Here is a 57,671-nt window from a genome sequence, read left to right as displayed (position 1 = left end):
TCCGACGGGTGCAGGATAAAATTGGCCAGACATTTTTAAACTATGAAGTGCACTGGCTTAAGGATCTGGATGCCTTCGATATTCACATTCAGGATGTGACAGAGCAGGAACTGGCCAAACAAAAGCTCGAATTTAAGGCCTACCACAGTGAGCTGTCCGGTCTTGGTAACAGGGCTTTGTTGGTCAATGATGCAGATGGCTGGATACAGGATAATGTTCCCTTTTCCCTGGTGTTGCTGGACCTGCCCCATCATAGTCAGGTGGTCGGTAATTATGGACTGAGCAGCGCCATGGATATTGTCGCAGCAGTAGCAGACTATCTGCATCAGCAGTTCAGACAGCTACAGCAAAGCCTGCACCTCAGATCGGGTACCCGGCTGTATCATATTGCCGATGCCAGTTTTGCTATTATCAGTCCGCATCTTAATGAAACGGATGCATTTAAGGCACTGTGTGAGCAGCTTGTGGCGTCTTTTTCTCAACCCCTACCCACTTCCCTTGGTAAGATGCTAATAGGCATCAGTCTGGGTGTAACAGAGTATCCACGCTTCAGCCGCGACCTTGAGGAAATGCTGCTGCACGCCAAGATTGCCACCGACAATGCCAGAAGCAAAGACTCAGGCCTGTATTATTTTGATTTGCAGGAAGGCGCGAAACACAGTCGCAGGCTTTCGGTTACCCACCGACTGGAACAGGCCATTGAGGCCGAAGAATTGTCACTTTTTTACCAGCCGAAGCTGAATCTGCTGGCAAACCATGCCACAGGTTGCGAATCTCTGGCCCGCTGGTTTAGTGATGACGAAGTAATATCTCCGGGAGAGTTTATTCCCTTGGCAGAGCAAAGTGGGCTGATTCTGCCGCTGGGTAGTTGGATTCTGCAAACTGCCTGCGCCCAGGCCCTGGCGTTTCAGCAACAGGGTATCAGCATGAAGATGGCGGTAAATATTTCTGCCCGTCAGTTTACCCAGCCGGGATTTTCACAGCAGGTGCAGGATGTGCTGGATGCCAAAGGTCTGGCCCCACAGAGCCTGGAGCTGGAGATCACCGAAAGTATGATCATGGAAAATGAAGCTTTTGGCATCAAGGTGTTGCATCAGTTAAAAGAGATAGGGGTGAGTCTGGCTATTGACGATTTTGGTACCGGGTATTCCTCACTGGCCTATCTTAAGCAGTTTCCGGTCAACAAGCTTAAGATTGATCAGTCCTTTGTCAGGCGGATGCACCAGGACAGCGTCGACCAGGCGATTGTTTTAAGCCTGTGCCAGTTGTCGCGCAATCTGCGGATGGAAGTGGTTGCCGAGGGGGTGGAGGAGCTTGAGCAACTGGATCTGCTGCGAACCTATCAATGCGATGAAATTCAGGGTTACTGGTACAGCAAGCCGCTGTCATCGGCAGATTTCAGTGACTTTATGTTGTCCAGACAGCAGGCTGTGAATTAACAGATAAGTTGAAGCACGATGAAATTACTTTCCAAAAAAAATGAAACTCATCTTAATCCGAGTCGAAGTAACGGTCCTGAAGCACCGCAGCCCGGCCCTGAACAGAAATTAAGCTGCCGTCAACTGATACCACCAGGGCATTGGTTAAGGCCTTTGAGTCCAATATTAGACAGGTGTCTGGGCATCAGCGCTATGCAGCGTATTTATCATCAGCAGGGGTTTTCCGGGCTGAACAGCCAGGCATTTTGCCAGAAGTATATTGATTACTTTCGGCTCAGTATCAGTGGTGCAAATGTCACAATGTATATACCTGTCAGCGGGCCGGTGCTGATTGTGGCCAATCACCCCCTGGGTGGCATGGAAGGGGTTGTATTACTCAATATGCTGCGTAAGGTCAGGCCGGATATTAAAATTCTGGCCAACCGGGCGCTGGGATTACTTGAACCCCTTGCCCCTCATTTTATTTATACCAATCCGTTGAAGACTAATGACAAGGGTAATCAGGCCTCAGTACGTGCCTGCCATACTCAGTTAGAAAATGGCGGTGCGCTGCTGATATTTCCGGCGGGCAGGGTGAGTTACTCTGTTAATGCCCGCAGTCCGGTTACGGATCATCCCTGGAATAAGCTTGTGGGCAGCCTGGGCAGCCGCTTTAACTGCCCGGTGGTGCCGGTGTATATCAGCGGTCAGAATCGCCGCTGGTTTTACCGTCTTGGTCATATCTGGAAGAGCATGCGCATGCTGATGCTGATAAGGGAAATGCTGGCAAGTAAAGACCGCCGTATTCATCTTGCTGTTGGCCAGCCAGTGAACAGGCAGGTGACCCGGGAGCCGGCCCATTTAACCCGTTTGTTTCGCCTGTTAACTTACCTTCAGAATCCTGGCTGTCAGACGAGATGGGGTGATAACAATGTGGTGCCGATGATGCCTCTGGCCAAGCCTGTTTCGGGCCGAATTCTGGCTGATGAGCTGATGGAGGTGCCGGGCAATCAGAAGCTGCTGAGTTATAAGAATCTTGCGGTGTATTACCTAAACTATGATCAGGCCCCTTTGATTGTTGAAGAGATCCGTCGTCTAAGAGAGCTGCAGTTCAGAGAGTACAAAGAGGGCAGCGGCAAAGACAAGGATGGCGATCAATTTGATCACAGCTATACCCATCTGGTGCTCTTTGATACCGATACCTTGGAAGTCGCTGGTGCGTATCGCATGGGGCGCACAGATCAGTTGCTTGAAGGTGGGGATATTACTCAGTTGTATTTGTCCAGGATGTTTGATTTCGGCCCGGGGTTTGTCAACCGGCATCAGCCTTGTCTGGAAATGGGCCGTTCTTTTCTTATAGGCAAACATCAGCGCAGCTTTCACGGCTTGTTGTTACTGTTTAAGGGCATTGGTGCCTTTTTGCAGCAATTTAAGCACTACCGGACCCTATACGGCACGGTTTCATTAAGTAAAATTTACACGCCGCTCAGTGTATACCTGATACAGCGCTTTGTGGTCTGTGAAAAGGATAATGTCAGGGCCTTAAAATCCTTTGATTACCCTGTTATACCGGAGCTTGAAGCCTACCTTAAGGATTATGCCAGAGATATCGATGTGCTTGACTGGCTGATAAAGCATATAGAACCGGATGGTAAAGGCTTGCCGGTACTGGTGCGTCAATATCACCAGCTCGGCGCCAGATTTCATGGCCTGGGGATGGATCCCAATTTCGCGGGCACACCGGGGCTGCTGCTCAGTGTCGATGTGGCAAAGGCGCCGGAAAAGTTACTCCGGCTCTATCTGGGGAATAGTTATCAGGCCTGGCTTAATTACTGATTTAGCCTACGTTCAAAGCTGGCGGTGGCCGGTGCCAGGCCGAAATCAGAAGGCTGGCTTTGGTTATCCGTGAGCTGTTTTATCAACGCATAGTGATGAATGGCATGACTACAGGCAAACATCAGCTCCCGGCCAACAGTGCTTTGCACAGATACCTGACAGCATTTACCAATACCGATATCTGACGTTACTATAACTGGCTGGTCTAAGATGGCGTCATCCAGTTCTGTCAGCCAGTGTTGCAGGCTCTGCAATTGCTGTATTGCCAGTGCTCTGTTTCTTTCTGTTTTACTGCCTCTGTGGCGCTGATCATAATTTACCACTTTGTTCGCCATGGCGGTTTTTATAGCCAGAAAATGATCAATGATATGCCGGAAATGCCTGCCCACAGGGCTCCATCCGGGAGTCTTAGGGGTTAGATACCCCTGGTCAGAAAGGGTGATGAGAAAGTCAATGCCCTGTTCCAGGGTCTTATTGTAGTGCTGCTTCACTGGCATATCCTGTATAAGGGCAAGGTGGATACTCATATCTGTTCCGGGTCTTAAGCGTGTTGGCTATAAGCCCGGATTATCTATATGGATTGATATTACTCAGGAAAATTTATCAAAGGCTTTATCCAATGGCGTTGCAGCAAGATGATTAATATAGTTGCTCAGGGTTTTCTGGCTGATACCCAATACTACTTCCATTAACTGTGCCTGATTAAATCCTGCGTCATAAAAAGCTATGGTCTGTTTCTCATTCAGCCTGCCACGCTCATTAAGTAATGCTTTCACTGTTGTGCGCAGTACTTCGAGTTTGTTGTTCTGTAGTTTAGTGTCATTTCTCAATGCATCAATAATATCCTGATCAATTTTCATTGAATGAGCGATAGCAGTATGGGCTGGTACGCAATAATGACAATCATTAGTGATATTAATGGTTTGCCAGACCACGGTCTGCTCTTCATCGCTGAGACCGGACTGAGTAAAGAGCTGATTGAGCGTCTGGTAAGCCTCAAGTACAGCCGGTGAGCCAGCCATCACGGCAAATAGGTTGGGCACCATGCCCATCGATTTTTCTGCGTCTTCAAGCATTTTTTTGCTATCTTCAGGGGCCGAATTTTTATCATAGAGGGGAAATTTGCTCATGGATTCTCCTTAGTTAAATTCTGAACAGATTGCTGAACCAGTTACCGGTATTTCTCTGCTTCGCTTTATTTTTATGTTTAGCCTGCCAGCGGGATTGTGTTTCCAGTCTCTGGCGCCGACGTTCGTCGGCCCGATTTGCAGTTTGTGCAAAGCGCTTTCTCTGCTCCGGGCTCATCTCCTCCAGTACTCCCCTGATAATTTGTTTAGGGGCTCTGGCTGTCATACTGCTTTTAGGTGAACTACACATATCGATTCCGGGTTTTGCTGATGATCAATTTTGCTATTAACCTAAACAGACCGTTTGTGACGGAAAAACTTTCAATATTTGTCTGTTGCCACTAAAGCATATAAGTCGTATCTATTTGCTGTTTAAAACATAAATATTCGTTTTCTATGAATAAAAAGTAATTTGTTATCCTTTTTTGGCAGCAGGCTTATATTGTTTTTTTCAGATCGCCATGTTACTTATCTGGTCTTTCATTCAATTGGGCGAGAGCAATGACACCAGAGTTAGTTTCACAATTGCAGGATGCCGGCTTGCTGCTTTTGGTTGGCATGGTCGTGGTTTTTATCTTCCTTGTCCTGTTGATCGGCGCTGTGCATCTGATCAGCCTTTTCTGCCGGAAATTCCCGGGAGCGGCGACTGCGGCTACCGAAGCGCGTTTTCCTGTCGCCCGCAAAGGGCCATCGCCGGCACTCGCAGCAGCCATTACCACTGCAGTTCATCAGTATCGTAAACAACCTTAACTCGGAGATCCCATGTCCAATCCACTAGCTATTACCGAACTTGTACTCAGGGACGGTCATCAGTCTCTGCTGGCCACACGTATGCGCCTCGACGATATGCTACCCATTGCAGAAAAGCTTGATGCCATTGGTTATTGGTCTCTGGAAACATGGGGCGGGGCAACATTCGATGCCTGTATCCGTTATCTTGGTGAAGACCCATGGGACAGAATTCGTGAGCTTAAAACAGCTATGCCTAATACCAAACAGCAGATGCTGTTACGGGGGCAGAACCTGTTGGGTTATCGTCACTATGCTGACGATGTAGTGCGCAAGTTTGTTGAGCGTGCTCACAGCAACGGTGTAGACGTGTTCCGCATTTTTGATGCGATGAACGATGTGCGCAATTTGCAAACTGCTATCAAGTCAGCCATTGAAGTGGGGGCCCATGCTCAGGGTACGATTTCCTATACGGTCAGCCCGGTACATTCACTGGATGTATGGATTAATATGGCCCGGCAGCTGGAGGATATGGGGGTTCACTCCATCTGTATCAAAGATATGGCGGGTCTGCTTAAGCCTTATGAGTGCGAGGCGTTAATTACTCAGCTCAAAGAGGCCGTGGCGGTGCCTATTGCCATGCAATGCCATGCTACTACCGGGTTAAGTACAGCCACCTATCAAAAAGCCATTGATGCCGGTATCGATATGCTGGATACCTCGATTTCTTCTATGAGTATGACTTACGGCCATTCGGCAACAGAAACCATCGTGTCTATGGTGGAGGGAACAGAAAGAGATACCGGGCTGGATCTGATCAAACTGGAAGAAATTGCAGCTTATTTTCGCGAAGTGCGGAAAAAATATGCCAAATTTGAAGGCAGCCTGAAAGGTGTTGATTCGCGCATTCTTATTGCTCAGGTGCCGGGTGGCATGCTGACCAATATGGAAAATCAGCTGCGTGAGCAGGGTGCCGAAGACAAAATGGATGAGGTACTGAAGGAAATCCCGTCAGTGCGCGAAGATCTCGGCTTTATTCCGCTGGTGACCCCTACTTCTCAGATTGTCGGCAGTCAGGCGGTTTTGAATGTACTGACCGGGGAGCGTTACAAGAGTATTACTAAAGAAACGGCGGCGGTACTCAAAGGCGAATATGGCGCCACCGCAGCTCCGGTGAATAAAGAACTGCAAAGCCGGGTACTCGAAGGTGGCGAGCCCATTACATGTCGTCCGGCAGATTTAATTGATGATGAAATGGACAAGCTCAGTAAAGAGCTTAAAGATATTTCAAAAGAAGAAAATATCAGGCTGGCCGATGAGGTAGTGGATGACGTTTTGACTTATGCACTGTTCCCGCAAATTGGCCTGAAGTTTTTACAAAACCGGGGTAACCCGGACGCCTTTGAACCGGCTCCTGGCGCACAGAGCCAGCCATCAGGTCAGTCCTCGGGCGGCACACCACAAAAAGGCCCTGCCACGTATTCAGTGCGCGTAGATGGCAAGGTGTTTAGCGTAGAAGTGGCTGAAAGTGGTGAACTGACCGATATTTCAGAGGCGCCACAGGCCGATAAACAACAACCACAAAAAACCAGCGTTGATGGTACAGAAACCCTTAATGCGCCGCTGGCAGGCAATATCTTTAAATTGCTGGCTAAGCCTGGTGAAGAGGTGAGCAAAGGCGATGTGGTGCTGATCATGGAAGCCATGAAAATGGAAACAGAAGTGCGTGCTGCTCACGATGGGGTCGTGGCAGAAGTTCTGGTCGGCGAAGGGGACGCGGTGCAATCCGGCCAGCCCCTGATGACGTTGGGGTAATTACAGTAATGGAGAAGTTGCAGATGCTCTGGCAGTCCACTTCACTGGCAAATTTTGAAGTGGGCCAATTGGTGATGATGGTGGTGGGAATGCTGTTGCTGTATCTGGCCATCGTCAGAAAATTCGAGCCTTTATTGTTGTTGCCTATAGGCTTCGGTGCGTTGCTGGCGAATATTCCTCTTGCGGGTTTTAACGAGCCCGGTGGCATGCTCTATTATATTTACGCCGTGGGGATCGATACGGGAGTCTTTCCTTTACTGATTTTTATGGGAGTGGGGGCAATGACAGACTTCGGCGCGTTGATTGCCAACCCCCGTATGCTGTTGCTCGGTGCCGCGGCGCAGTTTGGTATTTTTGCTACCTTGTTTGGTGCCATTTTACTCAACGCCATACCCGGGTTTGAGTTTACCCTCAAAGAGGCATCCGCCATTGCTATCATTGGGGGCGCCGACGGACCGACAGCTATTTTCCTGGCGTCTAAACTGGCGCCAGAATTATTAGGGGCCGTGGCGGTAGCAGCCTATTCCTACATGGCATTGGTACCGATTATTCAGCCACCGATTATGCGCGCGCTTACCACTCAGGCGGAAAGAGAAATTCGTATGGAGCAGCTGCGTACGGTGTCCAAAAAAGAGAAGGTCTTATTCCCGCTGGCAGTGTTATTGTTAACCATTATGGTTCTGCCTACGGCTACGCCGTTAGTGGGGATGTTTTGTCTGGGCAATCTGATGCGCGAATGCGGCGTGGTAGACAGGTTGAGTAAAACAGCACAAAACGAACTGATCAATATCGTGACGATCTTTCTGGGGCTGGCGGTGGGCTCCAAACTCTCTGCCGATAAATTTCTGAAGCTGGAAACTCTGGGGATCCTGCTGCTTGGTGCATTAGCGTTTGCAATTGGTACAGCAACCGGAGTGCTGATGGCCAAACTGATGAACCGTGTCAGTGGCGGCAAAGTGAACCCGCTGATTGGTGCGGCAGGCGTGTCGGCTGTGCCTATGGCGGCCCGTGTGGTGAATAAAGTGGGGCTTGATGCTAACCCCCATAACTTCCTGCTGATGCATGCTATGGGGCCTAACGTTGCCGGTGTGCTGGGCTCAGCGGTAGCCGCCGGTATTCTGTTAGCGCTGGTGGGATAACGAAGGGTACGACAAAAAGTCATCCAAACGATACCGACAATGCCAGCCCGCTTAGCGGGCTGGCTTTTTTTTTGGGCTGTTGTAACCAGACAAATAGCTGGCAGTGCGCCAATCTGATGTTTTAGGAGCTCAGACGTGTGCTGCTATCAGCTCATTATTGCAAGGTTTCTGCATGTTGAAGACCGACGCCTGTCTGGACAGGATTCGCCAGTCAGATTAAGGTAGCCATGACAGCAATGTCTGTCGGCAAACAGGAAAACATCATTACAACAAGGAATTACAATATGACCAATAAGTGGCTTTGGATAGCGCTACTCAGTCTCGGCCTGTCAGGCTGTCAGAATCCGCCATCGGACAGTTCGGCATCGGCAGTACAGCAACAGGAATCGTCCAGCCCCGACACCCTTTCACTCGATTATGAAAAATATCAGCTCGATAATGGCCTCACGGTGATACTGCATCAGGATAAGTCTGACCCTTTGGTAGCTGTATCGACGCTGGTGCATGTAGGTTCGAGTCGTGAAAAGCCCGGGCGCACCGGATTCGCTCATTTCTTTGAGCATATGGCCTTCAACGATTCAGAAAATGTACCACAGGGTGCGAATCGTAAGATGATTGAAGAGCTCGGCGGCTCCCGTAATGGCGGAACCTGGTCAGATGCGACCATCTATTACGAAGTAGTGCCTAAGGATGCCTTTGAGAAAGTCATGTGGATAGACTCAGACCGTCTTGGGTATATGATTAATACGGTGACCGAAGGTGCCCTTGAGCGCGAAAAACAGGTGGTTAAGAACGAAAAGCGGCAACGGGTTGATAACCGTCCCTATGGTCATACCGACCATGTTATCCGCAAAAACCTGTACCCAGAAGGTCATCCCTACAGCTGGACAGTGATCGGTGAACTGGATGATTTGCAGGCTGCCACGTTAAGCGATGTGAAGGAGTTCTACCAGCTTTTTTATGGTCCGGCTAACGCCACATTGGTGATTGCCGGAGATATTGATATCGAACAAACTAAAGCCATGGTTGAAACCTGGTTCGGTGAAATTAAAGCCTCTGAGCCGGTGCCTGATATGCAACCCATGCCAGTGCAACTTGACGGCACCAGGAGTCTGTATCATCTGGATAAGTTTGCCCGGGTGCCAGAGTTGCGTATGACCCTGCCCACGGTGGAAGATTACCACCCTGACAGCTACGCCTTAGCTATTCTTGGCGAGATATTGAGTCTTGGTAAGCGAGCCCCGTTATACAAGGCCATTGTGGAAGAGGGCAAACTCGCACCCGGTGTATCTTCTTCTCAGGACAGCAGTGAGCTGGCCGGCACCTTTACTATCCGCGTACGCGCCAATGCCGGTCAGGACCTGGATGCTGTTAAGCAAACAATCCATAAGGCCTTGCAACAGTTTGAGCAGCAAGGGTTCAGCGATAATGATCTGAAGCGCATTAAGGCGCGTCAGGAAACCAGCTTTTACCGCGGCATTGCCAGCAATCTGAACAAGGCGTTTCAGTTAGGCGTTTACGAAGAGTTTGCCGGTGATCCCGGCTTTGTGAGCGAAGATATTCGTCGTCTCAAGGCCGTCACCCGCGAAGATGTGATGCGGGTATACCAGCAGTATATTAAAGATAAGCCATATATTCTGACCAGTTTTGTACCACATAAGGAACCGGACTTAATCGTCGATGGTGCAATCGCTGCGCAGGTAAAAGAAGAGGCTATCGTTGAGGGCGCTGAGCAGGAATTTGACGCGGATAGTATTGCTGATTACAACAAGACACCGACCCTGCATGACCGTTCCGAGCCGCCTCTTGGTGAGCCGCCGGTGGTCACCATGCCCGAGATAAGCCGCGGTAAAATTGCTAACGGCATGACGCTCTACCATCTGCCCCACAATGAACTGCCAATTGTGGAGTTTATTCTGCGGATTGAAAGTGGTGCCATATTGGAGGCACAGGACAAACTGGGGCAAGTGAATTTGCTGGGCGAACTGATGAATGAGGGCACCGCGAACAGAACCCCCGAACAACTGGAAGATGCCATTGGCCTTCTGGGTGCCTCAATTTCCGTCAATGGCGGTTTTGAGTCGGTGATGATTACTGGCACGACTCTGGCGCGAAACTTTGAGTCCACGATGGATCTGGTCACCGAAATGCTGCTTGAGCCCCGTTTTGATGAAGCCGAATTTGAGCGACTCAAAGCCAGACGTGTTAATCTGATCCAGCAGAGCAAGGCTAATCCGTCCAGAGTGGCCAGCACTGCATTTTATCGACAGCTTTACGGCACCGAGCACCGTGTTGGCATGCCAACGGTCGGCACCATGGAAACCATTAGCGAGCTGACCCTGGAGGATATGAAAACGTTCTATCAGCAAAAGCTCAGCCCGCAGAATGCCTCTCTGCATGTGGTAGGTGATATCACAGAAGCACAAATTCGCCGTAGCATTAAACCATTGACACAGAGCTGGCAGGGTGAGCCAGTGGCAATCCCCGCTCTACCAGATGTGGAACCGATTGAGCAGGCTGAGGTGTTCTTTATTGATATCCCCGGGGCCAAGCAGTCTGTGATTATGGCGGGTAAACCCGCAATGAAAGGTCAGCACCCGGATTACTACCCCTTTTATGTTGCCCAGAACCGTCTGGGCGGAGGCTCAAGCGCGCGTTTATTTCAGACGCTGCGTATTGAAAAGGGCTATACCTATGGGGCTTACAGCGGTATATCCAGGCGAAATTATGTCGCTCCCTTTGTGGTGCAGTCTCAGGTGCGTGCTAACGTAACCCTGGAATCACTGCAGTTGTTTCGTGAGCTGATTGGTCAATACGATGAGACCTACACACAGGACGATTTGGATGACACCAGGAACCTGCTGTTAAAGGGTAATGCCTTACGTTTTGAAACCACCGGCGATTTGGTTCGGATGATGTTCGATATCGACCGACTGGATCTGCCACTGAATTTCCTGGAACAGGACCAGAAGGTGCTACAGGAAATGCCACTTGAACAGGTGCGAGCCACGTTTAAAAAGTACGGTGAAGAGCAGCAAATGCACTATATTGTGGTCGGCGACGCCGAAACTCAGTTGCCGAGAGTAAGAGAGTTCAGCAAACGTGAACCGATCTTGCTGGACCGTGATGGTAAGTTACTTTAGACACCGCGGAAAGATGGTCCAATCTGATGCCAGTCAGCCCAGCTGACTGGCATTTCTTTGCCATAAAGCTTGTAAAAGAGAGGGCGAATATCTGGCGGTCCTGCCTCTCCTGCCTCTCACATATCCGGGCTGGTCAGCTAAATACTACTGGCTGTGCTTCAGATTGTTATAGGTTTAAAGGTGAGTAAGCCATAGCATCAGGGCGTAAAAGGCGCCAATGACTGCCGAAAACAACAGGATATAGATAAAGCCCTGCTTGCCTTGCGCCAGGCTGTACCCCTGGTTACGCAGGTAGAGGTACCAGAGCAGGCAAAGTACAGCAGGAATTAGAAAAAGTAATCTTAGCAAAGCGATTCCTTTATTTTTAAAGCAATTACGTTAATGGAGAGTACTCCATTTAGTATAACCCTTTGATTCTATTTTATTCTTTAAGGTATTGCCATTGTCATCTATTTGTCTTGATTGTGCCATGTGCTTGTCACTTTGTGTTTATTAAATAGCAATACGGTCACATGCACGGTCAGTCAGCTATGGGTGCTCTCAACAATTCAGCTACAGCTCCATTTCTCTCTCTTGAATATAGTCAGAACCTGATGCGTCGCTGCTCAGTTACACCGGATGACATGGGATGTCAGCAGTGGCTGACTGAGAAGCTCAGTGCATTGGGTTTTTCATGCCGCTCAGTTCACCGTAACGGAGTCGATAATTTGATTGCCAGTTTTGGGCACGGTGATAAAACCCTGGCCTTTGCCGGGCATACCGATGTGGTACCGCCGGGTCCCCTGGAACAATGGCTTGAGGATCCATTTGCGGCCAATATCAGGGATGACAAGCTGATTGGACGCGGTGCTGCAGATATGAAAACCGGCATTGCGGCGATGCTTGCGGCAACGGAGCGATTTCTCGCCCGTGTCCCTGCTCCGTCATGTCGGTTAATGTGGATGATAACCAGCGACGAGGAGGGTGAAGCCGAATATGGTTCAAAGGTCATCAAAGCTGTGTTGGATGAACAGCAGGTGAAACTGGATTATTGTATTGTCGGCGAACCAACCGCCCGAATGTCTACGGGTGATACGATTAAAACAGGACGTCGCGGCGCGATTTCTGCCCGTCTCAGGGTATTTGGAAAACAGGGCCATGTGGCTTACCCTCAGTACGCGGATAATGCCATTCATAAAATGAACCGGGTTGTCAGTACACTTAACGCCCTGCAGTGGGATGAAGGAAGCGATGACTTTCCCGGAACAAGTCTACAGATAACACATATTAACTCAGGCGGTTTTACTGATAACATTGTACCTGCGCAGTGCGATATTTGCTTTAACCTCAGATACAGTCACCGATTTAATCAGACTGAACTGAAAACATTGATTGCCGATGCCGTTGCCACCCAAACTGATGACTTCGAGCTGGAGTGGGAGCGTCCGTGCGAGCCTTATTTTACTCATCCACAAAAAACAGACAGCCTGATTGGCCATGCTGAACAGGCTATCTATAAACATACCGGTGTTTTTCCGGTGCTTTCAACATCAGGTGGCACCTCAGATGGCCGTTTCTTTGCTGATGCCGATGCACAGGTTATTGAATTGGGAGTGCCTAATGCCAGTATTCATCAGGCCAACGAGTGGGTGCGACTCAAAGACCTGAGTTTACTGGAGAATATCTATACCAGCTTACTGGAGAATGTCGCAGGCTGAGTGCTGTGGCATATAGCGTTGGCGTTTTTTCTGTTTCAATCGTGTCAGATCTACCAGTACGAGACCATCGACACAGTCATTGAAATCAGGGTCAACACCGAAGCTGAGAAACTGCACGCCATCGGGCTCACAGATCTCTGTATATTGCTTGTACAGGGGCGGGACCGCTGCGCCCATATTGGCCAGCAGGTGTTTCAGTTTACTGAAGTCGCTTTTGTAATCATTACCAACAAACAGGTTCTGTAAATCTGCGGGCAGGGAGTAGGGACGGTTAGATACGGCAATGCCCTGTTCGCCGGCGAAGTAGAGTTGATAAAACTGCACCAGCAGATCTTTGGCAGGGCCCGGCAGGGCACCGCTGATACTGACTGAGCCAAACAGGTAGCGATAATGTGGGTGGCGGCTTAAAAAGGCACCGATGCCATACCACAGATAATCCAGGCTGCGCTTACCCCAGTACTTAGGCTGCACAAAACTGCGCCCCAGTTCCAGGCCCTGTTCAAAGTAGCGATCCATTTGCTTGTCATAGTCAAACAGACTGGCTGAGTAGAGCCCGGGACCCTCTTTGTCTGCCGAAAGTGCGCGGGCATCACCAAAACGATAGGCTCCAACGATTTCCAGATCTTCTTTATCCCACAATATCAGGTGATAGTAATAGCTGTCGTACTGGTCAATATCCCGGCGCTTATTGCTGCCTTCGCCAACCGCGCGGAACGCGACCTCGCGTAATCTGCCGATTTCCCGTAACACCGCTGAACTGCCCCGGTGCTGATACAAATAAATCTGTTTACCATCAGCAGTTTCACCCAACGACTCGCATTCCCTTTTTATGGCTTTGCTCAGTTCTCGTCGGTTTTCAGGCAAAGCAATCGCTTTTTGAGTAACAAATATGCCATCGCGGCCCTGACCTATTCGGTACAGGTGCTTTTTGAACAGCTTAACTTTCTGATTAGGTGCAATTTGCTGGCCCTGATACGCGTCAAAAGGAATCATTTCACCAATACGCATTGGCAGGTGCTTTTTGCGTTGTTTAAACATCTCAGCAACCAGAAACAGTGTCGCCATCGGCTTATACAACATTGAAATGCCATAAAATAAGGGAGAGTTTTTACCATCGATAAAGATTGGCAGAACCGGTGCTTTAGCCATTTTAGCGATGCGCAGAAAGCCGCGGTGCCAACGGGTGTCTCTGACACCTTGCGGGCGAAGCCGGGAAACTTCACCGGCCGGAAACATAATCAGCACGCCTTCCTCGGCCAGATGCTGCTGTATTTTCCCCAGATGCTCTCTTGGTGTTCCCCCGTGCATATTCTTGACCGGGATCAGCATATTGTGCAGGGGACCAACGGCCATCAGCATCTCGTTGGCAACAATTTTGACGTCACCGCGCACTTCACTGACCATTTTAATAAGAGCCAGCCCATCCAGAGTACCAATCGGATGGTTTGCTATTATCACCAGTTTGCCTTGTGTTGGGATGCGTTCTTTCTCACTGTCACGAACAGAGTAACTGAAATCAAAATATTCCAGCACCTGCTCGATAAATTCCAGCCCCTGCAGGTGAGGATAGTCGTGAGAAAAGTCCTGGAACTCCCTCTCGTGCAGCAGCCTGCGCAGCACGAAACGGGCAGAGCCAAAGAGCAGGGGGTTTTGAGTCAGTTTGGGGTAATGTTTTTGCAGAACGTCATCAACAGTAAACATGGCACTTCCGGACCTGCGGTATTTGTGCTCAGTGTAGAGCGCCAAAATGACGTTTTGATGAGGCTTTTATGGCGAAATTGTTGCAACAGGGCGCTGCTGCACCGTCATTTTAATCAGGCAGCCTTGTTACTTTTGGTCTGTTTATTAAGTTGATGTACCTTCCCCCGTTGCAAGGTCCAGTAAATTAATTGCAGATTACCCTGTTGATCTTCAGTCAGCGCCGAACAGTTTTCGATCCAATCGCCCGTGTTGCAATACAGTACGCTGTTCTGTTGGAGGATTTCAGGATGATGAATATGCCCGCAAACGATGCCGTCCATGCCCATATTGCCTGCTGCACGACAACCGATATCGCGGTACCGGGCAATGGCTTTGTTGGCGCCTTTGATACGGCTTTTAATATAGCCCGCCAGAGACCAGTATGGATAGCCCAGTGCGGTGCGTAATTTGTTATACCACCGATTCGTAAAGAGCAGTAAATCGTAGGCTTTATCGCCTATCCAGGCGTGCAGTGGACCGAAACACACCTCCTGGTCAAATTGATCGCCGTGCATCAGCAGCAACTTCCGTCCATCAGCTGTGGTGTGTACATATTGACGGTGTATTTCGATATCGCCGAACACCATGCCATCATACTTCTGAATCGGTTCATCATGATTGCCGGGCAGATAGATCACCTTTGTCCCCTCACGGGAGAGGCTTAGAAGACGATGAAACAGTTTATTATGAGCTTTGGGCCACAGAAACTGGCGGCTCATGGCCCACATATCTACAATATCGCCCACCAGGTACAGAGTGTCTACTGTGCAATGATTGAGAAAATCTAACAGGTATTCGGCTTTACAGTCTTTATAACCAAGATGAATATCTGACAGCCAAAGTGTACGGTAGTGCGCTATATGAGTCATGGGCTTTCCACCTGCGGACTTTAGCCCAACGTACGCAAACCCTCTTACATTTTAGTGACGCAAATTTGAAATTGTGATGACAGGGCAGACCTGCAGGTATGTATCAGAGGATGTGTGACAGAGCCGCAATTGGCCCCTGACGTTCAATAATACGATACTGCTGGCAGGCATTCACTGATGGCATATCATGGCAGACAAACAGGTAGCCGGTGTCTTCATCAACTTTGACAAAACTGGCCCGGGCATCGAGCAGTTGGCCCGATTCTCCAAATCCACGCCAGTAGACCCCTTTTGAAATAACATTGGCACGCTCATACGTTACCAGTTCCGGCATGGGTACAAACACAACACCAGCCAGTAACATCATCAGAAAGAGCAATAGCAGGACTTTGATAATCGGGGATTTCACGACAAACCTATGATATTAACCAGGCATATAAGACAGAGGATAGTAGCAAAGGCCACTGTTGGTTGTCGTGTCTGGGTCTGTGTAGAATTGTAAAAGAACGTGACATCGGAGAAAAACGTTCCGGATACTTTCGGTATAGTCTATCCCTGGACATCGTCGCTCCTGCGCATCCATGCGCTCACGATATACGACCGCCACGGAGGGCGGAAGTGCAGGTTATGCAGCAGCAATTACCTGTCCGTCCATCCCTGGACACTAAAATTCCGGGAGAATTTTAGGACAGCTTTAGCTGGCCCGCCAAGCGGGTGTGTATCAGGGATGATACGAGCATAAAAAAAGCGCCCTGAGGCGCTTTTTTTAAGAAACCCTGTAACTCAGGCTAAGGCTTTGATCTTAGCAGCAAGACGACTCTTGTGACGAGCAGCCTTGTTTTTGTGGATCAAGCCTTTGGTTGCCATACGGTCCAGAAGCGGCACAGCGGCACTATAAGCACTCTGAGCAGCAGTTTTATCGCCGGCAGCGATAGCAGCCAGTACTTTTTTCAAACTGCTGCGCGTCATTGAGCGACGGCTGGCATTGTGCTGGCGGCGTTTTTCGGCCTGGATGGCACGTTTCTTAGCAGACTTGATGTTAGCCAAGGTGAAACTCCCAAAAGAATTTAGTCGAAATTTAAGGGCCCGGATTATTCCTTTTATACAGGGGCTTGTCAAATGGTTTTGTTGGAATATTGCTCATGAATAGGGTTTCTAAAACCCGCACAGATAGCTCATAATACCTGCTGTTTTCGTGGTTGGGGCGTAATGTGTCACTTAAGTTGTTGAAATCAGGGATTATCGTCAGCAGCATGACCTTGTTGTCAAGGGTTCTCGGCCTGATCCGGGATATGGTGGTCGCCAATCTGATGGGCGCGGGCGCGGCGGCGGATGTGTTTTTCTTCGCCAATAAGATTCCTAACTTTTTGCGTCGTCTGTTTGCTGAAGGGGCTTTTGCTCAGGCTTTTGTGCCTGTGCTCAGTGAAGTGCAAAAGCAGGATGACGAACAACAACTTAAACTCTTTATCGCCAGAGTTGCAGGAACACTCGGTACGTTTGTGTTAATCGTAACGCTTTTCGGCGTCGTAGGCTCGCCGGTGTTAGCTGCATTGTTTGGTACCGGCTGGTTTCTGGCCTATGTAGCTGATGAACCAGCGGGAGCCAAGTTTGAGCTGGCCTCACTAATGCTGAAGATCACTTTTCCTTATCTTTTCTTTATCACCCTGACAGGATTGTCCGGTGCAATTCTTAATACCCTGAATCGATTCGCTGTGGCCGCCTTTACCCCGGTATTACTGAATGTCTGTATAATCAGTGCGGCGATCTGGCTCTCACCAGAGCTTGATGAGCCTGCCATTGGTCTGGCCTGGGGGGTGTTCTTCGGAGGGATTCTGCAGCTGTTATTCCAGTTGCCCTTTTTGCGCCGCACCGGACTGCTGGTGAAGCCCCAATGGGGGTGGCGCGATAAAAAAGTGAGTAAAGTCAGGCGTTTGATGATACCGGCACTGTTTGGGGTATCTGTCAGTCAGATCAATCTTTTACTGGATACCCTGATCGCCAGTTTTCTGGTCACCGGTTCGATCAGCTGGTTGTACTACTCGGATCGGTTGCTGGAGTTTCCGCTGGGACTATTTGGAATCGCCATCGCTACGGTGATTTTACCGACGCTGTCACGCAATCATGTCAGCGCGGACAGCAATCAGTTTCGTGCTAATATGGACTGGGCGCTGCGAATGGTATGTATTTTGGGGATACCAGCCTCAGCAGGATTGATCGTGCTGGCGGAGCCGCTGTTAACAGTGCTTTTTGTGCGCGGTGAATTCACCCCCGCTGATGCGCAAATGGCTTCATATAGCCTGATGGCTTACGGTGCAGGCCTGCTCAGCTTTATGCTGGTAAAGGTGTTTGCACCGGGTTTCTTCTCCCGTCAGGATACCAAAACACCTGTGCGTTACGGAATCTGGGCGATGGCCGCAAACATGCTGTTCAATATTATCCTCGCCATACCTTTTGGTTATGTTGGGCTGGCCGCAGCCACGGCGTTGTCAGCGACCCTGAATGCACTGCTGCTATATCAGAAGTTACACCGTCAGGGGGTATATCAGGTCGACGCGGATAGTCTGCGGTTTATTGGCAGGATTGTTGTCGCCACAACAGCAATGATCGGATCCCTGGTATATTTGATGCCGGAGCAGGGGATGTGGTCAGAATGGACGGTATCAGAAAAAGTTCTGCAGTTAAGTTTGCTGATTGGTGCCGCAGTGGTATGTCTGGTCGTTGCAGCTTTAATTTCAGGGCTCAGACCCAGAGATCTTAACCGGCAGCCATTTTCTGATTGATTTCGCCAGTTCAATGAAATGTGCAAAAGATAAAAATGGCCGGAGTTTACAGGGTTTAATTCGCTTCGCAGTCGGTTATAATCCCGTGTTTTTTGTTTAACGTGTTAGATCAACAGAGGGGCAGTGGGTGGAGCTGATTCGTGGGCTGTATAATATCCGCGACAGACACAAAGGTTGTGTTCTGACCATAGGTAAATTTGACGGTGTGCATCTGGGCCATCAGGCGGTGATCCGTAGTCTTATCGAAAAGGCCAGAAATATGGGGTTACCGGCTACCGTGATGGTGTTTGAACCGCAGCCGGAAGAATTATTTACACCTGACACTGCTCCGGCTCGTATCAGCAGGTTAAGAGACAAGTACACCCAGCTTAAGCGTCTTGGAGTCGACAGGTTACTGTGTATTCGGTTTGACCGACGTTTTTCGCAATATACCGCTGAGTTTTTTGTGCAGCAGTTATTGGTAAAAAAGCTGGGAGTGAAATTTTTGGTGGTGGGCGATGACTTTCGCTTTGGTAAGGGGCGCAGCGGTGACTTTGCGATGCTCGAGCGGGAAGGTAAACGCTGGGGATTTGATGTTGTCAGTACCCGTAGCTTTCGTTTGCAGAATTGCCGGATCAGCTCTACCGCCGTACGTGAAGCGCTTGCCGATGGTGACTTTAAACGGGCCAGAGCAATGTTAGGGCGGCCTTTCAGTCTGATGGGTAAAGTTGTGCACGGCGACAAGAACGGACGCACAATAGGTTTTCCTACAGCCAATGTTTTATTAAACCGCTGCCGCGCCCCGGTGGCGGGCGTCTTTGCCGTAAAAGTGTATATCCAGGGCGGTAAATTTGACGGCGTCTGTAATATTGGCACCAGACCTACGTTAAATGGTCAGCGCTCTCAACTGGAAGTGCACCTTTTTGACTTCAATGGCTCCTTATATGGGAAAAGCCTGGAAGTGGAATTGATGGCAAAGCTACGAGATGAAATAAAGTTCGCATCTCTGGATGAGTTAAAAAAGCAGATTAGCCGGGATGCAGAGCAAGCCAGGTTGTTACTTTCGGCACAATGACCAACGACGCAGTTCGTCAGTTTTAGGCGAATAGAATACTAATTGACAGACAGTGGAACAGAGGATCGATGAGCGATTACAAACATACATTGAATTTGCCGGAAACCGAATTTCCCATGCGTGGCAATCTTGCTCAGCGTGAGCCTCAGATGCTCAAAGCATGGACAGAAGATGGCCTGTACCACAAGATTCGTAGCATCAAAGCGGGTAAAACGCCCTTTGTGCTGCATGATGGCCCTCCCTATGCAAATGGCAATATTCATATTGGTCATGCCGTCAACAAGATCCTCAAAGATATTATTGTTAAATCCAAGACGCTGGCAGATTTCGACGCGCCTTATGTTCCGGGTTGGGATTGCCATGGTTTGCCGATTGAACTGCAGGTAGAGAAAAAAGTTGGTAAACCGGGTAAAAAAGTTACCGATGCTGAATTTCGTCAGCATTGTCGGGAATATGCTGAGAAGCAGATAGCCGGGCAGAAAACTGATTTCATCCGCCTTGGCGTACTTGGAGAGTGGGATAAACCCTATAAAACCATGGATTTTCAGTCTGAAGCAGACATTATCCGGGCGCTGGGTCAGATCATCGATGCAGGGCATCTGGAAAAAGGGTTTAAACCTGTTCATTGGTGTACTGATTGTGGTTCGGCACTGGCAGAAGCCGAGGTGGAGTACAAAGATAAGGTCTCACCTTCTATCGATGTGGGTTATCCCGCTGAAGATGAAGATGCACTGGTTGAAGCATTTAAACATCCGGAAAATCATGTGGGTGAAGGCCCGGTGTCAGTTGTTATGTGGACGACGACTCCCTGGACATTACCAGCCAGCCAGGCGATCTGTGTGCACCCTTCACTGGAATATTGCCTCGTTCAGGCCGATACCGATAAGGGTAAAAAGCGTCTAATTGTTGCTGCCGAGCTGGTGGAACAGTGCATGGACAGGTTTGGAATCAGCCGCTATCACGCTCTGGGCTATTGTAAGGGGATTGCACTGGAAAATCTGCGCATCAACCACCCCTTCTATGAATACAGCGTGCCGATTATCATGGGTGACCATGTTACCACCGAATCGGGCACCGGTTGTGTGCATACTGCCCCTGGTCACGGTGTCGATGACTTTATTGTGGGTAAAAAGTACGGCCTGGAAGTGGTCAATCCGGTGGGTGCCAATGGTGTTTATCTGGCTGATACACCGCTTTTTGCCGGTGAGCATGTGTTTAAAGCGAATGAGCATGTCGTTGAGGTGCTTAAAGAGCACGGCAACCTGTTGCATCATCATGCCTATGAGCACAGTTATCCACATTGTTGGCGGCACAAGACACCTATTATATTCCGCGCCACACCACAGTGGTTTATTGGCATGGATAAAAATGGTCTGCGCCGTGATTCACTAAAAGAAATAGCTAGGACACAGTGGATCCCCGATTGGGGTCAGAGCCGTATCGAAAGTATGGTAGAAGGGCGTCCGGACTGGTGTATCTCCCGTCAACGGACCTGGGGCACTCCCATCGCACTGTTTGTGCATAAAGACACAGGTGAACTGCATCCTGATAGTCGCGAACTGCTGGAAAAGGTTGCACTGGAAGTTGAAAAAAGTGGCATACAGGCATGGTGGGATCTGGATGCCAAAGATGTGCTAGGTGAAGATGCCAAAGATTACATCAAGGTTAAAGATACTCTGGATGTGTGGTTTGACTCCGGTGTGACGCATTATTTTGTGGTGGATCGTCGTGATGATGTCCCCGCGTCTGCGGATCTTTACCTGGAAGGGTCAGATCAGCATCGTGGCTGGTTTATGTCATCTCTGATGACCTCGGTGGCGGCTAAGGGGCATGCGCCCTACAAACAGGTACTGACCCATGGTTTTACCGTTGATGCCAAAGGCAAGAAAATGTCCAAATCGTTGGGTAATGTCGTTTCTCCCCAGGACGTAATGAACAAGTTGGGTGCAGACATTCTGCGTCTGTGGGTCGCATCCACCGATTATCGCGGTGAGATGACAGTGTCCGATGAGATTCTCAAACGGGCCGCCGATGCTTATCGTCGTATCCGCAATACCTGCCGTTTTCTGCTGTCAAACCTGAGTGGTTTTGACCCGGATAAAGATCAGGTTCCGGTTACCGACATGGTGGCGCTGGATCGCTGGATAATGGGGCGCGCAAAGTTGCTTCAGCAAGAGCTGACGGATGCTTATGATCAATATGATTTTCTGGTGGTGACGCAGAAGCTGATGAATTTCTGCTCCATTGAGCTCGGTAGCTTTTATCTGGATATTATTAAAGACAGACAATACACCGCTAAGGCCGACAGCGTTGCCCGTCGTTCCTGCCAGACAGCGTTGTACCACATTGCCGAAGTGTTGGTCAGACTGATGGCACCGATCACGAGTTTTACGGCTCAGGAAATCTGGCAGGCTATGCCAGGTAAGCGTCAGCAATATGTGTTTGCCGACACCTGGTATCATGGTCTTGATTCACTGTCGGTTGAAGACGAGCTGGGCAATGCATACTGGCAGCAACTGATAGAAGTTAAAGACGCCGTCAATAAGGCTCTCGAGCAGGCGCGACGTGACGGACTTATTGGTGGCTCTCTGGAAGCAGAGGTTACACTTTATGCCTCTGCGGAGTTGGCATCATCACTGGCAAAGCTTTCCGATGAACTTCGCTTTGTACTCATGACTTCATCGGCGCAGGTGGCAGACGAGAAGAATCGTCCTGAAAGCCTCGCTACATCAGAGGTTCAAGGCCTTTGGGTGAGTGTCGAAAAATCAGGCGGTAGTAAATGTGTTCGCTGCTGGCATCACCGAGAGGATGTAGGCAACCATCAACAACATCCACAGCTTTGTGGCCGCTGTATTGATAATGTCGAAGGTCAGGGCGAGCAGCGTCATTATGCTTAATCTGTTTAAAAATACCGGGCTACGTTGGTTGTGGATTAGTATGGCGGTGCTGGTTGTCGACCAATTGACAAAAGTGTGGGTACTAAGTGGTATGGAGTTATATCAGTCCATTGCTGTGATGCCCTTTTTTAATCTTACCTATGTTCACAATTACGGTGCTGCTTTTAGTTTCTTAAGTGATGCGGGCGGCTGGCAGCGCTGGTTCTTTACCGCTATTGCGCTGACGGTCAGCATACTGATTCTGGTATGGCTGAAACAAACTAAAAGGGAACAGGTGTTGTTGCCCTGTGCGTTCAGCTGCATTCTGGGTGGTGCGCTGGGAAACCTGTACGACCGACTGGTTTATGGCTACGTGGTGGATTTTCTGGATTTCTATGTCGGCAACTGGCACTGGCCTGCATTCAATATCGCCGACAGTGCTATTTTTATAGGTGCGGCACTGCTTATAATTGATGCCTTTCGTAATAATGGGGTAAAAGCCGATGGCTAAAGTAATCGGAGCTGACAGCGAAGTAATACTGCACTTTGATCTTAAACTGGAAGACGGTTCAGCTGCGGACAGCACCAGAGTCAATAACAAACCAGCGAAGCTGAAAATTGGTGATGGTAATCTGACCGATAATTTTGAAGCCTGCCTGTTAGGCATGGAAGAAGGCGAGAAGAAAGCCTTTACCCTGGCCCCCGAAGATGCTTTCGGCATGCCAAATCCGGACAATGTTCATCATATGGATCGTAGTCGATTCGCTGCTGATGCGCCGCCGAAGGAGGGCATGATCATTGCCTTTTCCCAGCCCGGTGGAGCGGAAATTCCAGGTATTGTTCGCGAGGTGGCAGGGGATTCTGTTACTGTGGATTTTAATCATCCTCTGGCTGGTCACAGGGTGATATTCGACGTTGAAATACTACAAATTAATTAAGCTGAGGCACTATGCAAATTCACCTGGCGAATCCCAGAGGGTTCTGTGCCGGCGTTGATCGCGCCATTACAATCGTAGAACGGGCATTAGAAATATTCTCACCACCCATATATGTGCGCCATGAAGTGGTTCACAACAAGTTTGTGGTGGACGGGCTGAAAGAGCGCGGAGCCTGTTTTGTGGATGAGTTGAGTGAAGTGCCGGATGGCAGCATAGTGATTTTCTCAGCTCATGGTGTGTCACAGGCGGTACGTGCAGAGGCAGAACAACGTGGGCTGAAAGTCTTTGATGCTACCTGTCCGCTGGTCACTAAAGTGCATATGGAAGTTACCCGGGCAAGCAAAAAAGGGGTGGAATGTATTCTGATTGGTCATCAGGGACACCCTGAAGTAGAAGGTACTATGGGCCAGTATGACAATTCCAACGGCGGTATCTATCTGGTCGAATCGGCAGCCGATGTTGAACTGTTGCAGGTTAAAAATCCTGAAGCACTGTATTACTGCAGTCAGACGACATTATCGGTGGATGATACGGCGGATGTAATCGATGCGTTGCGGGTTAAGTTTCCGGCCATTGAAGGCCCGCGAAAAGATGATATTTGTTATGCGACACAAAATCGTCAGGATGCTGTCCGGGACCTGGCAGGCCGTTGTAATGTGTTGCTGGTGGTGGGGGCTCAGAACAGTTCTAATTCCAACAGACTAAAAGAACTAGCAGAGAAAATTGGAGCCCGCGCCCACCTGATTGCCGGAGCGGATTGTATTCAGTCTCATTGGCTCAAAGACGCCGATCACATCGGTGTCACGGCCGGAGCTTCTGCGCCTGAAGTGCTGGTGCAGGGAGTTGTGGACAAGCTTAGATCCTGGGGGGCTACCGACGTAACCGAGACGACCGGCAGACAGGAGAATATTGAGTTTGCCGTACCTAAAGAGCTGCGCATCAGGCAGCTGTAACGTTTAATTGTTACCAGCAGCCTGCAGGGGCCTTGTTCATCGACTGATCCAGCGTTAACGGGCTGCAGAGCGCATCTGACATCTGACTGCCCTTGGCTGTTGCCTTAAGCGTGTAAGTGGTGACGCCATCGTCTTCCACCGTAAATGTATAATAGTCACTCGCTGGCATACCAAGGGTTGCCGTATTTGCATATTGATCATTTTCAAGCCGGTATGCTTCCTGCCGGAGTTGTAACAGCAACAAACTCTGCTTTGCATCATTGCGACGTGAGCCGCTGATCTGCTTCTGATACGAAGGAACAGCGATGACGGCGATGATGCCAACAATCGCCACTACGATCATTAACTCTATTAGTGTGAAACCCGCAGAAATTTTTACCTTCATGGTTATTCAATTTTCCGAATCTGAACTAAAATTATAGTCAATGTGCAAAATGGATGTATAGCTGCACTTTTACCAATTGGAATTGGCCAATCTGATTGGCACTAAGGACATACTACGGAGAGTATATGGTGATGGACAAACCCTCGTTCCCTTCCCGATACAGCCGAGTCAATCACACCATTGGTGTGTCTTTGATTGAGTTGCTGATAGCCGTCACGGTGATTAGTTTGACGATCTCCATAGGTGCGCCAGCGCTTATCGAGTCATTCAAATCACAACGTGTCAAAGGTGCTGCGCAAACCGGCTACTTTATGCTGCAATATGCACGCTCTGTAGCCATCAGCAGAGGCACTGATATCACCCTTGATTTCGTTTCCGGTAGCAACTGGTGTGTTGGTATCAGTGATTCAGGTCCCTGTGACTGCAGTACCGCTAACAGCTGTACTATCGATGAAATTGAGTTTCGTCTGAACGCCGCGCAGTATCGTAATGTGAAGATGAATAACGTCACTTTCAGTGCCGGAGCCACGGTTATTGATGGCAGACATGGTATGGCAACCGGGCATGCCGGTGCTCTTGAGCTGACCGATGGTGAAAATACCATGAAGTTGGTAATGAGTAATCTGGCCAGGGTGAGAATCTGCACTGAGACGGGAAATTCCGGAGGTTACCCTTCATGTTAGAGAAATGGCGTCAACGGGGTGGCAGCCTCGTTGAACTGATGATTTCCATGTTGCTGGGAATGGCCTCTCTGTCGATGCTCGCGTCAGTAACGGGTTATAGTGTTGGCACTAATGCCAAACTGATCGGTCAGGCGAGGCTGACTGAGGAAATGCGTGCCGCATTGTTTCTGATAAGTCGTGAAGTGCGCCGCGCCGGACTCAATGGTGATAGCGTTTCCCGTGTACAGGATCCGGCCAATAAACCGTCAGAGTTTGCCTCCAGTATTGTGGTTGGTTCCTATCCGGGAGAGATGTCCGATAGCTGTATTCTGTTCAGCTACGATATGAACTTAAATGGTCAGGTGGACAAAAAAAATCCTAATGAGCGTCTTGGCTTCAGGCTTAAGGATGGGGCGATTGAGGTACGTCAGGCCGGAGCTTCGTGTGATGAGCCAGGGTGGCAGGATCTGACCGATAGCCAAATGTTAGAGATTACATCTCTGTCTTTTTCAATGGTTATGACGACCAGCAATCAGGTTACCCGATATTATGTAGATATCGATCTGCTCGGTCAATTGTCATCCAGGCCAGAATTTAACCGGCGCTATCAACAGAGTGTGATGGTCAGGGCTTATGACTAACTTCAGACCAGCTCATCAGCAAAAAGGAGCGATAGTCCTTGTGTCAGTCGTATTGCTGCTGGTTATGGCTTTGATGGTTACCCTGTATACAGGCCGTGTTAAATCGCTGCAATATAAAACGCTGCTTAATGAACAAAATTATATTATGGCTTTCGCGGCTGCTGAAGCGGGATTAATGAAGGCGCTGGGAAGGCTGTCTGAGGATCCCGAATGGGACGCTAGCCAATTGAATGAAACGCTACCCGGTAATTTATCTTACTCAGTAACCGGCACCCGTTCTCAGATTGACAGACAATCTGCGACGTTCACAGTGGTTGACCTGGAATCATTGGGTACCTCAGCAGATGGTCTCGCGCAGGCAATAATAAGGGAATCAGCGTTACTCTATCTAATATTGGCCAATCAGCCGGACGCGCCGCTGATCGTTGCCGGCGGGTTAGCCGTCAGTGGCAACTTTGAAGTGGCGGCAAATGCCAACGGCGGCGGAACAGGTGTGCCGTTGTCGATTTGGACTGATCAGACTGTGGATATGAATGCTGGCAGTGGCACAACATGCGGACTACAGGAATTTTATGACGGTAACTGTAGCGCAAAGCCTTACTCAGAAAAGGGCGTTAAGAGTCCGGATATTCTGGATAATGATCCCGGATTGCCCAATGATCTGATGGAGTATCTGTTCAACGTGCCGCAGTCTGAATGGTCACATTTGAGAGCCGATGCAGATCAGCGCCTGGTTGATTGCAGCACACTCAGCGCCGGCTCTGTCGGGCTAATCTGGGTAGATGGTCAATGCACTCTGAACGCCGGCAATGTTGTCGGTAGTGCTGACGCGCCAGTAATACTTATCGTCAGTGATGGTGATATCAGTATGAAGGGTGGCGCCCGGGTGTTTGGAATACTCTTTTCCTTCAGAAAGTCAGAGACTCTGGCGGATTTTGAAATAGATATGACCGGTAATGCGGTAGTTGTCGGAGCCGTGGTATCTAACCATCCGGTGGGACATGCCAACGGGAGCTACAAAGCGGTTTATGGTGCGGATGTGCTGCAGTCTATCGAACAACACCAGGCATTCAAGCGAATCGGGCGAATTCCCGGAAGTTGGCGGGACTATTAGTATGTTTTCAGCCAAAGGCTTTACGTTAGTTGAAGTACTCATCGCTGCATTGATCATTATGATCGGTGTGGCCGGTTATGTGCGTTTGCAAAGCTACTATATCCGCAGTGATGCCCAAACTAATCAGCGTTCTGTTGCCATGCAGCTTGCACAGGATAAGTTGAGTGATCTTCGCGGCTTTACCTCGCTGCGCCCAGTACCCGGAGAATTTTCTTTTTCGGATATTACCGATGATGTGGGCGGGCAGTTAGAGGCTGGCGAGGTGGAAGTAACGCTGACCAAGGATGAGCAAAAACTGTATACCTTTAATCGAAACTGGGAAGTGACGCATCAATATTTTGTAGATACCAATGCCGATGGAATTGCAGATAGCTGGCTTAATAATGGTGATCCTGCTTTGCCTGCTGTCTTGCCGCTTTGGCCGGCTCAGAAGCAGGTCACTGTTACAGTAAGCTGGGCCGATCCGCAGGGTGAACAGCAATCATTGTCGTTGCAGGCCAGCATTGCCCCCGTGACTCAGGCTTCAAGTTATCAGGCTGTCAGCGAATCTGATAATGCCAGGGCGACCCCCGTGGTGAGTCATACAGCCGGCCTGGCCCCTGATGTTGTTGCCTACGAGCTGGGCAACAATAACAAAGTTGAAACCAGTAAACCTGTGCCTCAGACCAGTGCACAGGAAGGAAATAACCAGGTTAGTTTTGAGACAGTGCAATATACTGACTCGCCCGGGGATGAGACGAAACTGAAGCGGGAAGAGTTCGTTACTGTGGGTTGTCTTTGTCAGTTGGCCGGAACCGGAAGCGGAAAAACACCGCACATAACAGTGCTCGCTGATAAAGCGCTAGGGATTAAGCCGGGTAAGGAAGTTATTAAAACAATTGGCGAACCAGCGCCGGGCAATCAGCCCTCTCTTTGTGGGCAGTGTTGTCGGGATCATCATGATACTGCAGACATGGTCGTAAACGAACAGCATTATCGTGCCGAGGAGGGAACGCCCCACAAACACTATGAGTCTGATGGTAAAGGTGGTTTTTCCATGGCGTCCGCCCTGGGCGATCAATATAACGAAGTCTGCAGGTTCAGGCGGGTTGACGGTTTGTTCCAGATTTACCCAGACTGGCAGTTGTTAGATATTATTGCGTTTGATGATCAATACCTACTTGATGCAAGTAATCTTGAAAAGTATACCGACTATACCGAGGCCTTGATCAGTAGACACATTCAGGGGTTGGCCGCTCCCGCCCGCCCGAATGATCGCAATATAAGTGTGGTCCCTGGTGGTTACCAGATGATTGCCAGGGGAATTTATCTCGACAGGATGAAAACAGAACACCGACAACAGGTGCTGGAGGTAATACTCAGTGGCGAGAAGAACTGGAAAGCGCTCGCTCCGTTCTATGATATTAATCTCACGCTGTTGGCGAACTGGTCTGTTCAAAGCCCCGATGTGGCGACGGTCACTCATCAGGATATTCAGTCTCTGGTCGATCCTGATAACGATTATTATGGCACCTACAGCCGTGGCAGGATTGAAGCGCTACAAGATGGGGCAACGAAAGTGATTGTCCGGTCGTATCCTTTTAACTCGGGAATAACCGGTGTTGAGGCTGTATCGCCAAAAGAAGCTGAAGCGGTTAAAGTGGATGATTCTGTTGAAGTAAAAGTCAGTGACACGCCTTTGTAAAGTGTTGCTGGTTGCACTTTGTACACGCCAAAGCATTAAAAGCACAATGTTTCATCCTGACTAAGCCACGTCACTGACTTGTTGACCGGCTTATCATTTATGCATGGCTCAGGCTTTTTACCTTTTCTAACCTGTTCAGCTTTCATACCTGACCATCGCTTTTTATAACGAGCATATTATCTCTCTGTGCTAGATTTAACTTGCCTTAATTGTTTATGTGGCTTTATCAGCCCGGATTGAGGGTGAGTTTCAGGTATTAAAAACTATTCGCAGATGTGGGACGGTTATGCTCGTTGGTCATACAAATCATAAATATCAACAGGCTGGGCTTATGCACAGCAAGGGGATAGGTATGATTGAAGTTTTAGTTACGCTTTTTATTCTTTCCATCGGCTTGCTGGGCGTCGCTTCTTTGCAATTTATCGGTTCTTTTTCCAATGCTGATGCGCTTAACCGTTCTCAGGCGGTTATTCTGAATCAGCAGCTTGCAGAAAGGCTCCGGGCCAGTGCTGTATTGTCTGATAATGGTGATGGCCTGGTGGTGGACGACGGTTATTTCGACCCGGATATTTATAACTTCGCTAATCTCAGTGGTTGCGGTGGGGGCAATCCCTACCAATGCTATTGTTTAGCTTTACCGGCCGATATTCCGGATTGCACTGTGGGTCAGTGCAGCACCGCAGAATTCGCAGAGTTTGACGCTTATCAGGCCAGTTGCGCTATCGCCAGTGCCAATCCTATGGCAAACCTTTCACTGACCTGTACGGATAATAATGCTCTTGACGGAGATGCTTGCAGCGCCGGTTCAAGACATCGCATTTTGCTGTCCTGGCCGGTAGAAAACTGGAAGAACATTGACCGCGAGCTGAATCAGGTCTGTAACCCTGACGCGGGTGCTGAGCCGCAAGATTGTGTTGTATTGGATGTGACCCTATGAATCAGCGTGGGTTTAGTTTAGTTGAGCTGATGATCAGTCTTACTCTGGGGCTGCTGATTTCTGCGGCCATCATTCAGGTAATGGTCAGCAATCAGGTTACTGAGCGGGTGAACCGCTCTGTGGCTTCGGTACAGGAGAATGGCCGTTTTTTTATCAGCCGTATGCGTGGTGAACTGATGATGACCGGCTTATATGACCCCCTGTCTCCAAACCTGAATACCGATGTAGATGTTGTTGATGAAGCCGCATTTTTGCAAAACCGGCCGGTAATTCTCGCAGGAGACTTCGTCGCCCGCCCTGGACTGGGTGCAACACAGGGAGCAGACGGTGCTGATGATGTATTGGTTGTTGCCTTTCAGGGGCTCAGAGACTGCAGAGGTTACAAGTTAGGCTATGCGGACGATGAAGAGTTTTTTGTGGTGAATGAATACTTTGTTCAGGACAATCAACTCAAATGCCGGGGATTTGATGGTCGCGTGTTAAGAGGGCAGAAAGCTGCAGAAGGTAATAATGCAGACGCGGCCATGACATTAATGGATCAGGTTCAGAGTTTTCAGGTGCTATACGGTATCGCCAATAACCAGGCCGCTGGTGATTTTAGTGCCAGACCACTGAGGTATGTGACGGCCGATGAGCTGGATGATGAGCGGGATGCCGAGTCAGGCATTGTGACCATCAGAGTCGCAGTACTGCTCGAAGGTGATGGTGAAGTACAGATGGATACCGTACCTAAGGTTAGGTTATTGAACGAGAGCGCAGTTACGCCACCCGAAAAACGTCTTTACAAGACTTTTGAAACCACGATTTCGCTGCGCAATGTGAAAAATCAGCATAAGAGCAGAAAGATATGAAACAGCAACAAGGTTTGGTTTTGGTATTAGCGTTGCTGGTGCTGATGAGTCTGACCATTCTTGGCGTCTCTTCAGTCAGCAGTAGTTTGATGCAAAGTAAAATGTCTCAGTCAATGGAACGTCAGTTGCTGGCATTTGATGCCGCTGAGGCTGCTATTGCAGGCGTGATATTTGAGTCTGAGGATACACAAGTTCTGACCGATGATAACCTGATGGATCCCCTTTCAGAAGCACGTCAGGATGATGCTATTGACCTGCAGAATGAAGAGCTCAGTTGTTTCGATCAGGTTGACTGGACCTCCCGACAGCTCACTCAGGCAGGTTTAACCGCCGGCACTTTGCATCAGGCAGCCGGAGATTATTATGCAAGTCCCAAGACTGCCAGTTGGTCGCGTACCGCTTTTGTGCAGGAGCAAGCTTGCCTGGGCTCCAGCAATGTAATAGGTGGTAGTAATATTAATTGCCATGTATTTCTAATCCGGGGATGCGGAAAGCTGGAAGAAAAGTCTTTGGCTATTGCCAATACGCAGAAAGCAGCCGTATTTGCGCCTGCGTCTGGTAACCAATAGAGGTGTTGTATGTCTATCCGTAGAATTTTTGTTTCTGTCGCAGCCTGTACTTTGAGTACCATGATCAGCCTGACAGCCATGGGCGATGACCTTGAGATTTATCTGGGCGCAGGTGACAGTCAGGTTACCTTCAATCCTAACGTTCTGTTTATTATGGATACGTCCGGAAGTATGGGAAGCAAGGATGGCACTGCCACTAACAGGATGACCAAGGTGCAGGAAGGATTGAAATCTGTGCTTTCATCAGTGACGAATATTAATGCTGGTCTGATGCGATTCTCAGACCACGGGGGACCGGTACTGTATCCGGTCAGGAATATTGACGAGCCTGTGGCACCAGAGCTGATCACATCAATCCAGCAACCCGGCGATGATGGTCATGAAATCAATGGTGTGGTGAGTCTTAATACCAACAGCCTGAAGCTTGTTGAAGGTACTGATGTAGTGACTTCCGGTCTGAGATTTTCGGATATCAATATTCCCCAGGGCGCGACAGTGACCTCTGCGTCTATTCGTTTTACCTCGGCACAGCTGAGCGCCGGAAATGTGTCTATAAGTTTTGCAGCTGAAAAAGAGGTTCAGGCTGCGGAATTCAGCAATAGTTCCGATAATCTCAGTGGCAGAAACAAAACCCTGAATAGCATAACCTGGGATAGCGACAATGATTGGCCCGCCACCGGTGAGCTGGTAAATACTCCGGATATCAGTGCTGTTATACAGGAAGTTGTAGACCAACAAAATTGGTGTGGCGGGAATGATTTGAATATTCTGATTGCAGGTCAGGGTAGCAGCGGCACCAGCTCAAGGCTGATTCAGGCCAATGACCAGGGCGAGGGGCAATCGGCACAATTGGTCGTAACCTATGACAAACTCAGTGCGACGGGCTGTATTTCCGGCCAGTCCACCTATCAGTTGTCCTCACAGGGGAACAATACAGAAGAGAAACACAACGGCTATGATTCCACACTTACAGAGCTAACCTTTAATAACTATTACAATGCCTATATAGGCATGCGTTTTGAAAATGTCAGTATTCCTCAGGGAGCCGAAATACAGGAAGCCTATCTGGAATTTACTGCCTATCAGCACCGAACCGGAGGCGGAGCTTCTTTTAACATTTCAGCGGCAAACGTGGATGATGCAGAGGATTACAGCCCGCATCAACGCTACATGGTAAAAAATGTAGCCAAAACAGCGAGTGTCAGTTGGAATAGTATTCCGGCCTGGTACAAAAATAACGACTACCAGAGCCCTTCACTGAAAACTATTATTCAGCAGGTTATTGACAGGGGCGGCTGGCAGGCGGGCAATGCGCTGGCGCTAATCGTGTCTGATATACAAGGTGTCAGAGGTGCGTACAGTTATGACGGTAAGCCTTCGGGAGCACCTCGCCTGGTGATTAAGTATAAGGGAGACGCAACGCCAGAGTCCGTATCTACAGTGCGCGATCACTTAATTAATAAAGTGGATGAACTCACGGCTAATGGTCTTACGCCCATCGTAGATACCTTATATGAAGCGGTAAATTACTATGGTAGTTTGCCGGTGGATTATGGCCTGACCAGAGGAACAGGATCTGTCAGCAGTTCTGTCAGAAGAGCAACCAGGGTGAGCCACAGGCTTTCGTATGCCGGTGCCGATGCGGTATTGCCTGCGGGTTGTACAGAAGATGATCCGACCAACTACAACTGTATCAATGAGTATATCCCCGCGGGAGCCACTTATCTTTCGCCTATTACTGACTTGCAGTGCCAGACCAATAACCACATTGTGCTACTTTCTGACGGCGAAGCGAATAATAATCACAGTGTCAGTAAGGTACAGGCGTTGTTGGGTCAGAGCTGCATGGATGCCAGCGGGGGCGAGAAGTGTGGTATCGACCTGGTGAAAAATATAAGTAAAACCGGTGATTCAGTGATTGATTCCAGGATTATTACCCACACCATAGGTTTTTCTGCCAATGCCACCGCCAATAATTATCTTAACCAGCTGGCACTCAATGGCGGTGGTGGATTTTATGAAGCGGACAATGCGGAAAATCTGATCGAGGCATTCCAGAGCATTCTTAAAACGGTCAAAGATGTGAACGCGACCTTTGTTTCGCCCGGTGTTGCGGTTAATCAGCTCAACAGACTGACCCACAAAGACGAACTGTACTTTGCGTTGTTTAAGCCGGCCGAGGGAACAATCTGGCCCGGTAATCTGAAAAAGTACAAGATCAGCGGCGATACTATACTCGACAAGAACGGCAACGATGCGGTGGATGATGGCAGTGGATTCTTTCATGATAACGCCCACAGTTACTGGTCGATCATTGCTGATGGTAACGATGTGCGTGAGGGCGGTGCGGCGAGTCAGCTGGACCTGCTGAGGAACATCTACTTCTTTACTGGATCGGGAGGTATTATTAATGAAAACAATGAGTTACATGAAGATAATGATGCTATTACCGTAGCAAACCTGGGTATTCCTGTTCAGGCTGATGATGAGGTATTGCGCACACAGGTTCTGAAATGGGCCCGCGGTGTTGATGTCTTTGATGATGACAACGACGGCAATACCGATGATGTGCGGTTACAAATGGGTGACCCGATTCACTCTCAGCCGGTGATTGTTAACTATTCGGCAACTGACAGCGCCATTCTGGTTTCAACCAATCAGGGTTTCCTGCATTCTTTTGATGCTGAAACCGGTGAAGAAAACTTTGCCATTAGCCCCAAGGAGCTGCTGACCAATCTGTATGACTTTTATCAGGACAATTCCAGTTTCAGTCATATCTATGGTCTCGATGGCGACCTGGTGTTGCGGAACAAAGGGAATCAGAAGATTCTTTATGTGGGCATGCGCCGTGGGGGCAATAATTACTATGCTTTTGATATTACGAACAAAACATCTCCTTCATTGTTGTTTAAAATAGAGGGTGGCAGTGTAGGCTTTGAACAACTGGGACAGAGCTGGTCACGACCTACAATTACGAAGGTCAATATTGGCGGCAGTGTTAAAACCGTACTGATCTTCGGGGGGGGCTATGATGATGATCAGGATAACAAAGTATTGAGAGCACCCGACATGACCGGTAACGCAGTGTATATGGTTGATGCCGATACGGGGGCGTTGTTGTGGCGTGCCGGTAAAACAGGCGCTGACCTGAATCTGGCAGACATGCAATATAGTATACCGGCCCGGATTTCTGTCATTGATCGTGAAAATGATGGTGTGGCAGATCATATGTATGTGGCGGATACCGGAGGGCAACTGTTCCGGCTGGATATTAATAATGGTGAATCCGCTTCTGATTTGGTAACTGGCGGTCTGATGGCAACTTTCTCATCGGATGGCAGTGCGGCGGATAACCGTCGTTTTTACTACGGTCCGGATGTATCAGAAGTGAGTCTGGCTAATGAACACTACTATGCTGTAGCGCTGGGTTCAGGTTACAGAGCTCATCCATTGAACACGGAAATTCAGGATAATTTCTATATGATTAAAGATTTTGGGGTATTTCAACTGGATCAGGATGGTAATTATACTTTGCCCGAGACAGCCTATACTCCAGGCAGCCTCTACAATGCAACAGCGCACTTGTTGACCAGCAGTGATCAGGGAGAGCAGCAGCTGGAGGCAGCCGCATTTGCAGAAAAGCATGGTTGGATGATTGAGCTGGGCACAGGCGGAGAAAAAGTTCTCGCCTCACCGCTGATTCTTAACTATCGTATTTTCTTTACCACCTATCTCCCGGCATCGGCCAGTGATAGCATTTGTGCTCCGCCAACAGGTAACAGCAGGGCATATCTGGTTGAGCTGGTTAATGGCAACGCGGTGACAGATCTTAATCAAAATGGTGAGAAAGAACATGTCGATCGCCATGCAGACCTAAAACAGACAGGTATCGCGCCAGATACCAAGATTCTGATTGAAGATATCGTTGAGCCGGTTGTTTGCCTGGGCACCGAATGTACCTCCGCAGTAAAAGATCCCAACGAGGACTGTGGTACAAAGTTTGAGTGCCTGGCTGAAAATATCTACGGGCGCTTCGAGCGTGTGCAGCGAAGTAGCTGGAAAACGGAGAGTGAACGTGAGCAATAATCTGAGCTTAAATGGCTTGCGGGGATTTTCCCTGATTGAACTGATGGTGACCGTGGCGATTATTGGAATAATTGCCGCGGTGGCTTACCCCTCTTACATGAACTTCATGGTGGGTAGTAACAGAGGTGTAGCTCAGTCTGATTTAATGGCATTGGCTGCGGCAATGGAGCGCCACAAAGCAGCCAATTTCAGTTATAAGGGCGCAGCAGAGGGAGGCGATACAGGCACGCCAGCCGTGTTTCATGGACACTCTCCATCCAGTGAGCCTGAGGCTAACAAACGTTACAATCTGACCATTGATACGGTCTCTGCCAGTGGCAACAGTTATCAGTTGAAAGCTTCGCCTGTTTCAGGAACGCCACAGGCCGATGATGGTGATATTTTTTATTTCAGCGATGGACGTAAGGCATGGGATAAAAATAATAATGGGGCTCTGGCGGCGTCTGAGTATTGCTGGAGCTGTTAAGATACAGCTCCCCATTTAGTTGAACGCTTCTTCTAGCTGCAACTCAGTGGCGTGCCCTCGTTATCCTCATGGATATCATTGTTATCGCTATCCTGACTGAGCTTAACCCTACCTTGCAGGCTTACCATTAACGCCCTGGCAAACTTATCAGTGTTATCCTCATCACAAATAAGCACAGTCGCTGCGGCTGATGCTGTGCCGTTGCCGTTAAACTGAATGGGTACAGCCGGGCCGCTGATATTGAGCCCTGATGGGCTAATACTGGTTCCGGCCAGAATCTCTTCATCGTCACTTCGTGTACCACTTTGGTCGAGATCGATAAACACCATCTTGGCCAGTTCCCAGTTGTTGCTGCAACTTGAAAAATCGGTGGTTGGGCAAACAATCGTAATACTTTGTTCATCAATGGCGGTGTTCCGGCCAAGCTGGATCACACCACTGATTTCATTAACCTGTGCCGTTATCCGGTTTCTGGTCAATAGCTCTCCCACATTTGGGGCGACGACTGTGATGAGAATACTGATAATGGCAAGTGTGATCATCAGTTCCATAAGGGTCACGCCCCGTTGTCTGTTCCTGCTTTGCACAATAAACCTCTTGGTTGTACTTTTGACTATCACTAAGCATACAGGTGAATGGGTATTATAGGGTATTGGGATACTGGGTTTGTTATGATGAATTAGTTGTGTTGCGAGAAAGATCAGCAAAGCAGGTCAATATTTTTTATCATAGTCAGACCGGATGTTGAGCGAGAACAGAGAATGAATGTACAGGCGATTGTTGACGAAATGCGGGTGCTACCCGAAATAGATGTGAATTTTGAAATTACCCGTCGGGTCAATTTTATTAAACAACACCTGCGCCATTCCGGCCTTGATACTCTGGTTCTGGGTATAAGCGGCGGCATTGACTCTTGTACTCTGGGGCGACTGGCGCAACTGGCAGTGGATGAACTGAACCAGGAGCATCATGAACGCTATCGGTTTATAGCGGTGCGTTTGCCATACTCTGTGCAAGCTGATGAACAGGATGCTCAGGCCAGTATTGACTTTATCCGGCCTTCAGGTGTGGTATGTGTAGACATACAAGCTGGTGTTGATGCTATTCATCAGCAGACCACCGATTCACTAGAAAAAGAAGGATTACTGCCTCAGGACAAAAGTAAACAGGATTTTGTGAAAGGCAATGTCAAAGCCAGAACCCGGATGGTGGTTCAATATGAAGTTGCGGGCATGCTGGATGGCCTGGTGTTGGGTACGGATCATTCAGCTGAAAATATCACAGGCTTTTACACCAAGTTTGGTGACGGCGCCTGTGATCTGGCGCCTCTGTTCGGTCTAAATAAGCGTCAGGTTCGTCAAGTTGCGGAAAAACTGGGTGCACCGGTACATATTATAAGGAAAGCCCCCACTGCCGATCTTGAATCTTTAACTCCCCAAAAGGCTGATGAAGAGGCCCTTGGTCTGAGCTACGAGCAGATTGATGATTTTCTGGAAGGTAAGCAGGTTGCGGCTGAGGTAACAGAAAAGCTGATATATATTTATCAGCGTACCCAGCACAAGCGGCAGCCCGTACCGACGATTTATGACTAGTATTGGTATTATCTTAGGAGTATAGCGTGAAAAAAATTGAAGCCATTATTAAACCTTTCAAGATGGATGATGTGCGTGAGGCGTTGGCTGATGTTGGCGTAACGGGTATGACAGTGACCGAAGTGAAAGGATTTGGCCGTCAGAAAGGGCATACAGAACTGTATCGCGGGGCGGAATACCAGGTGGATTTTCTGCCTAAAATCAAGATTGACCTGGTACTGCCTGATGAACAGGCGGAAAGGGCGATAGAAGCCATAATGCAAACCGCCCAGACGGGTAAGATCGGTGATGGTAAGATCTTCGTTTACGAAGTTGAGCGGGTAGTACGAATCCGTACCGGGGAGGAAAACGAAGACGCCGTTTAATCAGGCATCTTCATTACATCCTTTTAGTGGCTGGGATCTATCAAAGTAAATCGATATTTCAGCCACAGTAACCCCAAATTTTTTCATATAGGAACGGTTCATCAACCTGTCTTCGTCAAGGCGGTACAGCCAATCGTCAACGGCCAGTTCATACACTGAACCATCGATAGGGACTTCCAGCACATACTTCCAGTTAAAAGCATTACCCCGGGTTTCACCGGAGGCCTCGCCGACAACATCATTAGCCTGCCCGGTAACTTTACCATCCGCAGCTATCTGCAATTCCCAGATACGTACCTGTTTTTCTCCATCATCAAAGTAGAAGGTTTCATGCAACCGACCAGTGTTATTTTCCCAGCTTCCGATAATATCGACACAGAAATGGCGGGTCATGGTGCCACTATAGTCTTCAATGATACCCCTGGCGGTGATTTTTCCATTGAAGTACTCAGCAAGATTGAATTCGGGTTTTTTATTGGCATAGCTGTCCAGTGACGATGAACAGGCACTGAGTATAAATGTACACAGCAGAAGTAATAGTTTCATTTGTGGCTCCGTTGAATTAGTTTTTCTCTGAGCTCGGGGTATTGGGTATCAGGAGAAAGCCAAATCCCCAGAAAGGCAGAGCTGAATGTTTCGTCTTCAATCGCCCCGATATGCTGTTGGTTGTAGTAAAAATGGCCTTTCTTATTCTCATTAACCAAAAAAATAAGCTCATCGCCTTCCTGGATATCAGGCCAGATCTGTTCAACTCTCTCCAGCCATAGAGATACCTTCTCCTTATCCCGACCCTGCTTTTGCCATTGTTCTTCTGTGGCATCCACCAGGTCCTCTGCCTTGATATCCCGCAGATAGTCAATTTTGAGAGCAACCGGATAGCTATTGGCTTTGTATTCTCCGGAAGGCGTATACAGGCTTGACTGGTATATCTCCCAGAACCAGACTGTAAGACGCGCTTCCCCGACTTTTTGCAGATTTTCCAGCGGTGACGCCTTTGCAGCACCGGTGCACAAGAGTATTAACAATAATAAAATCTTCATGCTGCTACCTGCCTGGTCTGCCCATTGACCCGGTTAGCAATAAAGATAAACAAAGGGAACAAAATCGCCCAGAGTACCGCCAGGAGTAACAGTGTAGTGAGGAGGGGCAGGCCAAAATCAACTGCTCCTAAGCGTTGCCCCGCAAAATAACTCAATGGTCCGGCAACGGCCCCACAGATAGCAGCCAGAAAGGGGCGGGGCAGGAAAAACGCCATGCCATGCCTCAGTGTCGCACTAAAAGCGATCCATAATCCCATCAACCAAAAAGGGATCAACCCGCCAGACAACTGGGTGAATTCAAATACAGAAAAATAGTGTAACAGGCTATCAGTAGCTATGCCTAAGGGGGCGCACAGTATAATTAAAAGCAGCTCTTTACTGCGTTGGGACAGCAGCAGAAAATGTATCGCAAGCATCAGTATCAGTGGCAACACCGCTTGATGCTGGCCTATAACAGCGGTAAACCAGAAAACCTGAAACCAGATCAGGTTGAACCAGGGCTTAGAGGCGATTAACGGCATCGCGGAACCCCTGCCTGCTGGTTAACAATTGTACTGCGCTGATGGTGCGCTCCAGAAAACCGCCTTCACAGTAGCTGAAATAGAAACGCCACAGTCGCATAAAGCGTTCGTCATAACCCAGCGGTATCAGCTCTTCACTGCGGCTGACAAAACGTTGATGCCAGTCATTTAATGTCTGCGCATAGTGCAGGCCAATATCATGACAGTCGCGCACGACCATGTCTGTGCGTTTGGCAATATGCTCGCTGAGCAGGTGTAATGAAGGCAGAAAGCCACCCGGGAATATATGATGCTGGATAAAGTCCTGGCTTTTGCTGTAGGTATCAAACCTGGGCTCACTGATGGTTATCGCCTGCAATAACATCAGTCCACCGGGCTTAAGCAGGTCATTACATTTTTTAAAGAATACTGGCAGGTATTGTTGTCCTACGGCTTCGATCATTTCAATAGAGACCAGTTTGTCATAACGGCCCTGGAGATCACGATAGTCCTGCTTTAGCAGCGAAATCCGACCTTGTAGCCCCTCGGCCTTGATCTGAGCCTGAGTATAGTTGAACTGCTCTTCCGATATCGTTGTGGTCGTAACCTTGCAGCCGTATTCCTTTGCTGCAAAAATAGCCAGCCCGCCCCATCCGGCACCGATCTCCAGAAGATGGTCATCTGCGGATAAAGCCAGCTTGTCACAGATATGCCTGAGTTTATTCTGTTGGGCCTCCGAGAGCGAGGCATTTTCTTTCGGATATATGGCCGCAGAGTACATCATACTGTCGTCAAGAAAGCGTCGGTACAGTTCATTACCAAGATCGTAGTGGGCGGCGATATTTTTCCTCGATCCGGATTTCGAATTCTTTCTTTTGAGCTTCTTTACCAGGTTAAATGGCTTTAACAGCCAGCCAAGTCGTGCTTCCAGCTCATCCAGAAGAGGCATATTACGGGCGAACAGACGAATAACTGCGGTAATATCGGTTGTCTGCCACAATCCGTCGACAAAGGTCTCTCCTGACGCCACGCTGCCCCCCAGCAGGATTCTGGGATAAAAATCCGCATGCAGGACATCGATTTCCGCTTTGATATCGCTATCCTGATTTCCAAAACGCTCCACTAAAATGCCGTTTTCTTTGAGCACAAGAGAACCTTCGGGCAACTGATGTAGCAGCTTGATCAAACTGGCTCTGGCTAGCTTATTCCACCAGCTCAGCTGACCTGATTGATTCATTATTTGTTCGCCGGATTGCATTATTGCTCCTTGTCCTTCGCAGTATGGCTGTAAACCGGCACCCCTTTTAAAAAGAGTCTCAGAGCGTGCCAGTAAATACCTGCCAGGGTTTTTAATGTCATTGTGCTTAGCATTACGCGAAACAGGGTCTTTGAGTTCAAAGATTTTTTTCGTAAACTCAGTCCGGCATCAAAATGGCGTTGATCGGTATCGCAGCGAATGACCAGCTTCAGATGTTCTTCAGGCTGAGAAATCTGCCAGTGATAATGCATTTCCATTGGATTGAATGGTGAGACATGAAAAGCTTTAGGCGTGATCTGAGGGTCTTTTAGATCCACCAGATAGTAATGTCTTTCATTCCACGGTGTATTGCTCACTTCTGCCAGTACATGGGTAAATTGGCCATCCTGCTGCTGAAGGTAATAAAAATTAACCGGGCTGAAATACAACCCGAAAAGGCGCAACTGGCCAAGCATAAAAACCTTACCCTGCAATGGTTTGTCAGCCAGTGCCGACATTTTTTCCAGTGCGGCCTGATGCAATGGCCTTTCAGGGTTGGTGAGATAATCGCTACGGCGAAAGGATACTGGCGCCCATCGTTTTGATGACAGACCGCGGACGTGTTCCAGTCTTTCAAGATTTTCCAGATCGAGCCAGAACAGACTTATATGATGGGAAAAGCGGTGTACCTTGGGGTGGTGTCGATGATGCCATACTGTCCCCTTGTATATCGCACTTTGCATCAGAGACTGGCTCCAAATCGTTGACATACGTCAAGAGCGCTGCGTACGCCATCTTCATGAAAGCCGTTGTACCAATATGCGCCGCAAAAGTGCAAACCATCCTGACCGCAAATCTCATTGCGTCTGCTCCTGGCCTGAATGCCATTGAGGTCGAATTGAGGATGGCTGTAACTGAACTGACGCAGAATTTTTCCCGGTGCAATGTCCTGTGTATTATTGAGTGTAACGCAGAATGTGGTATCTGCCCTCAGTCGCTGCAATATATTCATATTGTACGTGACCGACGCGGGCTGCCTGGTATCGGCGTTATGTTTAAGCAAGTAGTTCCAGCTGGCCCAGGCTAATGTGCGTTTGGGGAGCAGATTGGTATCCGTATGTAAAACTACCTCATTGCTTGCATAGGGCATTGCACCAAGTATTTCTTTCTGGGACGACGTGGGAGTCGCTAACAAAGCAAGCGCCTGATCACTGTGACAGGCAAAAATCACTTCATCAAACTCCTTATCAGGCTGATTGGCGGCGCTGACGCTATAGCCCTTAGTGGATTGACTGACGCTCTGAACCGGGCTGTTCAACAAAATGTTATTTTCGAACCCCTGTATCATCGGGGCAATATAGGCTCTGGAGCCGCCAATCAGCGTATACCACTGGGGACGGTGACTGACGTTCAAGAGTCCGTGATTATTGAAAAATTGCAGGAAGAAGCGCATCGGGAATTGCCGCGCATCGTCCAGGCTGGCTGACCAGATGGCCGCACACATTGGCAGAATATAGTTTTGCGCAAAGGCTTCACTGAAACGCAGTTGTTGTAAGAAGTCGCCGAGGGTTAACGGTATAGCATGTGCATCTTTTTCCAGAAGCTGCTTGCAGGCTTTATTAAACCTGAGAATTTCTCTTAAGAACTGATAAAACCATGGCCGGAACAGGTTGCGGCGCTGTGCAAACAGACTGTTAAGGTTATTGCCGTTATACTCCAATCCGCTACCGGTGTTTTTTACACTGAAGCTCATTTCTGTCGCTTGTTTGTGAACCCCTAGCTTGTCCATCAGACGGATAAAGTTCGGGTAAGTCCAGTCATTAAAAACAATAAAACCGGTATCGATAGCATAGCTGTGATCATGCAGCTCAACGTCAACAGTATGGGTGTGACCACCTATATAGTCCTGTGCTTCGTAAAGTGTCACATCATGATGCCTGTGCAACAGATGGCCGCAAACGAGTCCGGAAATACCACTCCCAATAATGGCGATACGTCTTCCCATTACTTCTTCATCCTTTTACACAGTGCCACTTTCAATGGTTCGGGTAACTTGCCAAGTAGCCGGATAAACAGCGCAAACAGCGTTGGAAAGTAGATATTACGCCGGCCTTTTTCCAGACCGTCGAGCATAGCTGTAGCAGCTTTTCTGGCTGTAATCTTCATCGGCATATCGAAATCATTTTTTTCTGTTAGCGGGGTCTCTACGAAACCCGGGGAAACACTCTGCACCTTAATCTTTCGTTCGGTCAGGTCTACCTCCAGGCTCTTGGTAAGGTAATGCACCGCGCTCTTGCTGGCTCCATATGCCTGACTGCGGGTGAAGGGCAGTACTCTGGCAAGGCTGTCTACGATAGCAATCTGACTGCCGGGTTTCATGCTCCCCAATAACGGCTTCAGGCAGTTCACCACGCCAAAAAAGTTTGCTTCAAAAACTCTTCTGAACATGTCCGGCTGCCAATCATCAACATCCACGTATTCACAGGTACCTGCGTTAAGTACTGCAATATCAGGCTGATATTGCGCCAGCGCCTTTTCACAGCTTTGCAACTTTGTTACATCGAATATCAATATTTCAATTTCGCTGCAGCTTTGTTTCAATTCATCAAGTTTATTCTCGTTGCGCCCGCAGGCGATCACTTTATAACCGCGGCTGCTGGCCTCTGTGGCGAGAGCTCTGCCGATACCCGAGCTGGCACCGGTAATCAGTATGCTTTTCATTGATTCAACCTTCTTTTTAACCATTTAATTGCCGGACCCAATACAGGAAGGTGTTCATAGAGCATTGCACCAAGGTCGTAGTAATCACGCTGAAAACATACCTTCTGGTCGGCAGAAAACCTGATTTCACTACAACCCTCCAGACATAGTGTTTTGCCATTTATCAGCTTTGGATGGCTGAAAGCCATGGTCCAGGTAACAAACCCATGTTGCTCAACCAGCTGAGTCTGATGAAGGGTAAAGTGGCATGTTGTACAGTTTTCCAGCAGGTTATCAAAGTAGCTGTGTAAGGCTTCCAGTCCATTGTGTTCACCCACCGGATCGATGAACCTGACGTTCTGAGTGTAGACCGTGTTCAATTCAGCCAATGAGGAGGCGTTTAAATTTTCATAGAATTTACAAAAAACAGATATCATAGGTTTTACACACTTCCTGATTTGACAGGGCTAGTTACGTCAATGAATGAATAGAGATCATAAAGATAATTGAGGTATCTGGTAATAACAGGTGATTTCGATCCTTTTCTTAATCGCGGCGTAATGCCCTGTATCCTGAATTAATAAGTTGACTACATTGAAAAGCCTGAATAACCAACTAGCGCTGTTTCCCCTGTCAGCCCACATACTGACAGGTGGAAAAATGTCATTGCGCATCTTTGAGCCTCGTTATCTGCGCATGGTCAAAGAAGCGTGTGCCGGCAACTTGGCGTTCGGTATCTGTATGATTAACCCCCATGGTGATAAGGACAGTAATCAGCATATTTATCCGATGGGCACTCATGTCAGAGTTACTGATTTTGATATGCTCGATGATGGCTTGTTAGGTATAACAGTGGAAGGACTGGACTATTTCTGGATTGACAGTATTTCCACTGATCCTGATGGATTGCGAGTGGGTCAGTGTCGCTGGTTAGAAGCCTGGCAATATGATGTCCCCGTGGAATCGATAGTGCCAATGAAACAAAAGCTAAAACAAATATTTGATCAATTTCCTGATGTCAGAAATTTGTACCAACAGCCCCATTTTGAAGACCCTTTGTGGGTGATGTTCCGTTGGCTCGAACTGGTGCCCGTAGAGGCTTCATTGAAGCAGGAACTGCTACATCAAAAAGATTGCCGCAAAGTACTCAATTTTCTGACACAATTAGTAAATTGATCTTTCTTGATCCACCGCTCGTATAAATCGAAAATACAATCAAAGTGGTGGAACAATGCTAGTTGGGATTCAGTTGGAAACCAGGCAAACACAAAGGCCAAGCGGGCCTGAAATAGCAAATGAAATGTCCACATACTTACAGACGGTGGCCAGCGAACGCTGTAAAGCTTCTTTTGCTGAGATATTTCATTATTTTGCTCCCCGGGTGAGATCTTACGCACTAAAGCAGATGAAAAACGAAGCGCAGGCGATGGAATTGGTACAGGAAACTCTGGCCAATGTCTGGCAGAAAGCACACTTGTTCAACGCAGAGAAGGGGTCTCCATCAACCTGGATCTTCACTATAGCCCGGAATATTCGCTATGACATGTTGCGCAAGCAACAAAAGCGTAAGGAAGACATCTGCTCGGAGGACATGTGGCCGGTATTGTGTGAGCAAACAGCGTCTGATGCCGAGGTAAGCCTGGACCACCAGGTGACACTGGAACAGGTTGGTCAACTTTTTTCCGGGTTACCGGTAAAGCAGAAGGCGGTCATTGAAGCAATTTACGTTGAAGGCAAGTCTCAACAAGAAGTGGCAGACGAATTAGGCATTCCACTGGGAACTGTCAAGTCGAGAACCCGATTGGCATTGCAGCGATTGAGAGAGATGTTGGAAAAAGATGATTAAATTACACCCCAATTCACAGCAGTTGTCTGAATTTGCACAAGGACAATGTGATTCTGGTGTCGCCTTGATAATCGCGGCTCACACTGACATGTGTCGTCAATGCAAACAAAAATTAACGTTAATTGAAGCGGAGCTCGCCAGAGAGGCGATGGCAGAGAAATCCAGTCCGGATCCTGCGTTTGATACCATGTTGGCAAATATATTACAGATGCCGGCAGCATCGGGTATTGAAGTGTCGTATAAGCAGAAGAAACTGGAACTGGATGGCAAAGAATTTGTATTGCCAAGAAGTTTGCAGCGGTACGCTGACAAAATAAATGGCTGGTCTCATTTGCCCGGTAAACTCTGGCAAGCCAGGGTCGACCTGGGTATTGATGGCCGAGCGGATTTCACCTATATGGAGAAAGGCGGGTCTGTTCCTGAGCATACTCACCGAGGAACAGAGCTGACCCTGGTCCTGGACGGCGAATTCTCCGATGGTATAAGGAATTATGATACCGGTGATTTTATTGAGCGCAGTTGCGATCACGTTCATACGCCTCATACCGAAGCAGATGAAGGTTGTCTTGTTTTCAGTATTCTCGACAAGCCTCTGCACTTTACATCGGGCATTGCCAGGTTGTTGAATCCATTCAGTCAGCTGTTTTTCAAATAACCTTATAGACACAAAAAACGCGCCATAAAGGCGCGTTTTTTGTGCGTGATGCTTTTAGCTCACGTAGCTACTATCAGGAAAATTAAGTCGTAAGGTTTTCAGGGCATTACTCTTCAGTTCATGAAGATCAAGCTGTTCATAGCATTCCACCATGATTTCCAGCGCCTGCTGAAGGTGTGGAGAGTCTGGGTAGTTCTCCAGTACATATTTACCTCTGTTAGCGGCGGCCACATAAGCCTGACGTTTCATGTAGTAGCTGGCGATGGCCAATTCATACCTCGCCAGTCTGTCTTTAATAAACAACATGCGTTTTTGCGCATCAGCGGCATATTTGCTGTCAGGATATTTCTCAATCAGACGACGAAAATCATCAAAGGCCTCGCGGGCCTTAGAGGGATCCCGGTCAGCACGGTCTATGCCGACAAAATCCTGGAACACATTTCGTCCGGCATCCATATTTACCAGCCCACGCATATATTGTGCATAGTCAACATCTGAGTGGTTCGGATTGAGACGCAAAAAACGGTCGATATTGGCCAGTGCCTGATCTGTATCCCTGATTTTATAATAGGAGTAGATCAAATCCAGTTGTACCTGGTGGGATAGTGGTCCAAAGGGGTATCTGGAATCCAGCGCGCTAAGCGTTTGCGCTGCGGCATTGAAATTGCCGGTTTCCATATTTTGCTTGGCCTTATCATAAAGCGCATTAGGGCCCTGGTTCGCCAGAGCAATATCTTTATCTTCAGGAGAACTTGAGCAGGCAGAGAGCATAAGGCCCGCGGATAGTATTATGGCAATGGAAATAACTCTATTATTCATATTTCTCTTATATTCGCCTATGCGATGTTGTCGATTGTATTGAGTCCGCCAGCGTAGACAGCAGTTCGTCTCAAAAGTGCCAGTGTATTTCAATATTCTACCTGAGTGTGTGTAGCGATGCACTAACACCGGTCACCTAAAAGGACATCAAGCCGGATTGTCACTAACATCCTTAATAATGATATGATGCGGGTCTATTTGACCCTTGGGCTTTTTGATGCAACAAACCATAGAATTACAGGCTGTTGTGCCTGATAACCTGATCGGCAAAAGACTGGATCAGGTGCTTGCCGAGGTGTTTCCCGATTATTCCCGCTCCAGAATCAAAGAATGGATACTGGCAGGTTGCGTACAAGTGAATGGCATGGTGGTGGATAAACCCAGGGAAAAACTGCTGGGTGGCGAAGCTGTGCATATTCAGGCGCAATTGCAGGAACAACAGCAGCACCAGGCTGAAGATATTGAGCTGGATATCCAGTTTGAAGATGAGCATATTCTGGTGATCAATAAACCCGCTAATCTGGTTGTGCATCCGGGAGCAGGCAATCAACACGGTACTTTACTCAATGCATTGCTGAATCACGTTCCTGACATTGGTGCCGTGCCCAGAGCAGGTATCGTTCACCGTCTGGATAAAGACACCACCGGGCTGATGGTGGTGGCGAAAACGGTACCGGCACAGACCCATCTGGTAACGCAGCTTCAGGCCCGGGAAATTAGCCGGGAATACGAGGCGGTCGTCAACGGTACCATGGTTGCCGGCGGTATTATTGATGAGCCCATAGGGCGTCATGACACAAAACGCACCAGTATGGCGGTCAGAACAATGGGCAAGCCCGCTGTGACCCATTATAGGGTTAAACAGAAATTTCGCGCTCATACCCATCTGCGCCTGAAGCTGGAGACCGGAAGAACGCATCAGATTCGGGTGCATATGGCTCACCTGCATCATCCTATTGTTGGTGATCCGCTTTACGGTGGACGGCCGAGGCCACCAAAATCTGCCGATGAAACATTGCGCCAGTTTTTGAGAGACTTCAGGCGCCAGGCACTGCATGCGGCACAACTGGAACTGGCTCACCCTGTTACTGGCGAGTGGTTAAGCTGGCAGGCTCCGTTGCCCGGCGACATCCAAGCTCTGCTTGCTATACTGGCAAAAGACAATCAGGAACATGAACAAGACTGAGCAATCTCCGTTTTTGGTCCCTGATTGGCCAGCGCCAGGCAATGTGCGGGCATACAGCACAACCCGGCTGGGTGGGGCTAGTCAGGGGCCTTTCAAGAGCTTTAATCTTGGCATGCATGTTGGTGATGATCCTGAGGCTGTTATACACAATCGTCGACGGTTACCGCAATCTGAGCAGATAGTGTGGATGGACCAGGTTCATGGCAATCATGTTATTCATTTGACGCCAACCAGTCGGCAAAACCAGCAAGCCGATGCCGCTATCGCGACAGAGCCGGGCGTGAGTTGCGCAGTGATGACGGCAGACTGTTTGCCGGTGTTACTTTGCCGACAGGGTGGTACGGCCGTTGCGGCAGTGCATTGCGGCTGGCGAGGGTTGGCGGCAGGTATACTGGATAACACGCTCAAAGTACTGCCCGGAACTAACAGTGAATATATGGCCTGGCTGGGACCGGCTATTGGATCAGACGCATTTGAAGTGGGTGAGGATGTCAGGAAAATGTTTCCGTCAATTTCCTCAGCATTTAAGCCAGCAGCTCAACAGGGTAAGTATTGGGCCGACATTTATGCTATTGCAAAAAGCATTTTACAGCATGCGGGGGTAATGTCTGTTTCTGGTGGGGAGTATTGCACGTATTCTGACTCCAGACGCTACTTCTCTTATCGGCGAGATGGTAAAACGGGAAGAATGGCCAGTGTTATCTGGCTTTCTTCCGATGAGAGCTAATTAGTTCCTGCCTGACGATTGTCCCGCCTGAAATACCGTTAATCCAGGACTAAGAGCCATTGGTGTCATGCATAAAGGTTTCTGCGGTTTTATGTCTGAACGGCTGTCGTTGATACTCTTTTGCCAGTGCTTTTGCCTCATCTGTTGTTTGTTCACGTTGTTCGGCTGTGGTACAGGTGCGCACACCTATACGACTGCCGGTTACCGGCATTGTTTTACAAATCAAACCTACTTTTTCAGCCAGTGTGTGAACATCGCAGTCTGAATTGGTTCCTTTGTTATCAGCCTTACATTCCGCTTCAATTTCATCGAGGCGGGAGTCGGTATGTTCAGTTGCTGTAGTAACCGGCGTTGAATGACAGCCTGCAATTGTCAGGCAGGCAATACCGATGAGTAACTTCTTATCCATGTTTTTTCTCCTTATTAATAAATCGTATTTAATGGCTTAACCTATAGTCCTTCAAAGGATTATCCTAAACCGATATAGCATTTGTTGACGAAGCCACACTTCCAATGTTAATCAAAAGTTAACCGTTGAAAAATAGGTGAACAAATGTCTATTGTCTAATACAGCACTCAAAATATGGCGATTCTATATTCCCGTCGCTTGATCCAGAACAAAGGATCGCGAACCTCCCCGATAGAGCACTTGAATAGTGATTAAAATGAACCCATAACATAACCAATCTAGTTTGTCATGTAGGTACAAAAATGCGTTTAGATAAAATGACCAGCAAGTTCCAGCTTGCCATATCCGACGCCCAGTCTCTGGCATTGGGAAGAGACCATCAATATATTGAACCGGCCCATCTGATGATGGCGCTGCTGAATCAGGAAGGGGGCTCGGTAAAGCCGCTGATGGAGCAGGCCAGCGTTAACAGTAACGCACTTCGTTCAGCACTTTCCGAACTGATTGAGCGCTTGCCACAGGTGCAGGGCGTCGGTGGTGATGTGCAACTGGGCAAAGACACCGCGGTGCTGCTGAATCTGTGCGACAAAATTGCTCAGAAACGAAAAGATGATTACATCACCTCCGAAATCTTTGTGCTGGCGGCGATACAGGACAAAGGCAAGCTTGGCGAAACGCTTCGTCAGCTTGGGCTGACAGAACAGAAGATTGAAAAGGCGATTGAGAAAATGCGCGGTGGCCAGAAGGTTACCGATCCCAATGCCGAGGACGTGCGTCAGGCGCTGGAAAAATTTACCACGGATCTGACCGAGCGTGCGGAGCAGGGCAAGCTGGATCCTGTGATCGGCCGGGACGAAGAAATTCGCCGTACTATCCAGGTATTGCAGCGTCGTACCAAAAACAATCCGGTTCTGATCGGTGAGCCCGGTGTGGGTAAAACCGCGATTGTAGAAGGCCTCGCACAGCGCATTGTCAATGGTGAAGTGCCAGAGGGCTTAAAAGACAAGAAAGTACTGAGTCTTGACATGGGCGCATTAGTGGCCGGTGCCAAATACCGGGGCGAGTTTGAGGAGCGTTTGAAAGCCGTATTGAGTGAGCTGTCCAAAGAAGAGGGACGGGTTATTCTGTTTATTGATGAATTGCATACTATGGTGGGCGCCGGTAAGGGAGAAGGTGCCATGGATGCCGGTAATATGCTTAAACCTGCCTTGTCCCGTGGTGAGCTTCATTGTGTTGGTGCCACCACATTGGATGAATATCGCCAGTATATTGAAAAAGACGCGGCGCTGGAGCGAAGGTTCCAGAAAGTGCTGGTGGATCAGCCGAATGTGGAGGATACCATCGCTATCTTGCGTGGTCTTAAAGAGCGCTATGAATTACACCACGCGGTAAATATCACTGACCCCGCCATAGTGGCGGCTGCCGCCCTTTCTCATCGCTATATCAGTGACCGACAATTGCCGGACAAAGCCATTGATCTGATCGATGAAGCGGCTTCCAGTATCCGCCTGCAGATTGACTCCAAGCCGGAAGAAATGGATCGTCTCGAGCGGCGTATTATTCAGCTTAAACTCGAAGAACAGGCGCTGAGCAAGGAAACCGACGACGCCAGTCATAAGCGTCTGGAGCTGATTGAGCAGGAAAGAGAACAACTGGAGCAGAAGTTCAAACAACTGGAAAAAATCTGGAATACCGAGAAATCTGCCATGCAGGGCACTCAGCATATTAAATCTGAGTTAGAGCAGGCCAAACTGGATCTGGAAATTGCCCGCCGTGCCAGCGATCTCAGTCGTATGTCTGAACTGCAATATGGACGTATTCCTGAGCTGGAACGGCGCTTAGAACTGGCGGACGAAGCCCAGGGTCAGGAAACAACTCTGCTTAAAAATAAAGTTACCGAGACCGAAATCGCCGATGTGCTGTCACGCTGGACCGGGATCCCGGTGGCGAAAATGCTCGAAGGCGAGCGGGATAAACTGCTGCGAATGGAAGACGCGCTGCATGACAGGGTGATTGGTCAGTCGGAAGCAGTGACCTCGGTTTCCAACGCCATCCGTCGCTCCAGGGCCGGATTGGCGGATCCTAACAGGCCAATAGGCTCTTTCCTGTTTTTAGGCCCTACAGGGGTGGGTAAAACCGAGCTGTGTAAGGCTCTGGCGGAATTTTTGTTCGACAGTGCCGATTCCATGGTACGTATCGATATGTCCGAATTTATGGAGAAACATTCGGTGTCCCGTTTAGTCGGCGCACCTCCGGGATATGTGGGGTACGACGAAGGGGGCTATCTGACAGAAGCGGTCAGGCGCAAACCCTATTCAGTGATCCTGCTCGATGAAGTAGAGAAAGCCCATCCCGATGTGTTCAATATCTTATTGCAGGTTCTGGATGATGGTCGTCTGACTGATGGTCAGGGCCGTACGGTGGATTTTAAGAATACTGTGGTGATTATGACCTCTAATCTGGGCTCGGATATTATTCAGGATAAGCACAAAGAGAGTCAGTACGAAGAGATGAAGTCGCTGGTGATGAACGTTGTGGTGCAACAGTTCAGACCCGAGTTTATCAACCGTATTGATGACACCGTGGTATTCCATCCGCTGGGCCATGAGCAGATCCGCGAAATTGCCGCGATACAACTGGCTTCTCTGAAAGCCAGACTGGCGGAAAAGGGGTATCAGCTTGAATTGACTCAGCAGGCCCTGGACAAACTCGCCGATGCTGGTTTTGATCCGGTGTACGGTGCCAGACCGCTGAAAAGGGCGATTCAGCATCAGCTTGAGAATCCACTGGCACAACAGCTACTGTCAGGAAATTTGTCACCGGATTCGGTGATCAAGGTAGATGCCGACGAAAACGGGCTGATATTCAGTTAAGTCAACGAGTCGTTGAGTCAGGAAAGCCGCAGGCATGCGGCTTTCGTTTTATGGTTAGTCTGCCAGCTGAACAAATTCAGGGTAAGAAAATCCGCTTTATGATATCGTGCATGGCCTGTTTCTAGGAGGATTCAATGCCAGAAAGTAAACGCAAAGGTATTTACCTGTTACCTAATTTATTAACCACCGGCGGCCTGTTCTCAGGGTTCTTTGCTGTGGTGTCTGCAATGAATGGCCATTTTGAGGCCGCTGCCATTGCTATTTTTGTTGCCATGTTGTTTGACGGTCTTGATGGCAGGGTGGCCAGAATGACAAATACTCAAAGTGACTTTGGTGCTGAATATGATTCGATGGCGGACATGGTCTCATTTGGCATAGCGCCGGCCCTGATTGCCTACACCTGGGGGCTGACTGAACTGGGTAAGCTCGGCTGGCTGGCCGCTTTTATCTATGTGGCAGGTGCGGCCTTAAGGCTGGCCAGATTTAATACTCAGGTTGGTACCGCCGATAAACGCTACTTTCAGGGCTTAGCCAGCCCGGCCGCCGCAGCCTTAGTCGCGGGCCTGGTTTGGGTTGGTGTGGAGTATGATATCTCAGGTGATGACTATGGGTTACTGGTTGCATTGTTAACTGCCGCAGCTGGCCTGCTGATGATCAGTAACTTTAAATATAACTCTTTTAAGGAAGTAAACTGGCATGGCAAAGTGCCCTTTGTGGCCTTGTTGGTGGTGATGCTTATTTTCGTTATCGTGGCCACGGCACCCTCTCTGGTGCTGTTTATTGCCTTTTTGCTGTATACCATCGCCGGCCCGGTTAACACCTTCAGAAGTGTTGATAAAGTTAAGCTGGAGCATGTTGTCGGGGATACAGAAGAAAGCAATGATGCTGACTTTGACGCCGAACAGAAACAATCTGCCGGTGACGATACCGCGTCCAAAGAGAAAGCGAATAAATCCTAACCACTTCAACGCTCCGCATAAGCGGGGCGTTCGCCTTTTTAGGTCGTAATGGCCTGGCCCTCCTTTCGGCCTCTGTCCGATTATTTTACAGTTCATCTAAGCTGTCACAACATATAACTCTAACTTGTTGATTAAACGTGGGTATTCTAGTTGGTTTGATTATTGCTTTAGTTCGTTGCAGTGTTTTTTCACTTCGCTTGCTTATAACTAAAAAAGGTAACAACATGAAGTACATAAAAAAATTAATAGTTGCAACGAGTTTGATGTTTGCCACCTTGGGAATGGCGTCTTTTTCGGCAAATGCCGTAATGATTACGCAGGAGTTTGGTGACTATTCCGGTGTACCATTTACGGGTTCTTTTACTGTAGATATTGATGACTCAATACTGAATCAGGGAGACGGCATCGTTTTCTTCAATGAAGATAACCTAGTCGATTTTGAGTTTTTCGGCTGGCCGGACTATGAATTTTTCGCCTTTGATTTTGCTATCGATACTGACAATGTATTCGGCGGTATTGAGTACCTGTACTTTGATGCCAATGACTTAGGCTTTGAAGAAACCTGGGCATATCAATTGCTGATAGATAATGCATGGCCGGATTTTAACTACCTGGATGTTTTTAACGCAGATACAAACGAGTTTCTCTACTTCAACGAGGGAGCCGATGTCAGATTTGGTCAGGCCACCTATGTACCAGAGCCCTCTACTGTAGCGCTTTTTGGTCTTGCGTTGATGGCTCTAGGCTTACGTCGTCGTATGGCGAAGTAATAACAAGTAACAACAGAAAGAGATTCGGCTTATTGCCCGCTCTTTGATACAAATCCCCCGCCAGCCGGGGGACTTTTTTTTGTCCTGTAGATTTGTTTCTCCATAGCTCTTCCCGACCCTCCTTATTTTTCCAACGCAGACCAACACAACATTAGCCTTATCCTTTGAATGTGGAGCAGGCTGGATAACCTGGTAGGTTTACTAAAGAAAGACTTACCTGGGTAATAATGCCGCGAATCTGAATTAAAGGGTGTATCTCTTAGGTTAATCAGTTTTGTTGCGCTGATGGCAAATGTAATAACTGATTAAGCTTGTACTCTTTTAGTCTCTGATCACCAGCAAGCCTTGGCTGTTCTGATCCATGGTAGGGATATTCCTCAACCATTTTACTTTGTCTGATGGTATGTATTTAACTGCCTGCAAAACTAAGGCAGCTTTGCAGCAGGGTGAACCTGATGTTATTTGCAGCGAAGCAAAAATCACAAACTGCAGCGGTTACTCCGATAGCGCAATGGCTGAATATCACCGGGTCAAGCTACGTCCGGAACTTTTCTTATTACCGGTAGGCCGACGATGTGGGTTAAGGAGCCTTGATCAAATCAACGCAGATGAGTCGTTGCAGGAGGGCACAGGAAGGCAGCATTTTCGGGTTGTATCTGAATAAAAAAGCCCCGCGAATGCGGGGCCTGGCTTTTTCTTATAGAGGTTTATCAGGGTTGTACTTCAAGTACTGTTGTGCCCTGAGCCACACCTTCATCGTCGTAGAAGGTAATAGCACCCATATACAGACCTTCAGGATTAAGTCCGCGTGCGGTTAAAGTGACGTTATTGAAACGACCTTCAATTGCTCTGCGGCTTGACAGCACTCTGGTGCTGGAGTCTGCCTGATCCGCTATCCATACTGGCATAGTGTAATTTACCTCAGGCTCTCCTGCGGTACTATATCCATGTACAAAGGTGATATAGACGTCACCTATAGCTCCGTTAGCTCTGGGCTCAGGATTAGTCAGGATCACATCTTCGTTTGAACCGCCATTCAATGACTCTCCAACCAAAGCACAGGACCACTCGTCACAACGGTAAACATACAGGTCCAGATCGGCACCTTCCGCATCCACCAGGTTATCACGCAAACTGAATCTGGCAACCTGAGTGCCTTCTGGTACCAGGTAAGCGTGGAAGCCCAATCCAGCTTCGTTGAAGGCATAAGTTGAGTCAGGATCTTGCGCGACAGTCCCGGCATTGCCAAATGGAGCAACCAGACCGGCATGTTCAGTACTGGTGGCACCGCTATAGAGCATCTGTACCGGGAAGGAGGCCCGACCACGGTTCAGTTGGAGTGACAGCGACTCAGGCACATCAATCTTAACTTCCGGCGCAGCTTTAACTGCTATAGGCGAGCGAACTACATGCCCGTTTTCATCGGTCCAGGTAATGGCCCCAAATGCCCACTCGTTGATCACAGCATTAGCTGTTTTGGTAAGGGTCAGCGCGAAACTGGCTTTACCATCGGCTGCTACCACCAGATCATCAGTCGGTGTTTCATTCCCTGCACTGTCATACGTGGTTACAGCAACGTCGATACCTTCAGGCATGTCAATGGAAGCCACATAGGTACCACCCAGACCTGATGTATCCGTTACAGTACGGGAAACGGTTTTGCTGACAAGTAACTTCGATACTGCAATCGAAGGATAATTCAGCTGAGTTGCATCATCAGAGAATCCTGCACCAGTAAGGTCGGAGCAACTAACACCTGCTTCACTGCTGACAAAGTCACCTTCACCCAGTCCACACATAAAGGCAAAGTAATCACCCGCATTCAGCTCATAAGTCAGACCTGGCTCCATGGCATCAACTGGTGCTGCATGGCCTGCTCCATAATCGAATGGGTCGGCTTGCGTGACGCCGTCTTCTTTGGTGATATTCTGACGCGCCGTAGTCATCAACGCCGATTTTATCTGTGCCGGTGTCCAGTCAGGATGTTGCCCTTTAAGTAGCGCAGCCATACCCGCAATATGGGGTGAAGACATGGAAGTACCCTGCAGATAAGCAAATGACTCTCCACCTGCACCAAACATCGGTTCTGGCGTGGTAGCTGCAAGGATTCTTACTCCGGGAGCGGTAATATCAGGCTTGATAATATCTTCAGTTGAACCGTTTGGACCGCGAGAGGAAAAATCAGCCATCAGATTACCCACCTCTGTGGAGGTATCAGATATTGGCGTCTCGGTAAAGGTGATATTTGTAGCTGAGTTGGCTGCGGCATTGTTAAGAGCCAGGCCATCAGTACTACTAACCATCGCACCAGGTATATTTACAGCTGTACCACCCATAACAAAAGGGGCGCCGGGTGCATTGTTATACACCACCACTGCCGTGGCACCAGCCGCTTCAGCATTATTAAATTTGTCGGTAAAGGCACAACTGCCACGGGAAATCAGCGCGATTTTGCCATCTAATTCAGCAGCATTAGTCAGCTCACCACAGGCTTCCAGAGGTTCGGCGATAACAAGATCACCCGTCAGTCCGCCTTCGGGCACAGCCGGGGCGATTTCAGCTGGAACGCTTAAAAAATCGCTACCGGCCAAATCACCGGAATTAACTTCCAGTGCATTACCGATAATGGCAGAAGTACCGTCATAGGTTGATGCGCCAACGCTGGTAACCCAGGGCGCTGGGGTGCCTACTGTAACGGCATCAGGGCCGTCGTTACCGGCTGAGACAGAAACAAACACGCCGGCATTGGCTGCGCGGAGCATAGCTGAGGCCGCAGGCGTTGTAAGATCAGTTAGACTACCACCAATTGAATAGTTGAGGACATCAACACCATCTTCAATGGCCTGATCTATTGCGGCCATGGAGTCGGAATAAAAACAGCCACGTTCGTTCGCTCCCTCAGGACTAACATAGTCGCTGTTCCAGCAGACTTTATAAACGGCAACCCGGGCTTTTGGCGCTATGCCTGTGACTGTGTCTACAGGAAAGCCTGATATGCTGGCCGGTACACCCTCGTTACCTGCTGCGGTTGATGCGGTATGGCTACCGTGACCATCAGCATCACGAGGAGACTCAAATTCCCCCAGGCCATATTGAATTTCATAAGTGGCTTCAAAGCCGGCTTTAAAATAGTTGGCACCGATAAGTTTATTGTTACAATTGAAGGTACCGGCACCGGCTTCAATACCCGCATCGCAAGTGCCCGTCCAGCCAATATCTGCAGGATCGGAGTAACTGCCATCATCGGCGAAACTTGGATGCTCGGGCCAGATGCCGGTATCCAGGACACCTACTACAACATCATCACCTTTGATACCCAGAGTGTGTTGGCCATTAGCACCATTGAGACCCAGGAATTCTGGGGTATTGGCGGTGTTTAGCTGCTGAGCTTCATCGGCCCAGACGCCCACAACGTCAGGATGATTGCGAAGCTGTTCAGCCTGCTCCTGACTTAATTTTGCCGCAAAGCCGTTAAAGGTATGAGTGTAGTTATACAGCACATCAACTGCACCTATTGCCTGAGCAACCGCCTGTTGCTTGGCTTTCATCGCCTGAACATAAGCCTGCATTCTTGCAGACTTCGCGTTATACAGGTTACCTTTGTTAGCGGCCAAATGGTTGCTGGATCTTAATTCGCCAATATCCTGGGCATGGCCGACACCGGATTTACCTTTCAACTGAACTATATAAGAAGCGCTTTGTGATTTAGCTTTATTGGATGGACTTGCTGTTGATTGAGTGGCCTGTAATTTACTGCGATCTATTGAAACTTCCAGCGCCAGGCTATTGCCTGCGATCATACCTGTTGCCAGGGTTGCAGAAATCAGGCTACCCAGTATTGACTTTTTAAAGGTCATCCGTCATCTCCCGTTGTAATTTTTATGCTTTTTAAACAACTATCAGGCTTAGTTTATTAATTGTTACCCGATAACTGCATTAGTGTGACTTAACGTTGTTAAGCCTCGTTGGGCAAGTGAATATTGTGGTTCAGGTAATGTGAGCCCATGCTCATCTGTACGAAGAACATGTATATGGCCATCGACCTGCTACTTTTGCCCGTTGAGACTCAAAGAACGCTTTAAGTCGTAACAAAATGTATAAGCAAGATTTAATCCATTGTATAACTTACTGTTATTTATAAGAATAATTAAATCCCTTTCTGATTGTGTAAAATATTCAGACATATTGTTCTGAGGTCGTTGTGAGTGTGTCTGTCAGCGATTAGAAATGGTTTTAGGCAAAATTAGACGGAATATTGAGCAGTTGACACAAAACGGTCATTTTTCCCTTGCACCGGGTGCTGTTCTCTGTAAAATGCGCGCCACTTCGACGGGGTAACGTGCTTACACCGGGGTCAGGAAGACCGGCAGAAGAGAGGTGGCACAATAGTGTTACTGACACAGGGAATGGCCGGGGTGGCGGCAACGTAAAAGTTGCGTAAAACACCTTGACAGTGACCTTGGATAGCGTAAAATGCGCGTCCC

General features: G+C 48.6%; 53 protein-coding genes (1 of these 53 running past the window's edge). 32 read left to right on the top strand and 21 right to left on the bottom strand.

Features of this window, described 5'->3' with window-relative positions:
• Positions 1–1,439: the 3' portion of a putative bifunctional diguanylate cyclase/phosphodiesterase gene (locus CDA54_RS10130; RefSeq protein ID WP_099034893.1), read on the top strand. The gene continues 841 nt to the left of window position 1, outside the view; 1,439 of the gene's 2,280 nt are visible here — the last part of the coding sequence; the start codon falls outside the window, past its left edge; the stop codon is at positions 1,437–1,439.
• A 153-nt stretch (positions 1,440–1,592) separates the two neighbouring features.
• A complete protein-coding gene (locus CDA54_RS10125) occupies positions 1,593–3,254 on the top strand; it encodes a bifunctional lysophospholipid acyltransferase family protein/GNAT family N-acetyltransferase (protein WP_180237185.1) in 1,662 nt (553 codons plus the stop codon).
• Here the strand turns inward: CDA54_RS10125 and CDA54_RS10120 are convergent.
• From CDA54_RS10120 to CDA54_RS10110, 3 genes are all read right to left on the bottom strand, one after another.
• Complete coding sequence (locus CDA54_RS10120; RefSeq protein ID WP_099034891.1) at positions 3,248–3,781, bottom strand: DinB family protein; 534 nt, start codon at positions 3,779–3,781, stop codon at positions 3,248–3,250. The two genes, CDA54_RS10125 and CDA54_RS10120, sit on opposite strands and share 7 nt — an antisense overlap.
• A gap of 63 nt (positions 3,782–3,844) precedes the next feature.
• Complete coding sequence (locus CDA54_RS10115; RefSeq protein WP_099034890.1) at positions 3,845–4,384, bottom strand: carboxymuconolactone decarboxylase family protein; 540 nt, start codon at positions 4,382–4,384, stop codon at positions 3,845–3,847.
• 13 nt (positions 4,385–4,397) lie between these two features.
• The gene (locus tag CDA54_RS10110; RefSeq protein WP_099034889.1) at positions 4,398–4,631 is read right to left on the bottom strand and encodes a hypothetical protein; all 234 of its coding nucleotides are present in this window, start codon (positions 4,629–4,631) and stop codon (positions 4,398–4,400) included.
• A gap of 251 nt (positions 4,632–4,882) precedes the next feature.
• Here CDA54_RS10110 and CDA54_RS10105 point away from each other — a divergent pair, with 251 nt between their 5' ends.
• The 4 genes from CDA54_RS10105 to CDA54_RS10090 all read left to right on the top strand — a co-directional run bounded on the left by CDA54_RS10105 (position 4,883) and on the right by CDA54_RS10090 (position 11,207).
• Positions 4,883–5,131, top strand: a complete 249-nt coding sequence (locus CDA54_RS10105; RefSeq protein ID WP_099034888.1) for an OadG family protein — start codon at positions 4,883–4,885, stop codon at positions 5,129–5,131.
• A gap of 12 nt (positions 5,132–5,143) precedes the next feature.
• Entirely contained in the window at positions 5,144–6,925 is a 1,782-nt protein-coding gene (gene oadA / locus CDA54_RS10100; protein WP_099034887.1) for a sodium-extruding oxaloacetate decarboxylase subunit alpha, read from the top strand.
• An 8-nt stretch (positions 6,926–6,933) separates the two neighbouring features.
• Positions 6,934–8,064, top strand: a complete 1,131-nt coding sequence (locus CDA54_RS10095; protein WP_099034886.1) for a sodium ion-translocating decarboxylase subunit beta — start codon at positions 6,934–6,936, stop codon at positions 8,062–8,064.
• A gap of 284 nt (positions 8,065–8,348) precedes the next feature.
• Positions 8,349–11,207 carry a M16 family metallopeptidase gene (locus CDA54_RS10090; RefSeq protein WP_099034885.1) on the top strand — a complete coding sequence of 953 codons (2,859 nt, stop codon included), beginning with the start codon at positions 8,349–8,351 and terminating at the stop codon, positions 11,205–11,207.
• A gap of 174 nt (positions 11,208–11,381) precedes the next feature.
• On the opposite strand, the gene CDA54_RS19585 is transcribed toward CDA54_RS10090, so the two are convergent.
• Positions 11,382–11,555, bottom strand: a complete 174-nt coding sequence (locus tag CDA54_RS19585) for a hypothetical protein (RefSeq protein ID WP_180237184.1) — start codon at positions 11,553–11,555, stop codon at positions 11,382–11,384.
• Positions 11,556–11,800: 245 nt separating this feature from the next.
• Here CDA54_RS19585 and dapE point away from each other — a divergent pair, with 245 nt between their 5' ends.
• The gene (gene dapE, locus CDA54_RS10085; protein WP_229748122.1) at positions 11,801–12,904 is read left to right on the top strand and encodes a succinyl-diaminopimelate desuccinylase; all 1,104 of its coding nucleotides are present in this window, start codon (positions 11,801–11,803) and stop codon (positions 12,902–12,904) included.
• On the opposite strand, the gene olsF is transcribed toward dapE, so the two are convergent.
• The 4 genes from olsF to rpsT all read right to left on the bottom strand — a co-directional run bounded on the left by olsF (position 12,881) and on the right by rpsT (position 16,560).
• Positions 12,881–14,605: a bifunctional ornithine lipid synthase OlsF gene (olsF, locus tag CDA54_RS10080; RefSeq protein WP_099034884.1), complete on the bottom strand. Its 1,725-nt coding sequence runs from the start codon at positions 14,603–14,605 to the stop codon at positions 12,881–12,883. The two genes, dapE and olsF, sit on opposite strands and share 24 nt — an antisense overlap.
• Before the next feature lie 113 nt (positions 14,606–14,718).
• A complete protein-coding gene (locus CDA54_RS10075) occupies positions 14,719–15,513 on the bottom strand; it encodes a UDP-2,3-diacylglucosamine diphosphatase (RefSeq protein WP_099034883.1) in 795 nt (264 codons plus the stop codon).
• A 103-nt stretch (positions 15,514–15,616) separates the two neighbouring features.
• Positions 15,617–15,922 (bottom strand): hypothetical protein, encoded by a 306-nt coding sequence (locus CDA54_RS10070; RefSeq protein ID WP_099034882.1) that lies wholly within the window; start codon positions 15,920–15,922, stop codon positions 15,617–15,619.
• A gap of 374 nt (positions 15,923–16,296) precedes the next feature.
• Entirely contained in the window at positions 16,297–16,560 is a 264-nt protein-coding gene (gene rpsT / locus CDA54_RS10065) for a 30S ribosomal protein S20 (RefSeq protein ID WP_099034881.1), read from the bottom strand.
• Positions 16,561–16,724: 164 nt separating this feature from the next.
• Here rpsT and murJ point away from each other — a divergent pair, with 164 nt between their 5' ends.
• From murJ to ispH, 6 genes are all read left to right on the top strand, one after another.
• Positions 16,725–18,293, top strand: coding sequence for a murein biosynthesis integral membrane protein MurJ (gene murJ, locus CDA54_RS10060; RefSeq protein WP_099035007.1), 1,569 nt, complete (start codon positions 16,725–16,727; stop codon positions 18,291–18,293).
• A gap of 127 nt (positions 18,294–18,420) precedes the next feature.
• A complete protein-coding gene (gene ribF / locus CDA54_RS10055) occupies positions 18,421–19,347 on the top strand; it encodes a bifunctional riboflavin kinase/FAD synthetase (RefSeq protein ID WP_099034880.1) in 927 nt (308 codons plus the stop codon).
• A 68-nt stretch (positions 19,348–19,415) separates the two neighbouring features.
• Entirely contained in the window at positions 19,416–22,244 is a 2,829-nt protein-coding gene (gene ileS / locus CDA54_RS10050; RefSeq protein WP_099034879.1) for an isoleucine--tRNA ligase, read from the top strand.
• The gene (gene lspA / locus CDA54_RS10045; RefSeq protein WP_099034878.1) at positions 22,237–22,734 is read left to right on the top strand and encodes a signal peptidase II; all 498 of its coding nucleotides are present in this window, start codon (positions 22,237–22,239) and stop codon (positions 22,732–22,734) included. The genes ileS and lspA overlap by 8 nt, the downstream gene beginning before the upstream one ends.
• The gene (gene fkpB, locus CDA54_RS10040) at positions 22,727–23,161 is read left to right on the top strand and encodes an FKBP-type peptidyl-prolyl cis-trans isomerase (protein WP_099034877.1); all 435 of its coding nucleotides are present in this window, start codon (positions 22,727–22,729) and stop codon (positions 23,159–23,161) included. Before lspA ends, fkpB begins: the two co-directional genes overlap by 8 nt.
• A gap of 11 nt (positions 23,162–23,172) precedes the next feature.
• On the top strand, positions 23,173–24,114 hold the full coding sequence (gene ispH, locus CDA54_RS10035; RefSeq protein WP_099034876.1) for a 4-hydroxy-3-methylbut-2-enyl diphosphate reductase: 942 nt from the start codon (positions 23,173–23,175) through the stop codon (positions 24,112–24,114).
• 10 nt (positions 24,115–24,124) lie between these two features.
• Here ispH and CDA54_RS19950 read toward each other — a convergent pair whose 3' ends face one another.
• Positions 24,125–24,499, bottom strand: coding sequence for a type IV pilin protein (locus tag CDA54_RS19950; RefSeq protein ID WP_099034875.1), 375 nt, complete (start codon positions 24,497–24,499; stop codon positions 24,125–24,127).
• Positions 24,500–24,624: 125 nt separating this feature from the next.
• Between CDA54_RS19950 and CDA54_RS10025 the strand changes: the two genes are divergently transcribed.
• The 9 genes from CDA54_RS10025 to CDA54_RS09985 all read left to right on the top strand — a co-directional run bounded on the left by CDA54_RS10025 (position 24,625) and on the right by CDA54_RS09985 (position 35,509).
• On the top strand, positions 24,625–25,182 hold the full coding sequence (locus CDA54_RS10025; RefSeq protein WP_099034874.1) for a GspH/FimT family pseudopilin: 558 nt from the start codon (positions 24,625–24,627) through the stop codon (positions 25,180–25,182).
• Positions 25,176–25,802, top strand: a complete 627-nt coding sequence (locus CDA54_RS10020; protein WP_099034873.1) for a hypothetical protein — start codon at positions 25,176–25,178, stop codon at positions 25,800–25,802. Before CDA54_RS10025 ends, CDA54_RS10020 begins: the two co-directional genes overlap by 7 nt.
• Before the next feature lie 40 nt (positions 25,803–25,842).
• Positions 25,843–26,916, top strand: a complete 1,074-nt coding sequence (locus CDA54_RS10015; protein ID WP_099034872.1) for a hypothetical protein — start codon at positions 25,843–25,845, stop codon at positions 26,914–26,916.
• 1 nt (position 26,917) lies between these two features.
• Positions 26,918–28,600, top strand: coding sequence for a type IV pilus modification PilV family protein (locus tag CDA54_RS10010; protein ID WP_180237183.1), 1,683 nt, complete (start codon positions 26,918–26,920; stop codon positions 28,598–28,600).
• 352 nt (positions 28,601–28,952) lie between these two features.
• Positions 28,953–29,537 carry a type IV pilus modification PilV family protein gene (locus CDA54_RS10005; protein ID WP_099035006.1) on the top strand — a complete coding sequence of 195 codons (585 nt, stop codon included), beginning with the start codon at positions 28,953–28,955 and terminating at the stop codon, positions 29,535–29,537.
• Positions 29,534–30,388: a PilW family protein gene (locus tag CDA54_RS10000; protein ID WP_099034870.1), complete on the top strand. Its 855-nt coding sequence runs from the start codon at positions 29,534–29,536 to the stop codon at positions 30,386–30,388. Before CDA54_RS10005 ends, CDA54_RS10000 begins: the two co-directional genes overlap by 4 nt.
• Positions 30,385–30,957 (top strand): PilX N-terminal domain-containing pilus assembly protein, encoded by a 573-nt coding sequence (locus CDA54_RS09995; protein ID WP_099034869.1) that lies wholly within the window; start codon positions 30,385–30,387, stop codon positions 30,955–30,957. Before CDA54_RS10000 ends, CDA54_RS09995 begins: the two co-directional genes overlap by 4 nt.
• A gap of 9 nt (positions 30,958–30,966) precedes the next feature.
• A complete protein-coding gene (locus CDA54_RS09990; protein ID WP_099034868.1) occupies positions 30,967–35,043 on the top strand; it encodes a PilC/PilY family type IV pilus protein in 4,077 nt (1,358 codons plus the stop codon).
• Positions 35,027–35,509, top strand: a complete 483-nt coding sequence (locus CDA54_RS09985; protein ID WP_099034867.1) for a type IV pilin protein — start codon at positions 35,027–35,029, stop codon at positions 35,507–35,509. Before CDA54_RS09990 ends, CDA54_RS09985 begins: the two co-directional genes overlap by 17 nt.
• 32 nt (positions 35,510–35,541) lie before the next feature.
• On the opposite strand, the gene CDA54_RS09980 is transcribed toward CDA54_RS09985, so the two are convergent.
• Positions 35,542–36,096, bottom strand: coding sequence for a GspH/FimT family pseudopilin (locus CDA54_RS09980; protein ID WP_229748121.1), 555 nt, complete (start codon positions 36,094–36,096; stop codon positions 35,542–35,544).
• A 174-nt stretch (positions 36,097–36,270) separates the two neighbouring features.
• On the opposite strand from CDA54_RS09980, the gene nadE reads away from it, so the two are divergent.
• Both nadE and CDA54_RS09970 read left to right on the top strand, forming a co-directional pair.
• Complete coding sequence (gene nadE / locus CDA54_RS09975; RefSeq protein WP_099034865.1) at positions 36,271–37,101, top strand: ammonia-dependent NAD(+) synthetase; 831 nt, start codon at positions 36,271–36,273, stop codon at positions 37,099–37,101.
• A gap of 26 nt (positions 37,102–37,127) precedes the next feature.
• The gene (locus CDA54_RS09970) at positions 37,128–37,466 is read left to right on the top strand and encodes a P-II family nitrogen regulator (protein WP_099034864.1); all 339 of its coding nucleotides are present in this window, start codon (positions 37,128–37,130) and stop codon (positions 37,464–37,466) included.
• On the opposite strand, the gene CDA54_RS09965 is transcribed toward CDA54_RS09970, so the two are convergent.
• The 8 genes from CDA54_RS09965 to CDA54_RS09930 are packed head-to-tail and all read right to left on the bottom strand — an operon-like array spanning position 37,467 to position 43,380.
• Complete coding sequence (locus tag CDA54_RS09965) at positions 37,467–38,012, bottom strand: DUF3833 domain-containing protein (RefSeq protein WP_099034863.1); 546 nt, start codon at positions 38,010–38,012, stop codon at positions 37,467–37,469.
• Positions 38,009–38,506, bottom strand: coding sequence for a chalcone isomerase family protein (locus tag CDA54_RS09960; RefSeq protein ID WP_099034862.1), 498 nt, complete (start codon positions 38,504–38,506; stop codon positions 38,009–38,011). Before CDA54_RS09960 ends, CDA54_RS09965 begins: the two co-directional genes overlap by 4 nt.
• Positions 38,503–39,027, bottom strand: coding sequence for a DUF2878 domain-containing protein (locus CDA54_RS09955; protein ID WP_099034861.1), 525 nt, complete (start codon positions 39,025–39,027; stop codon positions 38,503–38,505). Before CDA54_RS09955 ends, CDA54_RS09960 begins: the two co-directional genes overlap by 4 nt.
• Positions 39,008–40,264: an SAM-dependent methyltransferase gene (locus CDA54_RS09950; protein WP_099034860.1), complete on the bottom strand. Its 1,257-nt coding sequence runs from the start codon at positions 40,262–40,264 to the stop codon at positions 39,008–39,010. Before CDA54_RS09950 ends, CDA54_RS09955 begins: the two co-directional genes overlap by 20 nt.
• Positions 40,264–40,986, bottom strand: coding sequence for a DUF1365 domain-containing protein (locus tag CDA54_RS09945; RefSeq protein WP_099034859.1), 723 nt, complete (start codon positions 40,984–40,986; stop codon positions 40,264–40,266). Before CDA54_RS09945 ends, CDA54_RS09950 begins: the two co-directional genes overlap by 1 nt.
• Positions 40,986–42,248: an NAD(P)/FAD-dependent oxidoreductase gene (locus tag CDA54_RS09940; protein ID WP_099034858.1), complete on the bottom strand. Its 1,263-nt coding sequence runs from the start codon at positions 42,246–42,248 to the stop codon at positions 40,986–40,988. Before CDA54_RS09940 ends, CDA54_RS09945 begins: the two co-directional genes overlap by 1 nt.
• The gene (locus CDA54_RS09935; RefSeq protein WP_099034857.1) at positions 42,248–42,964 is read right to left on the bottom strand and encodes an SDR family NAD(P)-dependent oxidoreductase; all 717 of its coding nucleotides are present in this window, start codon (positions 42,962–42,964) and stop codon (positions 42,248–42,250) included. Before CDA54_RS09935 ends, CDA54_RS09940 begins: the two co-directional genes overlap by 1 nt.
• Positions 42,961–43,380: a nuclear transport factor 2 family protein gene (locus CDA54_RS09930; RefSeq protein WP_268235318.1), complete on the bottom strand. Its 420-nt coding sequence runs from the start codon at positions 43,378–43,380 to the stop codon at positions 42,961–42,963. The genes CDA54_RS09935 and CDA54_RS09930 overlap by 4 nt, the downstream gene beginning before the upstream one ends.
• Before the next feature lie 166 nt (positions 43,381–43,546).
• Here CDA54_RS09930 and CDA54_RS09925 point away from each other — a divergent pair, with 166 nt between their 5' ends.
• From CDA54_RS09925 to CDA54_RS09915, 3 genes are read left to right on the top strand one after another with little or no spacing between them, the layout of a single operon-like run.
• Positions 43,547–44,119, top strand: coding sequence for an LON peptidase substrate-binding domain-containing protein (locus CDA54_RS09925; RefSeq protein ID WP_099035004.1), 573 nt, complete (start codon positions 43,547–43,549; stop codon positions 44,117–44,119).
• Positions 44,120–44,174: 55 nt separating this feature from the next.
• Entirely contained in the window at positions 44,175–44,789 is a 615-nt protein-coding gene (locus CDA54_RS09920) for a sigma-70 family RNA polymerase sigma factor (RefSeq protein WP_099034856.1), read from the top strand.
• Positions 44,782–45,444: a ChrR family anti-sigma-E factor gene (locus CDA54_RS09915; RefSeq protein ID WP_099034855.1), complete on the top strand. Its 663-nt coding sequence runs from the start codon at positions 44,782–44,784 to the stop codon at positions 45,442–45,444. The genes CDA54_RS09920 and CDA54_RS09915 overlap by 8 nt, the downstream gene beginning before the upstream one ends.
• 54 nt (positions 45,445–45,498) lie before the next feature.
• Here CDA54_RS09915 and CDA54_RS09910 read toward each other — a convergent pair whose 3' ends face one another.
• Positions 45,499–46,263, bottom strand: coding sequence for an outer membrane protein assembly factor BamD (locus CDA54_RS09910; RefSeq protein WP_099034854.1), 765 nt, complete (start codon positions 46,261–46,263; stop codon positions 45,499–45,501).
• Between the two features lie 217 nt (positions 46,264–46,480).
• Here CDA54_RS09910 and rluD point away from each other — a divergent pair, with 217 nt between their 5' ends.
• A complete protein-coding gene (rluD, locus tag CDA54_RS09905) occupies positions 46,481–47,449 on the top strand; it encodes a 23S rRNA pseudouridine(1911/1915/1917) synthase RluD (RefSeq protein WP_099034853.1) in 969 nt (322 codons plus the stop codon).
• The gene (pgeF, locus tag CDA54_RS09900; protein ID WP_099034852.1) at positions 47,436–48,176 is read left to right on the top strand and encodes a peptidoglycan editing factor PgeF; all 741 of its coding nucleotides are present in this window, start codon (positions 47,436–47,438) and stop codon (positions 48,174–48,176) included. The genes rluD and pgeF overlap by 14 nt, the downstream gene beginning before the upstream one ends.
• 49 nt (positions 48,177–48,225) lie before the next feature.
• Here the strand turns inward: pgeF and CDA54_RS09895 are convergent, their stop codons facing one another.
• Positions 48,226–48,585 (bottom strand): hypothetical protein, encoded by a 360-nt coding sequence (locus tag CDA54_RS09895; RefSeq protein ID WP_099034851.1) that lies wholly within the window; start codon positions 48,583–48,585, stop codon positions 48,226–48,228.
• 302 nt (positions 48,586–48,887) lie between these two features.
• Here CDA54_RS09895 and clpB point away from each other — a divergent pair, with 302 nt between their 5' ends.
• The 3 genes from clpB (at position 48,888) to CDA54_RS09880 (ending at position 53,187) form a co-directional block, all read left to right on the top strand.
• A complete protein-coding gene (gene clpB, locus CDA54_RS09890; protein WP_099034850.1) occupies positions 48,888–51,458 on the top strand; it encodes an ATP-dependent chaperone ClpB in 2,571 nt (856 codons plus the stop codon).
• A 134-nt stretch (positions 51,459–51,592) separates the two neighbouring features.
• A complete protein-coding gene (gene pssA, locus CDA54_RS09885) occupies positions 51,593–52,417 on the top strand; it encodes a CDP-diacylglycerol--serine O-phosphatidyltransferase (RefSeq protein WP_099034849.1) in 825 nt (274 codons plus the stop codon).
• Between the two features lie 224 nt (positions 52,418–52,641).
• A complete protein-coding gene (locus CDA54_RS09880) occupies positions 52,642–53,187 on the top strand; it encodes a PEP-CTERM sorting domain-containing protein (RefSeq protein WP_099034848.1) in 546 nt (181 codons plus the stop codon).
• 710 nt (positions 53,188–53,897) lie between these two features.
• Here the strand turns inward: CDA54_RS09880 and CDA54_RS09875 are convergent.
• Positions 53,898–57,044, bottom strand: coding sequence for a S8 family serine peptidase (locus tag CDA54_RS09875; RefSeq protein ID WP_099034847.1), 3,147 nt, complete (start codon positions 57,042–57,044; stop codon positions 53,898–53,900).
• Positions 57,045–57,671 lie beyond the last annotated feature (627 nt).

Source organism: Lacimicrobium alkaliphilum, assembly GCF_002591895.1.
Classification (GTDB): domain Bacteria; phylum Pseudomonadota; class Gammaproteobacteria; order Enterobacterales; family Alteromonadaceae; genus Lacimicrobium; species Lacimicrobium alkaliphilum.
This window is presented reverse-complemented; position numbering and strand designations above follow the sequence as displayed.

Bases quoted from the DNA above. Each gene is read 5' to 3' on its own strand.
- CDA54_RS10120 (WP_099034891.1), bottom strand. From the start codon at position 3,781: ATGAGTATCCACCTTGCCCTTATACAGGATATGCCAGTGAAGCAGCAC.
- CDA54_RS10115 (WP_099034890.1), bottom strand. From the start codon at position 4,384: ATGAGCAAATTTCCCCTCTATGATAAAAATTCGGCCCCTGAAGATAGC.
- CDA54_RS10110 (WP_099034889.1), bottom strand. From the start codon at position 4,631: ATGTGTAGTTCACCTAAAAGCAGTATGACAGCCAGAGCCCCTAAACAA.
- CDA54_RS10105 (WP_099034888.1), top strand. From the start codon at position 4,883: ATGACACCAGAGTTAGTTTCACAATTGCAGGATGCCGGCTTGCTGCTT.
- oadA (WP_099034887.1), top strand. From the start codon at position 5,144: ATGTCCAATCCACTAGCTATTACCGAACTTGTACTCAGGGACGGTCAT.
- CDA54_RS10095 (WP_099034886.1), top strand. From the start codon at position 6,934: ATGGAGAAGTTGCAGATGCTCTGGCAGTCCACTTCACTGGCAAATTTT.
- CDA54_RS10090 (WP_099034885.1), top strand. From the start codon at position 8,349: ATGACCAATAAGTGGCTTTGGATAGCGCTACTCAGTCTCGGCCTGTCA.
- dapE (WP_229748122.1), top strand. From the start codon at position 11,801: ATGCGTCGCTGCTCAGTTACACCGGATGACATGGGATGTCAGCAGTGG.
- olsF (WP_099034884.1), bottom strand. From the start codon at position 14,605: ATGTTTACTGTTGATGACGTTCTGCAAAAACATTACCCCAAACTGACT.
- CDA54_RS10075 (WP_099034883.1), bottom strand. From the start codon at position 15,513: ATGACTCATATAGCGCACTACCGTACACTTTGGCTGTCAGATATTCAT.
- ileS (WP_099034879.1), top strand. From the start codon at position 19,416: ATGAGCGATTACAAACATACATTGAATTTGCCGGAAACCGAATTTCCC.
- lspA (WP_099034878.1), top strand. From the start codon at position 22,237: ATGCTTAATCTGTTTAAAAATACCGGGCTACGTTGGTTGTGGATTAGT.
- fkpB (WP_099034877.1), top strand. From the start codon at position 22,727: ATGGCTAAAGTAATCGGAGCTGACAGCGAAGTAATACTGCACTTTGAT.
- ispH (WP_099034876.1), top strand. From the start codon at position 23,173: ATGCAAATTCACCTGGCGAATCCCAGAGGGTTCTGTGCCGGCGTTGAT.
- CDA54_RS19950 (WP_099034875.1), bottom strand. From the start codon at position 24,499: ATGAAGGTAAAAATTTCTGCGGGTTTCACACTAATAGAGTTAATGATC.
- CDA54_RS10025 (WP_099034874.1), top strand. From the start codon at position 24,625: ATGGTGATGGACAAACCCTCGTTCCCTTCCCGATACAGCCGAGTCAAT.
- CDA54_RS10020 (WP_099034873.1), top strand. From the start codon at position 25,176: ATGTTAGAGAAATGGCGTCAACGGGGTGGCAGCCTCGTTGAACTGATG.
- CDA54_RS10010 (WP_180237183.1), top strand. From the start codon at position 26,918: ATGTTTTCAGCCAAAGGCTTTACGTTAGTTGAAGTACTCATCGCTGCA.
- CDA54_RS10005 (WP_099035006.1), top strand. From the start codon at position 28,953: ATGATTGAAGTTTTAGTTACGCTTTTTATTCTTTCCATCGGCTTGCTG.
- CDA54_RS10000 (WP_099034870.1), top strand. From the start codon at position 29,534: ATGAATCAGCGTGGGTTTAGTTTAGTTGAGCTGATGATCAGTCTTACT.
- CDA54_RS09995 (WP_099034869.1), top strand. From the start codon at position 30,385: ATGAAACAGCAACAAGGTTTGGTTTTGGTATTAGCGTTGCTGGTGCTG.
- CDA54_RS09990 (WP_099034868.1), top strand. From the start codon at position 30,967: ATGTCTATCCGTAGAATTTTTGTTTCTGTCGCAGCCTGTACTTTGAGT.
- nadE (WP_099034865.1), top strand. From the start codon at position 36,271: ATGAATGTACAGGCGATTGTTGACGAAATGCGGGTGCTACCCGAAATA.
- CDA54_RS09965 (WP_099034863.1), bottom strand. From the start codon at position 38,012: ATGAAACTATTACTTCTGCTGTGTACATTTATACTCAGTGCCTGTTCA.
- CDA54_RS09960 (WP_099034862.1), bottom strand. From the start codon at position 38,506: ATGAAGATTTTATTATTGTTAATACTCTTGTGCACCGGTGCTGCAAAG.
- CDA54_RS09955 (WP_099034861.1), bottom strand. From the start codon at position 39,027: ATGCCGTTAATCGCCTCTAAGCCCTGGTTCAACCTGATCTGGTTTCAG.
- CDA54_RS09950 (WP_099034860.1), bottom strand. From the start codon at position 40,264: ATGCAATCCGGCGAACAAATAATGAATCAATCAGGTCAGCTGAGCTGG.
- CDA54_RS09945 (WP_099034859.1), bottom strand. From the start codon at position 40,986: ATGCAAAGTGCGATATACAAGGGGACAGTATGGCATCATCGACACCAC.
- CDA54_RS09940 (WP_099034858.1), bottom strand. From the start codon at position 42,248: ATGGGAAGACGTATCGCCATTATTGGGAGTGGTATTTCCGGACTCGTT.
- CDA54_RS09935 (WP_099034857.1), bottom strand. From the start codon at position 42,964: ATGAAAAGCATACTGATTACCGGTGCCAGCTCGGGTATCGGCAGAGCT.
- CDA54_RS09930 (WP_268235318.1), bottom strand. From the start codon at position 43,380: ATGATATCTGTTTTTTGTAAATTCTATGAAAATTTAAACGCCTCCTCA.
- CDA54_RS09920 (WP_099034856.1), top strand. From the start codon at position 44,175: ATGCTAGTTGGGATTCAGTTGGAAACCAGGCAAACACAAAGGCCAAGC.
- CDA54_RS09915 (WP_099034855.1), top strand. From the start codon at position 44,782: ATGATTAAATTACACCCCAATTCACAGCAGTTGTCTGAATTTGCACAA.
- CDA54_RS09910 (WP_099034854.1), bottom strand. From the start codon at position 46,263: ATGAATAATAGAGTTATTTCCATTGCCATAATACTATCCGCGGGCCTT.
- rluD (WP_099034853.1), top strand. From the start codon at position 46,481: ATGCAACAAACCATAGAATTACAGGCTGTTGTGCCTGATAACCTGATC.
- pgeF (WP_099034852.1), top strand. From the start codon at position 47,436: ATGAACAAGACTGAGCAATCTCCGTTTTTGGTCCCTGATTGGCCAGCG.
- CDA54_RS09895 (WP_099034851.1), bottom strand. From the start codon at position 48,585: ATGGATAAGAAGTTACTCATCGGTATTGCCTGCCTGACAATTGCAGGC.
- clpB (WP_099034850.1), top strand. From the start codon at position 48,888: ATGCGTTTAGATAAAATGACCAGCAAGTTCCAGCTTGCCATATCCGAC.
- pssA (WP_099034849.1), top strand. From the start codon at position 51,593: ATGCCAGAAAGTAAACGCAAAGGTATTTACCTGTTACCTAATTTATTA.
- CDA54_RS09880 (WP_099034848.1), top strand. From the start codon at position 52,642: ATGAAGTACATAAAAAAATTAATAGTTGCAACGAGTTTGATGTTTGCC.
- CDA54_RS09875 (WP_099034847.1), bottom strand. From the start codon at position 57,044: ATGACCTTTAAAAAGTCAATACTGGGTAGCCTGATTTCTGCAACCCTG.